Source organism: Aestuariibacter sp. A3R04, from assembly GCF_018860805.1.
GTDB lineage: Bacteria > Pseudomonadota > Gammaproteobacteria > Enterobacterales > Alteromonadaceae > Alteromonas.
The window spans coordinates 57,672-115,342 of sequence record NZ_JAHKQR010000012.1 but is presented as its reverse complement, the minus strand read 5'-3'; the positions used below and the strand labels follow the sequence as shown (position 1 = coordinate 115,342).

Annotated in this window: 53 protein-coding genes (2 of these 53 cut by a window edge); 23 read left to right on the top strand and 30 right to left on the bottom strand. The window is 47.6% G+C overall.

From position 1 onward, the window contains the following. The 3 genes from KO518_RS16905 to KO518_RS16895 form a co-directional block, all read right to left on the bottom strand. Positions 1-841, bottom strand: partial view of a RimK family alpha-L-glutamate ligase gene (locus KO518_RS16905; RefSeq protein WP_216027041.1) — the 5' portion only. Its footprint begins 47 nt before the window's first position; the window shows 841 of its 888 coding nt (coding positions 1-841); its start codon is at positions 839-841; its stop codon lies beyond the left edge, outside the window. A gap of 72 nt (positions 842-913) precedes the next feature. Then, the gene (locus tag KO518_RS16900) at positions 914-1,114 is read right to left on the bottom strand and encodes a hypothetical protein (RefSeq protein ID WP_216027040.1); all 201 of its coding nucleotides are present in this window, start codon (positions 1,112-1,114) and stop codon (positions 914-916) included. Positions 1,115-1,227: 113 nt separating this feature from the next. Further along, on the bottom strand, positions 1,228-1,479 hold the full coding sequence (locus tag KO518_RS16895; RefSeq protein ID WP_216027039.1) for a helix-turn-helix transcriptional regulator: 252 nt from the start codon (positions 1,477-1,479) through the stop codon (positions 1,228-1,230). A 701-nt stretch (positions 1,480-2,180) separates the two neighbouring features. Between KO518_RS16895 and KO518_RS16890 the strand changes: the two genes are divergently transcribed. Together KO518_RS16890 and KO518_RS16885 are read left to right on the top strand one after the other, a co-directional pair. Then, positions 2,181-2,537, top strand: coding sequence for a DUF4870 domain-containing protein (locus tag KO518_RS16890; RefSeq protein ID WP_216027038.1), 357 nt, complete (start codon positions 2,181-2,183; stop codon positions 2,535-2,537). A gap of 895 nt (positions 2,538-3,432) precedes the next feature. After that, on the top strand, positions 3,433-6,420 hold the full coding sequence (locus tag KO518_RS16885) for a TonB-dependent receptor (RefSeq protein WP_216027037.1): 2,988 nt from the start codon (positions 3,433-3,435) through the stop codon (positions 6,418-6,420). Between the two features lie 66 nt (positions 6,421-6,486). Here KO518_RS16885 and KO518_RS16880 read toward each other — a convergent pair whose 3' ends face one another. The 3 genes from KO518_RS16880 to KO518_RS16870 all read right to left on the bottom strand — a co-directional run bounded on the left by KO518_RS16880 (position 6,487) and on the right by KO518_RS16870 (position 8,007). Beyond that, positions 6,487-6,669 carry a hypothetical protein gene (locus tag KO518_RS16880; RefSeq protein ID WP_216027036.1) on the bottom strand — a complete coding sequence of 61 codons (183 nt, stop codon included), beginning with the start codon at positions 6,667-6,669 and terminating at the stop codon, positions 6,487-6,489. Between the two features lie 119 nt (positions 6,670-6,788). Further along, positions 6,789-7,487, bottom strand: a complete 699-nt coding sequence (locus KO518_RS16875) for a hypothetical protein (protein ID WP_216027035.1) — start codon at positions 7,485-7,487, stop codon at positions 6,789-6,791. Then, positions 7,480-8,007 (bottom strand): nicotinate-nicotinamide nucleotide adenylyltransferase, encoded by a 528-nt coding sequence (locus KO518_RS16870; protein ID WP_216027034.1) that lies wholly within the window; start codon positions 8,005-8,007, stop codon positions 7,480-7,482. The genes KO518_RS16875 and KO518_RS16870 overlap by 8 nt, the downstream gene beginning before the upstream one ends. 181 nt (positions 8,008-8,188) lie before the next feature. Between KO518_RS16870 and KO518_RS16865 the strand changes: the two genes are divergently transcribed. The 4 genes from KO518_RS16865 to KO518_RS16850 all read left to right on the top strand — a co-directional run bounded on the left by KO518_RS16865 (position 8,189) and on the right by KO518_RS16850 (position 13,952). Continuing rightward, positions 8,189-8,839 (top strand): isochorismatase family protein, encoded by a 651-nt coding sequence (locus KO518_RS16865; RefSeq protein WP_216027033.1) that lies wholly within the window; start codon positions 8,189-8,191, stop codon positions 8,837-8,839. 4 nt (positions 8,840-8,843) lie between these two features. Further along, entirely contained in the window at positions 8,844-10,052 is a 1,209-nt protein-coding gene (pncB, locus tag KO518_RS16860) for a nicotinate phosphoribosyltransferase (RefSeq protein WP_216027032.1), read from the top strand. Positions 10,053-10,060: 8 nt separating this feature from the next. Continuing rightward, entirely contained in the window at positions 10,061-12,178 is a 2,118-nt protein-coding gene (gene nadE, locus KO518_RS16855) for an NAD(+) synthase (protein WP_216027031.1), read from the top strand. 199 nt (positions 12,179-12,377) lie between these two features. Beyond that, positions 12,378-13,952 carry an esterase-like activity of phytase family protein gene (locus KO518_RS16850; protein WP_216027030.1) on the top strand — a complete coding sequence of 525 codons (1,575 nt, stop codon included), beginning with the start codon at positions 12,378-12,380 and terminating at the stop codon, positions 13,950-13,952. Between the two features lie 60 nt (positions 13,953-14,012). On the opposite strand, the gene KO518_RS16845 is transcribed toward KO518_RS16850, so the two are convergent. From KO518_RS16845 to KO518_RS16835, 3 genes are read right to left on the bottom strand one after another with little or no spacing between them, the layout of a single operon-like run. Continuing rightward, the gene (locus tag KO518_RS16845; protein WP_252736249.1) at positions 14,013-15,230 is read right to left on the bottom strand and encodes a hypothetical protein; all 1,218 of its coding nucleotides are present in this window, start codon (positions 15,228-15,230) and stop codon (positions 14,013-14,015) included. Then, complete coding sequence (locus tag KO518_RS16840; protein WP_252736248.1) at positions 15,227-17,599, bottom strand: bifunctional diguanylate cyclase/phosphodiesterase; 2,373 nt, start codon at positions 17,597-17,599, stop codon at positions 15,227-15,229. Before KO518_RS16840 ends, KO518_RS16845 begins: the two co-directional genes overlap by 4 nt. Beyond that, positions 17,592-18,161 (bottom strand): methylamine utilization protein, encoded by a 570-nt coding sequence (locus KO518_RS16835; RefSeq protein WP_371742351.1) that lies wholly within the window; start codon positions 18,159-18,161, stop codon positions 17,592-17,594. The genes KO518_RS16840 and KO518_RS16835 overlap by 8 nt, the downstream gene beginning before the upstream one ends. 245 nt (positions 18,162-18,406) lie before the next feature. On the opposite strand from KO518_RS16835, the gene KO518_RS16830 reads away from it, so the two are divergent. The 4 genes from KO518_RS16830 to KO518_RS16815 all read left to right on the top strand — a co-directional run bounded on the left by KO518_RS16830 (position 18,407) and on the right by KO518_RS16815 (position 23,461). After that, the gene (locus KO518_RS16830; protein WP_216027028.1) at positions 18,407-20,827 is read left to right on the top strand and encodes a TonB-dependent receptor; all 2,421 of its coding nucleotides are present in this window, start codon (positions 18,407-18,409) and stop codon (positions 20,825-20,827) included. Positions 20,828-20,859: 32 nt separating this feature from the next. Next, positions 20,860-22,236, top strand: a complete 1,377-nt coding sequence (locus KO518_RS16825) for a 5-methyltetrahydrofolate--homocysteine methyltransferase (RefSeq protein WP_216027027.1) — start codon at positions 20,860-20,862, stop codon at positions 22,234-22,236. 95 nt (positions 22,237-22,331) lie between these two features. After that, positions 22,332-22,991, top strand: a complete 660-nt coding sequence (locus KO518_RS16820) for a DUF2796 domain-containing protein (RefSeq protein ID WP_252736256.1) — start codon at positions 22,332-22,334, stop codon at positions 22,989-22,991. Positions 22,992-23,053: 62 nt separating this feature from the next. After that, the gene (locus tag KO518_RS16815) at positions 23,054-23,461 is read left to right on the top strand and encodes a MerC domain-containing protein (RefSeq protein ID WP_216027025.1); all 408 of its coding nucleotides are present in this window, start codon (positions 23,054-23,056) and stop codon (positions 23,459-23,461) included. Here the strand turns inward: KO518_RS16815 and KO518_RS16810 are convergent. From KO518_RS16810 to KO518_RS16800, 3 genes are read right to left on the bottom strand one after another with little or no spacing between them, the layout of a single operon-like run. Next, positions 23,458-24,123 (bottom strand): DUF3299 domain-containing protein, encoded by a 666-nt coding sequence (locus KO518_RS16810; RefSeq protein ID WP_216027024.1) that lies wholly within the window; start codon positions 24,121-24,123, stop codon positions 23,458-23,460. The genes KO518_RS16815 and KO518_RS16810 overlap by 4 nt on opposite strands. Next, entirely contained in the window at positions 24,120-24,575 is a 456-nt protein-coding gene (locus KO518_RS16805) for a hypothetical protein (RefSeq protein WP_216027023.1), read from the bottom strand. Before KO518_RS16805 ends, KO518_RS16810 begins: the two co-directional genes overlap by 4 nt. Beyond that, positions 24,572-25,141, bottom strand: a complete 570-nt coding sequence (locus tag KO518_RS16800) for a DUF3299 domain-containing protein (protein ID WP_216027022.1) — start codon at positions 25,139-25,141, stop codon at positions 24,572-24,574. The genes KO518_RS16805 and KO518_RS16800 overlap by 4 nt, the downstream gene beginning before the upstream one ends. 107 nt (positions 25,142-25,248) lie before the next feature. Between KO518_RS16800 and KO518_RS16795 the strand changes: the two genes are divergently transcribed. Next, positions 25,249-25,923, top strand: coding sequence for an ABC transporter ATP-binding protein (locus KO518_RS16795; RefSeq protein WP_371742350.1), 675 nt, complete (start codon positions 25,249-25,251; stop codon positions 25,921-25,923). Continuing rightward, entirely contained in the window at positions 25,923-27,158 is a 1,236-nt protein-coding gene (locus KO518_RS16790; protein ID WP_216027020.1) for an ABC transporter permease, read from the top strand. The genes KO518_RS16795 and KO518_RS16790 overlap by 1 nt, the downstream gene beginning before the upstream one ends. Positions 27,159-27,209: 51 nt before the next feature. Here the strand turns inward: KO518_RS16790 and KO518_RS16785 are convergent, their stop codons facing one another. From KO518_RS16785 to KO518_RS16750, 8 genes are all read right to left on the bottom strand, one after another. Beyond that, positions 27,210-28,382: a flagellar assembly protein T N-terminal domain-containing protein gene (locus KO518_RS16785; RefSeq protein WP_216027019.1), complete on the bottom strand. Its 1,173-nt coding sequence runs from the start codon at positions 28,380-28,382 to the stop codon at positions 27,210-27,212. An 8-nt stretch (positions 28,383-28,390) separates the two neighbouring features. Beyond that, entirely contained in the window at positions 28,391-29,266 is an 876-nt protein-coding gene (locus KO518_RS16780; RefSeq protein WP_216027018.1) for a flagellar basal body L-ring protein FlgH, read from the bottom strand. Further along, positions 29,196-30,014 carry a hypothetical protein gene (locus KO518_RS16775; protein WP_216027017.1) on the bottom strand — a complete coding sequence of 273 codons (819 nt, stop codon included), beginning with the start codon at positions 30,012-30,014 and terminating at the stop codon, positions 29,196-29,198. Before KO518_RS16775 ends, KO518_RS16780 begins: the two co-directional genes overlap by 71 nt. Positions 30,015-30,307: 293 nt before the next feature. Then, positions 30,308-30,889: a TetR/AcrR family transcriptional regulator gene (locus tag KO518_RS16770; protein WP_216027016.1), complete on the bottom strand. Its 582-nt coding sequence runs from the start codon at positions 30,887-30,889 to the stop codon at positions 30,308-30,310. Positions 30,890-31,437: 548 nt separating this feature from the next. Further along, positions 31,438-32,784, bottom strand: coding sequence for a glutathione-disulfide reductase (gene gorA, locus KO518_RS16765; RefSeq protein WP_216027015.1), 1,347 nt, complete (start codon positions 32,782-32,784; stop codon positions 31,438-31,440). Between the two features lie 325 nt (positions 32,785-33,109). Next, positions 33,110-34,438 carry a response regulator gene (locus KO518_RS16760; RefSeq protein WP_216027014.1) on the bottom strand — a complete coding sequence of 443 codons (1,329 nt, stop codon included), beginning with the start codon at positions 34,436-34,438 and terminating at the stop codon, positions 33,110-33,112. 63 nt (positions 34,439-34,501) lie between these two features. Further along, positions 34,502-35,428, bottom strand: a complete 927-nt coding sequence (locus KO518_RS16755) for a sensor histidine kinase (RefSeq protein WP_216027013.1) — start codon at positions 35,426-35,428, stop codon at positions 34,502-34,504. A 314-nt stretch (positions 35,429-35,742) separates the two neighbouring features. Further along, positions 35,743-36,303: a response regulator gene (locus KO518_RS16750; RefSeq protein ID WP_216027012.1), complete on the bottom strand. Its 561-nt coding sequence runs from the start codon at positions 36,301-36,303 to the stop codon at positions 35,743-35,745. A gap of 309 nt (positions 36,304-36,612) precedes the next feature. Here KO518_RS16750 and KO518_RS16745 point away from each other — a divergent pair, with 309 nt between their 5' ends. The 8 genes from KO518_RS16745 to KO518_RS16710 all read left to right on the top strand — a co-directional run bounded on the left by KO518_RS16745 (position 36,613) and on the right by KO518_RS16710 (position 45,736). Further along, positions 36,613-38,310: an EAL domain-containing protein gene (locus KO518_RS16745; RefSeq protein WP_216027011.1), complete on the top strand. Its 1,698-nt coding sequence runs from the start codon at positions 36,613-36,615 to the stop codon at positions 38,308-38,310. 124 nt (positions 38,311-38,434) lie between these two features. Beyond that, positions 38,435-40,471: an oligopeptidase A gene (gene prlC / locus KO518_RS16740; protein ID WP_216027010.1), complete on the top strand. Its 2,037-nt coding sequence runs from the start codon at positions 38,435-38,437 to the stop codon at positions 40,469-40,471. Continuing rightward, entirely contained in the window at positions 40,471-41,166 is a 696-nt protein-coding gene (locus KO518_RS16735) for a DNA-3-methyladenine glycosylase I (protein WP_216027009.1), read from the top strand. The genes prlC and KO518_RS16735 overlap by 1 nt, the downstream gene beginning before the upstream one ends. A 103-nt stretch (positions 41,167-41,269) precedes the next feature. Further along, a complete protein-coding gene (gene ubiE, locus KO518_RS16730; RefSeq protein WP_216027008.1) occupies positions 41,270-42,064 on the top strand; it encodes a bifunctional demethylmenaquinone methyltransferase/2-methoxy-6-polyprenyl-1,4-benzoquinol methylase UbiE in 795 nt (264 codons plus the stop codon). Continuing rightward, the gene (locus tag KO518_RS16725; RefSeq protein ID WP_216027007.1) at positions 42,064-42,720 is read left to right on the top strand and encodes an SCP2 domain-containing protein; all 657 of its coding nucleotides are present in this window, start codon (positions 42,064-42,066) and stop codon (positions 42,718-42,720) included. Before ubiE ends, KO518_RS16725 begins: the two co-directional genes overlap by 1 nt. A gap of 12 nt (positions 42,721-42,732) precedes the next feature. Then, a complete protein-coding gene (gene ubiB / locus KO518_RS16720; RefSeq protein WP_216027006.1) occupies positions 42,733-44,367 on the top strand; it encodes a ubiquinone biosynthesis regulatory protein kinase UbiB in 1,635 nt (544 codons plus the stop codon). A gap of 291 nt (positions 44,368-44,658) precedes the next feature. Next, positions 44,659-44,868, top strand: a complete 210-nt coding sequence (locus KO518_RS16715; protein WP_216027005.1) for a cold-shock protein — start codon at positions 44,659-44,661, stop codon at positions 44,866-44,868. Positions 44,869-45,046: 178 nt separating this feature from the next. Continuing rightward, entirely contained in the window at positions 45,047-45,736 is a 690-nt protein-coding gene (locus KO518_RS16710; RefSeq protein ID WP_216027004.1) for a hypothetical protein, read from the top strand. 38 nt (positions 45,737-45,774) lie between these two features. On the opposite strand, the gene KO518_RS16705 is transcribed toward KO518_RS16710, so the two are convergent. The 6 genes from KO518_RS16705 to KO518_RS16680 all read right to left on the bottom strand — a co-directional run bounded on the left by KO518_RS16705 (position 45,775) and on the right by KO518_RS16680 (position 50,798). Then, positions 45,775-46,323: a PEP-CTERM sorting domain-containing protein gene (locus KO518_RS16705; RefSeq protein ID WP_216027003.1), complete on the bottom strand. Its 549-nt coding sequence runs from the start codon at positions 46,321-46,323 to the stop codon at positions 45,775-45,777. A gap of 57 nt (positions 46,324-46,380) precedes the next feature. Beyond that, entirely contained in the window at positions 46,381-47,805 is a 1,425-nt protein-coding gene (locus KO518_RS16700) for an alkaline phosphatase PhoX (RefSeq protein WP_216027002.1), read from the bottom strand. A 151-nt stretch (positions 47,806-47,956) separates the two neighbouring features. Continuing rightward, the gene (tatC, locus tag KO518_RS16695; RefSeq protein ID WP_216027001.1) at positions 47,957-48,739 is read right to left on the bottom strand and encodes a twin-arginine translocase subunit TatC; all 783 of its coding nucleotides are present in this window, start codon (positions 48,737-48,739) and stop codon (positions 47,957-47,959) included. Further along, a complete protein-coding gene (locus KO518_RS16690; RefSeq protein WP_216027000.1) occupies positions 48,729-49,118 on the bottom strand; it encodes a twin-arginine translocase TatA/TatE family subunit in 390 nt (129 codons plus the stop codon). The genes tatC and KO518_RS16690 overlap by 11 nt, the downstream gene beginning before the upstream one ends. Further along, a complete protein-coding gene (gene tatA, locus KO518_RS16685; RefSeq protein WP_216026999.1) occupies positions 49,111-49,326 on the bottom strand; it encodes a twin-arginine translocase TatA/TatE family subunit in 216 nt (71 codons plus the stop codon). The genes KO518_RS16690 and tatA overlap by 8 nt, the downstream gene beginning before the upstream one ends. Positions 49,327-49,427: 101 nt before the next feature. Beyond that, entirely contained in the window at positions 49,428-50,798 is a 1,371-nt protein-coding gene (locus KO518_RS16680) for a PLP-dependent aminotransferase family protein (protein ID WP_216026998.1), read from the bottom strand. Between the two features lie 100 nt (positions 50,799-50,898). Here KO518_RS16680 and KO518_RS16675 point away from each other — a divergent pair, with 100 nt between their 5' ends. Both KO518_RS16675 and KO518_RS16670 read left to right on the top strand, forming a co-directional pair. After that, positions 50,899-51,495 carry a LysE family translocator gene (locus tag KO518_RS16675; protein WP_216026997.1) on the top strand — a complete coding sequence of 199 codons (597 nt, stop codon included), beginning with the start codon at positions 50,899-50,901 and terminating at the stop codon, positions 51,493-51,495. A 51-nt stretch (positions 51,496-51,546) separates the two neighbouring features. Further along, the gene (locus tag KO518_RS16670; RefSeq protein WP_216026996.1) at positions 51,547-52,020 is read left to right on the top strand and encodes an Lrp/AsnC family transcriptional regulator; all 474 of its coding nucleotides are present in this window, start codon (positions 51,547-51,549) and stop codon (positions 52,018-52,020) included. Positions 52,021-52,474: 454 nt separating this feature from the next. Here the strand turns inward: KO518_RS16670 and KO518_RS16665 are convergent, their stop codons facing one another. From KO518_RS16665 to ubiD, 4 genes are all read right to left on the bottom strand, one after another. Continuing rightward, a complete protein-coding gene (locus tag KO518_RS16665; protein WP_216026995.1) occupies positions 52,475-53,458 on the bottom strand; it encodes an ABC transporter substrate-binding protein in 984 nt (327 codons plus the stop codon). A gap of 140 nt (positions 53,459-53,598) precedes the next feature. Next, entirely contained in the window at positions 53,599-54,939 is a 1,341-nt protein-coding gene (locus KO518_RS16660; RefSeq protein ID WP_252736254.1) for a M28 family peptidase, read from the bottom strand. Positions 54,940-55,015: 76 nt separating this feature from the next. Further along, on the bottom strand, positions 55,016-55,711 hold the full coding sequence (gene fre / locus KO518_RS16655; RefSeq protein WP_216026993.1) for an NAD(P)H-flavin reductase: 696 nt from the start codon (positions 55,709-55,711) through the stop codon (positions 55,016-55,018). Positions 55,712-55,770: 59 nt separating this feature from the next. Continuing rightward, complete coding sequence (gene ubiD, locus KO518_RS16650) at positions 55,771-57,240, bottom strand: 4-hydroxy-3-polyprenylbenzoate decarboxylase (protein ID WP_216026992.1); 1,470 nt, start codon at positions 57,238-57,240, stop codon at positions 55,771-55,773. Positions 57,241-57,523: 283 nt separating this feature from the next. Between ubiD and KO518_RS16645 the strand changes: the two genes are divergently transcribed. After that, positions 57,524-57,671, top strand: the 5' portion of a protein-coding gene (locus KO518_RS16645; protein ID WP_216026991.1) for a TIGR02647 family protein. The gene runs 98 nt beyond the window's last position; 148 of the gene's 246 nt are visible here — the first part of the coding sequence; its start codon is at positions 57,524-57,526; the stop codon falls past the right edge of the window.

Below are 57,671 nucleotides of genomic sequence, written 5' to 3'. Positions count from 1 at the left end.
TGGGGTGTTGTGTGTCGTGCTCGAATTTTAGAAACTGGGGGCAGGGGTTCGCCTCCAGAAAAACAAATTCGCCATTCTGTGTTCTTCGCCAATCAATGGCGCACCATTTCATTCCCAATTGTTGGCAAATAGCCATGCTCTGCTGTTTGATTATTTCAGGGGTGGGAATTCGCTCGGCAATGGCTGTTGTGTCTGTGCGGTAATCTGCCACCTCGGAATAGATGATCCCGCTAAATGCATCCTCATCGATAACGAAAGTGCGAACATCGTCTCCTTCAATGTAGTGTTGATACGTCAGAGGAAGTGTATTTTTCTCATTAAAGCATGGCAATTCGTTTAAGGAGGTAACGAGTTGAGTATGACAGCCGCCAAAAACCGGCTTAACCGCAACTTTCTTTACCTCCTGGAAAAACGGCGTTATATCACGTGGGCAGTTGGAAATAAGTGTGTTTGGAATGGTTACGCCGAGTTGTTGTACTTCCTGAAGCTGAACAGGCTTAGCCTGGTGGAAGCGAATCGCATCCAGCGTGTTATACCAGCGGTGTGGTGCGTAGTGGAAGAAACCAGATAGCGCACTAATTTGATTTTTTAAGGAGGCGCTGTCCACACTGGGCGGCGGGAAAAAACGCTGCCAATAAAACGCGCCTATTTGCTCTAGATCTAACCTAATATCGTCAAGCACAAGGGAAAGCGCCAGCGTGCCCGGCCAGTGAGATACACTGAGCAGCGGTGGCTGGGCCGAGGTATTTAGAACTAGTGCATCGTGATGCATATCGTTCAGCATCATGATGAGGTGGCGAATTTGCGGGTCATTGCCATCGCCAAGACAAAGGGTTAGCATGATGTTGCTTCCTGTTAAACGCAAAAAGCCGCTGGTGCAACAGCACACCAGGCGGCAAGGGGTCAACGAGAGTTAGAATATGGCTTCTTCAGGATAGTCACCGCCATTTTCACCCAGGGCCATGGTGTAGAAAACCGGTGGGCGAATGGGTAACGGTGATAACCTGGTGGCAAGTGGCGTAGGGCGCAAGCCACCTGACACCTGGGCTACCTCACTGGCACTAAGTAGGCGTTTCTCATTTAATTGTGCGGTGTAACGGGTTGTGTTTTGCATCGTGTTCTCCTTGAAAGTTAGTGGTTTCCCTGCCCTGTCAGTGCGTTATGACACAGGCTTCACGTTATACTCTAGTTGCTTCTCATAGCAGTGTAAGCTGGCTCAAAGGCCGGTTATTTCAGAAATACGTGTCCGCCAGGCTGATGAAATTCTCTGTAGTAGCTGGCCATCAGACTGGTGCGGTTTCGAATGTCCAGCTTGCGATAAATATTTGCACAGTGAAACTTAACCGTGCGTTCACTTATGAATAGCTGGGAGGCAATGCGTTTGTTTGGCAAACCCTCCATAATTTTATAAGCAACCTGAAGTTCCCGGCGAGAAAGCTGACTTAAACGCTCACTCATTGGCTTGTCGTTTTTTTCCATGTCGATTTCCTTGATGTAGTGGAATGAACCAGTTTTTCCGTGAAGTAAAATGCGACAGGCCCGCCGCTTACCCCTTCCGTGCTGGCGAAAAAATCCCTGGCATCACGTCCCTGACACCTCCGTTTTTTATCCTCGGGGGCCTGTCGACAAAATCAGCGTCCAGCTGACAATCACTACTGTAGAAAAAAAGTGAGACGCAGCTTCATTTGTTGTGTCATTGTCTATAAATGCGTGAAATATAGAACAATATGTCCTTTTACCGACATATATGTCCTGTGAGTGACACAAATTCTGTTGATACGTATAGAAGCGGTTTGTTATTTGTTCAGTAACAATGGGATTGAACTATTGCCCGTTGCGGCAGTGTCAGCGGCTTGAGTGTATAAGGCATGCCCGGGAATGCTCGCTCGGGCAGAATCTTGCGTGAGTGGCGTCGCCGCGCTGCCTGTCATGTCAACTTTGTACAGATCGCCGGGCATGTCGAAGACCATGTATTAACCATCGGGTGAGACATCCAGACCTGACCAGGTGGTTTTAGCACTTTCCACCCTTCTGTTTGGGTGCTTTCTGTAGCAGTGAAAAACCGTTCAAAGCTTTTCATAAGCAAGTACAGTGGCATAGCCAGATGTAAAAGTTAATGATATAAGTAATATCGATACAGGTATTTTTAACCCATAACTGAACAACAAGGATCGAGAAAAATGGATGAGTTTAAGCCCTGGGGAATGGAAGAAAAAACGTTTCTAATGCTTATGCACCTTAGTCAACTTGCTGGCTTTTTAGTGCCAGGAGCCGGCTTAGTGTTGCCTATTGTTATGTGGGCAACAAATAGAGAGCAGTCTGAGCGCATCGATGCCCATGGAAAGGTTATATTAAACTGGTTAATAAGCGTGATTATCTACGCCGTTATTTGCTTTATCCTCACTTTTATTGTAATTGGTGCGTTGTTGTTTGTTGCTCTTGGTATCACCAGCCTTGTTTTCATCATTATGGCAGCGTTGAAAGCAAACGAAGGCGTATTGTGGCCTTATCCTCTTAGTTTCAAGTTTATCAAATAGTCTTCTGGTAATTCATCGCAAGTCGGTTCTGTCGCTCTGTGGGCGATAGGACCGTTTTGTTAAATCTACAAAATGCCTGTCACTTAAAAGAACATAAAGATGCAGCAAATAGGTAAATATAGCGTTGGCGCTTGGCTTAGTTATATTAGGGCTACGCAGGAAGTGGGCAAAGTGATCTGATTGTATTTCATATGTTTTAAAACAAGCCGACTACCATGTCGGCTTTTTTTTGTGTTGAAAAAGCACATGCTGAGCGTTTCTTTGCGAGTGTTTACTTTTCAATTTCTGCTTTAGGTTGCCTTGTATTGATAAATACTTCGCCGGTGCGTTTGCGAATTATCCATGAGTGTCCATACTCAATTTGTGAAACTGCAGTTAATTGGCGTCTTATATCCGCAGTCCAGACCAATAATACAAGTTGAAACCACTATTTGCTCTGTTCGTATTATTAAACCCATTTTTTAGTCATATTGGTTGACCAATTTGTTGCGTTTTTATACATATTTGATCATTTCTTTTGTGAACATGAAGTATTCATTAGCTAAATAATAAGCGTGTATTCTCAAGCCAATCGCCTGTTTTATTACCATGTTGTATGTATAATTTTAATGATTACAATTAGTTAACGGTATCTTTTAGTGTTCTACAAAAATCTTTTCGTTGTTGTGATTACCAAAAATATCATTTGGTAAGTTTGGTTGAGGCTTATTTTTGCAAAATATTTTTACCAAATGGTTGACCTTTTGGTAATTCGTTGTAGTCTTGTGGTAAATGAAATGTAAAATACCGTGTCGGTGATGTTAAATGCGGTGAGGTTTGCATTCGTTGTACTGCTAAAAAACGGGTTACGTTTGCGGTAGTGATTTATGACCAGAGAAAACTTAAAGGCAAAAATATGGGACACAAATTTTCAAAAATCACCCTCGCAGTGCTATCTGCTACTACGCTTAGCACCGCAATATCACTAAATGCCCAGGAACTGCAAGACGAAAATGCAGATGTAGAAGTTATCGAGGTGTCGGGCATCAGACAATCGTTAACAAGTGCTCTGGCAGAGAAGCGCTCTTCAGACAACCTTATTGAAGTTATCCAAGCCGTCGACATTGGTAAATTGCCTGATCAAAATCTCGCCGAAGTGCTCGAGAATGTAACGGGTATTCAAATCACTCGGACTGCTGGCGTAGGTACAGGTGTCCAGATCCGTGGTACCAATGCAAACCGCACTGAAATTAATGGTGTGTCTACAGTGGGTTCGGGGTCGGGCCGCGGTGGTATCAGTTTTGAAGATGTTAACGCCTCAATTATTGCTGCTGTTGAAGTAACGAAATCTCCCGAGGCTAAAACCATCGAAGGCTCAGTGGGCGGTACGGTAAACCTGCGCACCATTCGCCCGCTTGAACTTACCGATACCTTGGGCAATATCCGTGTTCAGGCAGAAGATTCCAGTCTGACGACAGATGGCGCTCAGCCTCGTATTTCCGGTGCATTTGGCAAGAACTGGGAAACCGACAACGGCAAGTTTGGTTTTGTTATCAGTGGTAGTTATACAGAACAGGAAGCAACTTCGTTTCGCCCACGTGTAGACCGCGATGGTGGCCTGGTGGAGAATGTCAATGCAGATGTGTATCGCGGCGGTGAGTTGCAAAGTGTTGCTCCGGCGGCGCAAGAGTTTGATTTTGTGGGTGTTCAGTTCCTGAACCAGGAATTAGAAAATTATGAATACGAAACAAAAAACCTGGCGGCGAGTTTTGAGTGGGCGCCAACAGAAAATACCAAATTCTATTTTGATGCTATCTTAAATGACCAGGAACGCCGTCAGGACAGTTCTCGTGTTCAAGGCTCCGGTGTAAGCGCAGTATTGAACTACAATGTTCCCACTGCATTTGAAACGGTGAATTTTGGCAGCTTAGACGGCGTGGATTTAGGCAGCATCGCTGTGGCTACACAGGGCACCATTGAACCTAATCTGGGCGTGGACGACGATGACCCTAACCTGCGCTTCTCCAGTGACACAGGTGCACGTATTACGGATAGCAAAATTTTCCGTTTAGGTGGAGAGTGGCAGGGGGATAACTTGTTCGCCAGTGTAGAAATTGCAACGTCGACCTCAGATACGGTGAATCCGAATTTAAGTACAACACTGAATTTCATCAACCCTAATTGCCCCTTAGATGCTACCAGTAACGACAACTGTGTACCTTTCGCCTATGACCTAACTGGCGGTTCACTGGCATTTGGCGTTAACTTCGATTCGGCATATGCCCCGTCTGTCGCTGATTTGCTGGATCCAAATAATGTAGTGCTGGATGCGGTAACGGTAGGACGTGACACGACAGAAAATTCAGAAGATGCGTTTAGAGCTGATTTCACCTACTTTTTCGACTTTGAACATATTACGTCGGTAGATTTTGGCTATCGCTACAATAAAACCTCAAGTACCTTCAATGACGTTGGTTCGTCGTGGGGGCAGAGTCGTATGGCGAATAGCCCTAACGGTTCATTGTTTGCTGAGTTGCTAGTGGCAGGCCCGGATAATTTTGGCTCAGCTGATGGGCGTGAGCTGGCATTTAGAAATTTCCTCCTTGTGGACCCAGACAGATCGTTCAACGATCCCGATGGTACGTTTGCGATTTTACAACAAGCAGTCGAAGAGCACGGCGGTTCCGACCCATTGGACGCTGCTACCGTGAGCTCAAGTGCATTCTTTGATATTGAAGAGACAACTCATGCACTCTATGCGCAGGCTAACTTTGAGTACGGAATGTTCCGCGGTAACTTTGGTGCACGCTACCTGCAAACAGATATCGATTCCTTGGGTAACTCGGTTGCCGATGGTGAAGTGACTGAGGTAGTTACATCTGGTGACTACGACTATCTGCTTCCGCGTATCAACATTGTTGCAAATCCTCATGATGACGTACTTGTGCGTTTGGGTTGGGGTAAGGATATCCGCCGCCCGGACTTTAACGACTTGTCTACCTCAGTTTCATTTGGTACCGGCCCCAACACTGCGGTAAATATTGGTAACCCAGGCTTAGAACCAGAGGAAGTGACGTCCTTCGACATCGGGGTTGAGTGGTATTTCGCAGAAGCTGCCGTTGTTAGTGCTGGTTACTTCCACAAGAAGAGAACCAATCTTTTTGTAACCCAGATAGAAGATGCTGAAGTGGATGGCAACGGCTATCGCGACATCACGCCGCCGTGTGAAGGCGGTGGTATTTTTAACCCGTTACCCGATCGCAACGTGCTATCGGATGTAGATGGAAACGGATTGTGCGTGCCCATTTCAACCATCATTAACGATTCCGGTTCTACCACTCAGCAAGGTTTTGAATTTGCTGTTCAGTATGACCTGTCCAGCTTTGAAGATGACTTAGGTTGGGCGTCAGGATTTGGTATTTCCGCCAACTACACTATTCAGGAATTTTCTGGTGGTGACGCAACAAATACCTCAGCAACCCGTGGTACGGATATTTTTAATGCCATTAACGGTGTGTATGACGACAGCGAGTTTGTAACCTATGAAAGTGTTCAGGGTTTGTTAGATTTCTCTGAAAATGCTTACAACGTGACGGTATTTTACGAGAAATTTGGTTTATCGGCGAGAATGCGATACACCTGGAGAGATTCTTTCCGCACTCTGGATACCGCAGGTGGCGCAACGCTGAACAGTACTCTTGGCTTCCCGGTTGTGACTCATGATCGCGGTCAGCTCAATGCCAGCGTCAATTACGACGTTACTGATAAGTTAAACGTGGGAATTGAAGCTATTAACCTGACAAAATCAGACGTGACACAGTCGTGTGTTAACGAAGGTGCATTGCTTTGTTTCCAAGGCTTGACAGACCGACGTTTGACCCTGGGCGCAAGTTACAGGTTCTAAACACATGTTGATATCTGGCATCTGTGGTGCTTGATATCTCCAGTTCGTCCCCGCAAAAGCAAGCCTTCAGGCTTGCTTTTTTTCTGCGTTTTGAGCGGTGAATGTGTCTGCCAATACCCAATACATACAGCCTTGAAAAAGTGAAATCATCAACGCTGCAAAACCGCTCATGACCAGGTTAGCAGTAATCACGTAGGTGGCGAACAGCGCCAGTGTAAACAATAACGGGATGCGTATTACTTGTGACATTGTGGGAAAACCTTTAAGTGACTTGCGCCCAAGTATGGATGATGCAGGCTGACAAACGAAGTGAAACAAACTGATGGGGTTAATCTGAAAAATGAATTACTGGGCAAGTGAAAGGCAACTTAATCATGCGCACCCTGCAAGACCCGAGAGAAAAAGTGTGGCTTAAGGGGGTACGTATGTGTATAGAGTTTTGCACGACTGCGCTTTACTATCTTACTTTGTCCTGTTTCTTTCACGGACATACTCTCTTCAATACGATCGCGAAAATTCTTTTTGTGCAGTGGTTTGCCAAGTACAATCTCGTACACAGCCTGAAGCTCGGACAAGGTAAAGGGCGAGGTGAAAAAGTAGTTGGGTTCGGTGCTGTATTTTGCCCTGTGATATAAGCGCTGGAACGCTTTCTGAATCAGTTGTTGATGGTCGAACGGCAAGCTTACCGCCGTGGTTTCACCCAAAAACGACGACACTGATTGCCAGATAACATGAGGACGACAGGGAGCAGAATGATCCACCAGGCACAAATAGGGGCAGGTAATACTCCAACCTTCGGGATCGCGACAATGGTTTCCTTCAAATTCCAGTTTAGCAATATATGCAGGGTGTAGACCCACTTTTGCTTTGAGGTTACGCAGCAGGGTGTCGTGTAAATTTTGGTCGCTATTTACATGTACAAAACCACCGGGCAACGCCAGGGTATTTGCATACACACGGGCGTCGCTTGGTCGGCGAATAAGGGCAACCTGAAGTTCTGCATTGAAAATCCGAAACAAGATGGCATCAACGGTACAAACCGGGGTAGGGTGGGTTAAATCAGGCATATAGCTGGTGTTCCTGAATGTAACTCGCCACGCCTGGTGTCACTAAACGGCTAATCGATTCGCGATTCGCAATGGCGTTGCGTACTTGTGTTGAACGGATGCGTTTGCGCTCTGGCACGACCAATCGTTCCCATTTTTCATCAATTTCTCTGGCTTTATAAAATTTTGACCAGTTAGCCTGGTTATCCGGGCCCACGACAAACGTAAGGGCATCTGTGGCAAAATCCGACTGTTGCAGGTGCGCCAGTACATCGTAGGTATAAACCGGTGTGTCACCTTTGCAAATGGTATGTTCAATGGGTTTGGCGTGAACCCGGCTGTCTTTAATGTCGTCCACAAACCTCGCGAGCATGGCCACCCTGTGGGTGTAGGCCAGCATCGATTTAGCAAAGGCGTGGTGAAACGACGGGATAAGCACTACCTGATCGAACTGCGCATTGTGAGCTAACACAGATTCAATGGCGTCCAGATGCCCTCTGGTTGGAGGGTTGAACGCCGAGCCAAACACTGCCACTTTCATTGCGATTTCCTTTTAATGAGTATTTTAAAGATACTCTTTAGATGGTTGTTCTGCAACAATTGGTGTTCTGTAGTCACTTTTTAATTAAAAAATATGTTTATTTAGGTGGATGATTGAATACAATTTTGTTTGACATTAAAGGGTATTGATAGAATACTCTTTAATATAAAAGGAGCCAGCTATGAAAATTGCATCCGTTAATGTCGACCCTCAAAAAGGGTTCACACCTTTGTGCCCTGACGAATTGCCGGTTCCTGGCGGCGATGAAATAGTTCCGGCGCTGTTGGCACAAAATGCGCTGGCCGATTATATTGTTGGTTCAAGTGATGCCCACTGTGATGCTGCGTTATTTCGCGTAGACGATCCAAAAGCACAGTTTCAGCCCCTTGCACATCCAAATACTGATTGCACGTTTATCATGCATTGCAAACCAGGCACTAAAGGGTTCGAATTGCTCGACGGCTTACCGGCACCTACTGAGTACGATTTCTTTGTATGGAAAGGCGTGGCACCTGATTTACACCCTTATGGTGCGTGTTATCACGATTTGGCGGAAAAGCTGTCCACCGGTCTTATTGAGTTTCTCCGCTGCAATCAGGTATCGACAGTCATTGTTGGTGGTCTGGCCACCGATTTTTGCGTAGCCACCACCGCCAGACAATTACAACAGTCTGGTTACTTTAGGGTGGTACTGCATCTTGATGCGTGCAGGGGCATTGTAGCAGACGATGTAGCATCACAAATCGAATCCCTCAATCAATCAGGAGTTGTCATTGCCAGTACGCTGGACGATGTCAAAAAAGCCCTTGCTGCACAATCTTCGAAGGAATAAACCCATGTCACGCAATTCTCTGTTTAAAAACAGTTTGAATTTTTCGGCGCTGGACAATGACTTTTATAAAATGAATATGTGGCAGTGTTTTTTGCACCAATATCCATATGTAGAAGACGTGGAGTACCGCTTTGTGGTGCGAAGCGACGTAGATTTACGTCCGTATCGTGGAGAAATTCAGCAAGAACTGGCCAACATTGACGGGCTGCGCTTTACGCCCGATCAAATTCAGTGGCTTGAACGCATTCCCTGGTATACCAAAGACTTCATTGAGTGGGTGAGAATGTGGTCGTTTCAGAACCGGTTTTTACAAATTGGCGAAGAAGACGGACAGCTGGCTATTCGGGCAAAGGGGCCGCTGATGCACGTGCATAATTTTGAAATGCCGGTGCTTTCAACCGTGGCAGAAGTGTACAACCGGCGCAACTATCCCCATAAGCAATATGAAGATGTGCGCCAACCATTGTTTGAAAAAGTACAGTGGCTAAAAGATCAGCATCAGAAACACGACCTGACCGGATTACAGATAGCTGAATTCGGGACCCGACGCCGATTCAGTTACGAAGCACAATTTACCGTGGTTGATATGCTTCGCAATATGCTGCCCGAGTTTTTTGTGGGTACATCGAATATGCATTTGGCCAAAGAATTCGATATTTTGCCCATTGGCACCATGGCTCATGAAATCTTTATGTTGTCTCAGCAGGTGGGTGTGCAATTGATTAACTCGCAAAAACACACCCTGGAAACCTGGGTGAGAGAGTTCCGCGGCCAGTTGGGCTACGCTCTTACCGATACCATCGGAATGGAGGCTTTTGTTCGGGATTTCGACCTCTATTTCGCGAAACTGTTCGATGGCCTGAGACACGACTCCGGCGATCCGATAGAATTCGGTGAAAAGGCAATTCGCATGTATGAGAACCTGGGCATTGACCCCATGACGAAAACCATCATTTTCAGCGATGGGCTGGATTTTGAAATCATGGTGGCGTTGTTTCTGCATTTTCGCGGCCGTATAAAAACGTCTTTTGGCATAGGGACATTTTTGTCGAACGATGTGAAAGGCGTTACACCGCTGAATATTGTAATGAAACTGGTTCGTGTGAATGGTAAGCCGGTAGCGAAAATTTCTGATGCGCCGGGGAAAAATCTCTGTGAAGATCCTGATTTTGTGAGCTACCTGAAAAAGGTATTTGAAGTAGACTGGGCATAAGGTTACCTATGGCAAACTACACCCGAATTGGCACAGCGGCGCTGCGTCAGATCCCCTTCGATTTTAAAGGCAATGTGTCACGTGTTCTAAGCGCCATTGAGCGCGCAATGGACGCACATATTAATATATTGTTGATGCCGGAACTGGCGCTAACTGGCTATGGGTGTGAGGACAACTTTAGCTATCAGGAATTTAACCACGCAACAGAAGCTGCACTCAACGATGTACTGGCCGGCTTTCAAGCCCTGAGTCATCAGAGTGAGCATGCTAACAATATGCTTGTGGCCATGGGAATGCCGGTGATGTTTCCCGGCGGCCAGGTGTACAACACCACTGCATTCATCAGTGCAGAAGGTCTGCACGGCTTCAGTTGTAAGCAGTATTTGGCCCGCAATGGCCTGCACTACGAGCCCAGGTGGTTTGAAGCCTGGCCCCGGGGCAAAGTGATTAACCATCCCACGTTTAATGTGCCCTTTGGCGATGTTGTGGTGAATGCCGGAGGGCTTCGCATTGGCGTCGAAACTTGTGAGGATGCGTGGGTAGCCAACCGCCCGGGTCGTGATTTGTACCATCGAAATGTCGACGTGTTACTCAATCCCAGCGCTTCCCACTTTGCGGTGGGGAAAAACCTTACCCGAGAGCAATTTATCAAAGAAGGCTCCCGCGCATTTGGGGTCGTTTATGCGTATGCGAACCTAGCGGGGACCGAGAATGGCACCAGTATTTTCGACGGTGGGTCGGTCATTGCGTCTGAAGGTGACGTAGTTTCCCGCGGCGACAGGTTCAATGTGCGCGATGTGGTGATGAACCAGACGCTGGTAAATATAAGTGCAAACCGGGTTTCACGGGTGATCAGCAGCGAAACCATTGATATTGATGACACCAATGTAGTGAACATAGAACTGGCACTAACGCTGCCAAATGACGCCGTACTGGCAGCGCGTAAAAATGATACCGTGGATACTGCCAGTGATGAATTACCGGCGTTTTGGTCCGGGTTGTCGGGGGACGACTACGCTTTTACAGAAATTTGCTATGCCCTTGGAAATGGCCTTTGGGACTGGACGACCCGCACCCATACCGACGGCTACGTGGTGAGTTTATCTGGCGGTGCAGATTCTGCTTTAGTCGCGGCATCAGTGTATGTTTCTCACTTCGTGGCGCTAGAGCAACTGGGTATGACAGATTATCTTGCATCTCTGCCACAGGGGCTGCAACGGCAAATAGCGCCGCCAGTGCAGGGCGAGGACAAAATTACCTGGCTAAAAGAAAAAGCCATGCCCAAGGTTCTGATTTGTTTGTACCAGGGCACAGACAATTCCTCTGATACTACTTTTAACGCTGCCAGGCATCTTGCCGACGAGATAGGAGCCACCTTTCACAACTGGAACATCGAACCTGTCGTTCAGCAATACCATCGTCTGGTCAACGGCTTATACCCTGATAAGCCCCTGAGCTGGGAAAGCGACGATATCGCCTTGCAGAACATTCAGGCCCGTAGTCGGAGTCCCGGTGTGTGGATGCTGGCCAACCGGGAAAATAAACTGCTCATTGCCACCTCAAATTTGTCGGAATCAGCCCTTGGTTACGCCACCATGGACGGAGATACCTCTGGTGTTATTTCGGTTATTGCCGGTATCAATAAAACCACTATTCGCAAGGTAAACCGATGGTTGGAAGAGACCGGATTACCCTTATCTGTTGATGGTAAGAGCGCGCGTCATCAGCTTGTGGAAATGCATCGGGTAAATGTACAACAGCCTACCGCAGAACTGCGTCCGGAGGAGCAAACTGACGAGGCCGATCTCATGCCATATGTGGTGTGTGACTTTATTATGGACTGCTATTTGGCCAGGCAAATGTGGCCAAAGAGTATCTTAGTAGAACTGATGCTAAGTGGCTTTGATAAACAACACGATATACGCCAGCTGGCAGGCTATGTGGAACGTTGGTTCAAATTGTTTTGTCGCAATCCTTGGAAACGCTACGGTACGCGGGCGGGCTTTCACATTGAACAGGTCTCTCTCGATCCGAAAACCTTCCACCGTTTTCCATTGTTAAATTCGGGCTTTACCGAACAGTTGCAGCAAATGTGGGATTATGTTGAAGAAGTAGCAGGCAACTAGTTATAGAAATTGCATCGTGGTGGAGCAAGGAAGCTCTGCTTTATCAACTATCTGTATCCGCAAGATAAAACGTCATCTTCTTTTCATAAAAAATTCAAGTTAACTGCGTAGTGTAGATTCTTTTGTATCTAAATACGTCGCGTTGTTACTTACTTTGTGCCGCGCGCTTAACACTCCCTATTCTGAAAGGAATCACGTTATGCTAAAGAAAACACTTCTCGCCTTCACTTTGGCTGGAATTTTATCTGGTTGTTCACTGGACGGTGACGATGGTGACAATGGAACCAATGGTTCAAACGGTCTCAATAGCTTGATTGCGCACAATACGCTTGGCGTGGGCGATAGTCATTGCTTTTTTGGCGGTACCGTTATCACTTCCGGCCTTGATAGTAATGAAAACGGATCCCTGGACGACAGTGAAGTAACAGCTACCACCTATGACTGCGATGCCAACAACGTGGGGGTTACTGGCTCCCGCTTGCCTTATTCCGTGCTGCGAAATACTCTGGAGGATGGTGCGTCACCGGGCATGATGTTTGAAGTACGCAATGGTGGCTATGGCTCTGACATGGTTAAACACCCTACTGAAGCAAATCAGTTTTACGCACTAACCGACCGCGGTCCAAATGCTTCCTATACCGGCGATCAAGGGACGGGGAAAGTATTCCCCACGCCGGATTATACGCCGCGCATTGGATTGTTTGAATTACAGGCAAATGGCGACGTGAAAAAGCTCGCTGATATTTTATTAAAAGACACCGATGGCAACCCCATTACCGGCTTACCTAATTCATCGGCGCTTGGTGGAACCGGTGAAACACCGTATGCTGTGAATGACGATGGCTCGGTGGAAGTCATTCGGGAAGATATGTCACAGCCATATGATGAAACCACGAATCCAATCAAATTGGATGACTTTGGTTTGGACAGCGAAGGTTTAGTTGCTTTGTCTGATGGTACCTTCTGGGTAAGTGATGAATACGGCCCGCACATTGTGCATTTCGATGCCAGCGGCAAGGAGATTGGTCGGATCAATGCATTTGCTGATGATGAGCGAAATGTGTTTACCCTACCTGCAGAATACGCAAATCGTCGTGCCAACAGGGGGATGGAAGGTTTAGCGGTAACGCCAGATGAGAAAACGCTGGTGGGGATAATGCAATCCACCATGTACAACCCTGGCTCAGCAGTGAAAAACCTCGATGTGGTAAGAATCGTTGCTGTGAACCTGGAAGACGGCGCTGTTTCCCAATACCTCTATAAGCAGGAAAAAACTCAGAATTCACAGTCAGGCATTTTTGCTGTGAACGATACTAAGTTTGTCGTTATTGAACGTGACGGCGCATTTTACAATGACAACCCGGAAGCGATGAAGCATTTGTACGTAATTGATATCGCCAATGCTACTGATTTGGAAGCCGTGGATGAAGATGTAACCTGGGTGCAAGATGAAAGTCTTGGTTTAACGAAAAATGGGTCCACCGTTGAAGAAGTGGTGCTCAATGAAGGTTGGGAAGGACTTACTAACGCTGGCATTATGCCCGTGGAGAAGACATTTTTGGTAGATTTAGTCGCAGAAGTTGGCTATCCCCACGACAAGCTCGAAGGCATGTGGATGATCAACAACACCACTATTGGTGTGATTAATGACGATGACTTTGCAACCTGGTCCTCTTCCGGCGTGCTTGAGCAAAAATATCTAGATGCAGGGCAAAACACGATTGATGGTAATACGCTGTATATTATCGATGGACTAAACGACATTTCTCAGTAGTGTTGTTGGCGCGCTGCACCTGGCGGTTTTCGAATTGCTAGCCAGCGCGCTTCATCTGAATTACCAATTGTACTCAAGTACAAGTAGCATTTGCTGCTGTGTTGCACGTATGGCTTCATTGAGCTGCACGCGATTGTCCGCGCGGCTCGATACCAGGGAGTATTCTGCGCCAAGTTGCCAGTGTTCAGAAAGGTTGTAGCGCCAGTTCGCTGTAAGGGCGCTTCCGTGGCTGTTGTTTTGATCGTTGGGAAAAATATCGTCTTCCCTGACATCAAATACATCGCCCCGGGCACTGAACCGGTGCTGGCCAGCCTTGTGGCTTATCATGGCATAAAACGCCTGGAAATCGGTGTAAACAAACCGCTCTCCCATTAGCGTGTCGCCTAACATCCACTGTGCGATAATCCGGGTAGAGGATGAGATGTTATGCTGAAATGCCAGCGAGTGGAAACGGGTTCGCCAGGCGTAAAGACGTTGGTGGTTGACCGCGTTAGGATTTGCAAGATTATCGTAGTAGTAGTACCGCAACTTGGCTTGGCGCTGATAGTCGAGATGGGCCCCAATATAAATGCCCCATTTGGCATCAAGCTCGCTAAAAGGTTCTACCCAGCTGGGGTGCCAAATGCCGTTGCTGTCTGTTACGCTGGGGTAGGCTGCAAACTCCAGTCGTTCGTGATGCAGGCTTTGTCTGTCGTGTAATGCAAAACCTCTCCAGGTCAGTACTGTTCCCAAGGGGTCATTGCCTTTGTACGCGGCGGCGTGTAACTCCCAACTCCAGGGGCTTCTAGCGGCACGGCCCGGACGGTATAAGGTGAACTCGGCCCCGGCTACCCGAAGTTCTTCTCCAAGCCAACTATTAATGGCTGACTGGGTATAGGTGTAAGGCGAGAGCCACCCCTTATCTACGTTTTCAAGGGACATAGCCGGATAAAAAAAGCCGGCTCTGGCACGCCACTTTACGTTGCCTGATATCAAGGGTTTATAGCGTATTTGAAACTGAGTAAACCCCAGGTGCTGGTCGCCATCGGGGTAATAACTGGCATCGGCTTGTATGTCTGTACTCGGCGTTACTGACTGGTTGATTTGAATAATCGCCTGTTGAACATGAATACCCGAAGTGTCGAAACGGGTAACACCTGTACCTTTGTCGAGCCAGGTATTAGGAGATTCGGCGGAATAGATGCCCGCTTGTACTTTGCCACTGACGTCCAGGGCAAACCCGTGATGCGTCCAAAGCAATGTGGCGAAAAGCGCTGAAAAGCGGAGATAATGTATCATGGATTTATACATTTCCCCTCGTCGAGGCAGTCAGGAGTAAAGGCTCTTAACCAATCTGAAAACGCTTGTTCCGGTAATGGTTTGGCAATAAAGTAGCCTTGAGCTTTTGTGCACCCCACGCTGCGAAGGTATTGCAGCGATGCCCCGTCTTCGACGCCCTCCGCGACCACTTCTAACCCTAAATTCTTTGCCAGCGATACCATGGTATTTACAATCGTCTTGTCATCATTGTTGGTGGCCAGCGCAAGCACAAATGCTTTGTCAATTTTAAGCTCGTGTACCGGCATGTCTTTTAATTGAGCCATAGATGAATAACCGGTTCCAAAATCGTCAATAGATAACTTGATGCCCATTCGTTTTAAGGCATTTAACGCTCTGAGGGCATTTTGAGGGTCTGACATAATGGCACTTTCTGTTACCTCCAAAGTGAGGTATTCCGGTTCGGCATTGAACTCAGACAGCAAATCACTGACCAGTGTGGGGAGGGTCATATCGATAAGATCGACCGCAGAAATATTCACCGCAACGCTAATATTGTGCCCTTGCTCCCGCCACTGTTGCTGACGGGAAAGGGCAGTGCGTAAACCCCAGTTAGTCACATGCCTGATCGCGCCGGTTTGTTCTGCCAGTGGAATGAATTCATCCGGCGGAATAAAACCATGCACGGGGTGGATCCAACGCATGAGGCATTCGACGCTGGTAATGGACAATGTATCTATTTGCAGTTTTGGCTGGTAATAATATTGCAGTTGCCCCTCCTGCAATGCGCTTTTAAGCTCTGACATTAAATTCAGGCGCTGCACGGAATACTTGTTCAGCGATGCGGAGTATCTCGCGAAATTGTGGTGACCGTCTTTACAGCTGTAAAGGGCGATATCGGCACATTGCATGAGGCCCTGAGGGGTGGTGGCGTCAGCAGGGAAGCAAGCGGCACCAATGCTGCAATCAATATCCAGCACCAGCCCATCAATATTAAAGGGTTGATCAAATGCTGCCACAACTTGTCCTATCAATGGTTCCACATCGTTGTCATTGTTAACGGTGATGACCATGCCGTATTCATCGCCTCCCAATCGGGCCAGTAAGCCGGGAAGGCTGTCTTGTTGCTGAATACGCTTAGCGATGTGTTTAAGCAGAACATCGCCGGTTTCATGACCCACGGTATCGTTAATTTCTTTGAAGCGGTCAATGTCCATCATTAGCACCATTACTGTGTTATTTTCCTGGTTCGCAATGGCTTTGTTGAGATACGTCACAAACTGGTTGCGGTTCGGTAACCCGGTGAGGTCATCGAAATAGGCAAGGTGCTGAATTTGTTTCTCACGGCTTTCAATGCCGTCTTGCATGTCGCTCAAAGCCAGTGAAAGCGCATCGACTTCCAATGTACTGGAAGCGGGAAATTTAGCAACGTGACTACCCTGACGAATTTTGTTAGCTGCTTTTGCCAGCTTATTGAGTGGGCCGGTAACGCCTTTCGACAAAAACACTCCGCCGGCTAACGAAATGGTGCCGGCGACCAACAACAGGCCTATCAACTGACCAAGCATGCTGTTATAAGACAAATAGGCTTTGTCTTGGGGCGTAAGCATAACCAGTTCGACATCGTCGGAGGCAAGTCGTCCGATGGGTTTCAACGTATATAGATAGTCGACGCCTTCAAGGGTGGTGCGGTGCAACTCGTTTGCGGACATTTTTTCAGCTGGCGTGCTGTGTAAAAAAGCGGCAGCCAAGCGCGGAGGTAAGGTTGATCCCAGCATGCGATTTTCCGAGGGGAGGATCAGATTAACGTCCAGATCGGTTAACCGTCCAATATCGCTGTTAATCAGACTGTCTGCACGGTAACCAAGAAACACCCACGCGTCGGTATTGCGAGAGCGCTCGACAAATTTTACCGGTACTCCTTTTACCAGAAACACTCCCTCAGGGAGGGAAAGCCAGCTAATGCCCGGAGTTATGAAGGGGGTAATATTTGCAGGCGGATCAAGTGTCGCCGATGAGGCGGCAACAACATTTTTCTCTTTGTCGAGTACGAAGTAGATGTCTGCGGAAATGCGCGCCTGCTGATTTTGCATTGCGACATCCAGTGATGCTCTGTCGTCATTGGCAGCTGCAATGTATTGTTTTATCGTGAAATTCCCAGACAGGTTATCGGTAGCGCGAAGCAGTAACTCTGCGTGATTATTTAGTTTGTCTTCAATGACGCGTTCAGAAGTAATGATTTGCGCGAGTAGTTGACTGGTAGAGTGGGAATAAGTTGCAGAACGCACGAGCAGAAGTGTGAGCGCCACTACGCTTATTATCAGCACGAGAAAGAACAATTGCATCCTGTTCTTTAGCGATCGCATTGGTACCTGTAACCAGCTATTCATAATCTCCAAACTCGTCGTCTGATTCATAGCCCGCGTAATCGGGCAGTAAAGGGCGTTTCAGGGTAAAGACGAGGCGGGTATTTTGTGAGAGGGTTACCCGTTGCAGCAATACCTCTTTTGCTTCCTGCATGCGGGGGTGCCATACCGACACCTCAAAATCTCCGACAGGTAGTGCGATGTCTGCATTGCCCTTTGTGTTGGTACCTGTGAAATAAGGGGTGTCGACCACGTAAATATAACCAAGCATCCAGTCGTGCACATTGCATCCCAGCTCCACAATACCTGCCTGGTCAAACAACAACGGCGGTTGTTCAGCATTCTTATCCAACAGTAATTGAAATCGTTTCGCCGGTGAAAATGAGAATACGTGATGTTTAATAGAGTCTGAATTGGGGAACTGAACGTAGGTGCCTTTCTGTACCACCAGAAAGTGAGGCACAAACTGTCGATTAATTTGGTCCATTTCTGCACGCAGCGAGGAACTTCCCGCCACACCACTTAGAGGCCTGGCACTTACCACCATGTTGGATAAGGGAGAACCTTCGTGATTGAAAACAGACACACTCAGTGTTGCTCCATGTGCTCGGGCTGCCGTTATCAATAACAAAAATAGTAAGCATACCGACCGGCTACAATTATTGAGCCTGTTAAATAAGTACATGAGGTTTCCCAAAAAAACGCGCTAGTAAAGAGTAGCAGACCGGAGTATTGCGTCCAGCATTTCAGGGTATCTCTGTGAATACTTATTGAATTACCTTGTTGTTATAATATAACATTGCATTATGTTCGTAGCCATGGAATAGACAGATGAGACAAAAATACCTCGCAGTAGCGGTTTGTTGTGCCTTGCAGGTGCCCACCGTTGCGGCGGAAACAATAAGCGGCACCGTGCTTGATGACAAAGGTGTACCCGTGACGGGGGCCGTACTTCGCGTGGAGCAGAGTAGCACTCGTGTAAAAACGAATGAAAGTGGTGAGTTTTCAATAAATTCGGTAAAACCTGGCACCTATAGTGTGCATGTAATGGCTCCCGGTTTTGGCCATCTCCATCAAGATATTGTGGTTGACGACGGGCGGCATTTCACTGTGGATTTTGTCCTTACGCCATCATCCATTGAAGTGATAGATATCCTTGCAACCCCAATACACTTGTCGGTCATGGAGTCGGCATCGCCGGTTAGCGTATTGAGTGGAGAGACCCTTCGTCGTCAACAGGCCGGGACGTTGGGCGACAGTCTGGAAAAACTGCCTGGTGTGCAATCCAATTTCCACGGCAATGTCGCTAGCACGCCCATTATTCGAGGGTTGAGTGGTCCACGGGTTTTGGTCACCCAAAATGGTTTGGACGTGAGCGATGTATCGCGGGTTGGCCCAGATCACGCCGTTGCCTCAGAAGCGTCGACGTCTCAGCAGATTGAAGTATTACGGGGCCCGGCAACACTATTTTTTGGTAGTGGAGCAATTGGTGGCGTAGTCAATGTGGTAGACGGTCGTGTGCCCTCTGATAATACTACCCGTGGAGAGTGGACCCTGGAAGCCGATTCGGTGAACGACCAAAAACTCGCCGCGGTGAATGCGACAACCGGAGCGGGCAATCTGGGCTTTTATATTGATGGCTATTGGCGAGAAACTGATGACTACGATACTCCCGTGGCACCAGACAATGATGAAGAAGGCCAGAATGCGCCGCATGTAGTTAAAAACAGTGCATCTGATTCCAATGGCATCACGCTTGGTACCAGCTATATCTCAGATAACGGTTATGTTGGTATTGCCCTGGAGCGTTTTAACCGGGAATACGGCATACCGGGCCATTCGCACGGAGGTGAGGAAGCTGAAGAGGAGGTTTACGCCGATCTCTCGCAAACCAAAGTACAGATTCTGGGGGAGTATTCTTTCAATCACACATTACTACAACGTGTGCAATTTAAAGCCGGGCACACCAGTTACGAACACGCTGAAATTGAGCAGGACGTGACTGGCACCTTATTTGAAAATGACACCGATGAGCTGCGTGTCTCCCTTATGCATCAGCCACTGGCCGGGTGGAACGGTGGGGTAAGTTTACATTACAAAACCAGTGATGTTGCGGCCGTCGGCGAAGAAGCGTTCACTCCGCCCTCCACTGCAGACATGTTCGCCATAGGCATTATGGAGGAGCAGCGGTTTGGTAACGTATTGGTGCAATTGGGGGCACGGGTTGAGCGAGTTACGCTTGATGCCGCCAACACACTATTACCCGCTATTGCAGCACACGATCATGACGAAGAAGACGATGACGACCATGATCATGACCACGATCATGATGATGAGCATAGCGACGAAACTACGGTAACCCGTGTCTTCGATGTATCGCAGGAGTTTACGCCAGTTTCCTTTTCGGCGGGTGTAGTATGGGATTTCACCGAAGGCTATAACGTGGGGCTTTCCGTCTCTCGCGCTCAGCGGGCGCCTTCTGCCTCTGAGCTACTATCCTTTGGGCCTCACATTGGCACGCGTACTTATGAAGTAGGTGCGTTATTTGCGTTAACCGGTGATGAGGAAAGCGCACTTGGTCTTTCGCAACAAGCTGTGGATTTAGAAACGTCGAACAATATCGACCTGACGCTGCGCAAAACCACTGGTGATATTGGATTTGTTCTGAATGCCTTTTATAACCAGGTAGACAACTATTACTTTCAAAGTGAAACAGGTTTATTTGCGGAAAGCGGGCACGATCATGACCACGGTGATGAGCATGACCATGACGCAGAGGATGAGCATGATCACGACAGTGAACTACCAGTGTATCTGTTTTCTTCACACGATGCCGTTTTACATGGTTTCGAAGCACAAGCAGCCTGGCAGGTAAATGCAGAGTTTAATGCGCAGTTTTTTGCTGACTATGTCAGGGCTAAACTTAAAGACGGCGGTGATTTGCCCCGAACGCCACCGCTGAGAACCGGTCTGCAACTGAACTATCAGACTGAGAGCATAAGCGCTCATATTGATGTTACCCGCTATCACAAGCAAGACGACATTGCTGAGTATGAAACGGAAACTAACGGCTACACCCTGGTTGATGCCTTCGTTTCATATGATCTCAACGTTCTTTCTCAAGATGTATCTGTTTACCTCAAGGGAACAAACTTAACAGATACCGAAGCGCGGGTTCACTCTTCATTTCTCAAAGATTTAGCACCTCGCCCCGGTCGTAGTATCGGCGTAGGACTGCGTGGTTACTTCTAAGTCCACCACAACGGTATTTTAAGGAATTTATCATGACTAAAAACAATACACTCAGCATATTGGCTCTAGCCATCAGTGGCGCTTTACTCGGTGGATGTGGAGATGCGGAAACGAACATTATAGAAAAAGACCCCATTGTCGATGACCATGATCACGACGGTGGTGGCGAACACGACCACGATGATTTAACCATTGAGAGTGCAGGGCGTCTTGCTATTCTCAATGCAGATGCTAACGCGTTGGTTATTGTTGACCTGGACGATAATCAGGAACTTGATACCTTTCCGCTGGCAAGCGAAGGGAATACGCTTACGCATTCAGGCGGCTACCGTTACGTTGTAGTGAGTAACCGAGCTACTGGAGAAGTGACGTTTATTGATGGCGGTTTGTGGCGGGAAGATCACGTTGATCACTTGCACGATTACGAACAAGTTCCGGCAACCAGTGATTTGACACTTACTGGCAGTCGACCCACTCACCTTGTGAAGCACGATGGCCAGTTAGCCGTGTTTTACGATGGCGACAGCGATGCGGGTTTGCCTGCATCAGTGCAGGTGGTCAGCGACACGCATATTGCAGCGGAATCATCGGCAATTCCTACACTAGCTTATACAGTTAATATGCACGGCGTTGCTGAGCCTATGGACGACTACCTTATTGCTACGGTCAGACGCGATGATGCAGAAAGTACGTCGGCAAACACAATTCTGCCTGATAGCGTAGGTGTTTTCCATTTACATGACGATGAATACGAAGAAGAAGTGGTATTTGCAGGAGAGTGCCCGGATCTTCATGGTGCAGCGAGTTCTGAAACTTACTCCGTATTTGGTTGTAGCGATGGCGTGTTGATTGTTCACCAACACGATGGCGAATGGGAATCATCTAAAATTGACAATACCGATTCACTGTCAAGTGTCCGTGTGGGTTCTGTTTACGGTCATCATCACGGAGATTATTTCATTGGCGTTGCTTCCGGCCATGGCGGCGGTGAAGCGACCTTGGTCACTATCGACCCTGAAACCAATTCCATGCGTGACGTAGCACTTGAACTAGGCGATGACGCGGTCCCCGTTTCTTACGCCTTTAGTTACTCCGGCGAGTACTTCGTTGTACTGGATTCTTCCGGCAGGCTAACCGCACTTCACTCTCACGGAGAAGGAGATGCCCAGCATTGGGATACGGAAGTGTCGTTGGCTGTGACCAGTGGCAGTGCTGCTGATATGCCTGATGGGCTTTCTTTTACGATGGCTGTATCGGGCAATAGTGACCATGTGTACATTTCAAATCCTATTGATAAAACAATGGTACGAGTGGATTTGGATTCTGGCGTTATTGATGGCGAAGTGAGCCTCGACTATTTAGCTGAAACGGTGATTTGGTTGGGTATTGCTGAGACAGAACACGAGTAATATGCGATTGACATCACTGCGAGGTATTCTGGTAATGCCAGGCCGTGTTATACTATAACATTGTTTTGGGCCCATTTAACAGGTATAGCGCAGTGATGACACCAACAAAAAAAACGCAGATTCCAAGCAAGCTTTTTACGGGGGTAGTTGTCGCACTCTCGTCGTTATCTTGTGTGGCCGCAGAAAAACATGTTCACGGTCATGGCGAGCTGTTAATTGCTAAAGAGGGTAATGAAATGCAATTGCAATTCTCGTTACCCGCCGCTGATTTACTTGGCTTTGAGCATGCGCCAAAAACCAAAAGCGAGCGGATGCAACGGGTTAGGATACAGCATATTCTTACAAAATCGCAGAACGTGTTTACCACAGATGGCGCATGTTCGGTTGTCAGCCAGGAAACGGCATTGCCCGACTTGTTTCTGCACAGTGAAAGCGATCATGATGAACACGGCGAGCATCACGCTCATGATGAGCACGGCGAGCATCACGCTCATGATGAGAACGGCGAGCATCACGCACATGATGAGCACGACGAGCATCACGCTCACGATGACCATGACGAGCATGGTGAGCATGAGCGTCACACCAATATCGCATTAGACTATCAGTTGCAGTGTGCTGAGGATGTTGCAAGCATAACCGTGACCTTATTTAATCATGCGATATCACTGGAAGCCATCGAAGTACAATGGATTAGCGACAAAGGGCAAGGAATTAGCGCTGTTACTGCCACGCAACCTACGTTGGTTTGGTAGACACAACCTAGCCACTGTTTTATTTAGGAGTTGTTAAACTCTGTTACTCGTTAGGAGTATTCATGACACACATCCAGAAAGCTGGCGATAAAATGGCTATCTTTCTTTCTTCATTGTGCGTAATACATTGCCTTGTTACGCCAATAGCTATTATTGCTTTGCCCTCTATGGGAAGTATGTTTGCCGATAACCATGAGGTATTTCACAAAGTACTGCTGTTTTTTGTGTTGCCAGTGGGTTTGGTGGCATTGTATGCCGGTTACCGGCACCATCACAGCGCAAAAGTGTTTGCTATGGGTGTACTTGGACTGAGCTTGCTTACTTTTGCTGCATTTTTTGTTCATGAAAGATGGGGGGAAGTGGCCGAAACAGCGTTAACTGTGTTGGCTTCAATAGTCATTGTTGTTGCCCATCTGATGAACTTCAGGTTGCGCCAGCGGGCGGATAACAGCGAAAAAATTCCCTGTTAGTACTGCTGGAGGTCGTGACGGCGGACATCGTCGGGTGAACCGCTGAAATGCCTGATGTAAATGACATCCATGACGTAGGCCGATGTGCCCTGAATATCTTCAAATAGTGCGGTGTGAACTACCCCAGTGACCATAAAAGCCTGTTCAATATCGTCCAGCGTAAAACCTTGTGGGGTGCGCAGGTAAATCATCTGATTCGGCGCTGGCGGCGGGAAATGTATGCATGCACCGAAATAGGGTACGAGAAACGCAGTGAGGATTTCGCGTTCTTCTGAAACGCTCAGCGGTACAATATACCCTCCTATGCTAATGGTCTGTCCGTCTAAACTGGTCACAACTTGCGTAGAATTTAAAGTCGCTTGGTAGTCGCCATCGAAGGTGGCTTGCAGGGCACTGAACACTTGTTTATTAAGCGGTTGATTCGGTTCGGGTTGGTAGCGCTTAATTACTTCAAGTTCGTTTTCCGGCAGCAGGTTACTCCAGCCAACAGTTCGCGCACTTTGGGCTTTTTCCAGTAATGCGGCGGAAGTACTGATATAGCGTTGCTGTTTTGACGAAGACAGTGCCTGTTTGATGGTTGGCCAAAGTTTTACCGCCCCCATACCGGACAACAGACTCACTAAAATCAAGGCGATAAACCAGAAAGTACGGCTGGGTCTCATGCAGATTGGACAAATAAGGTTCGCTGTATGGTTATTGGATTTGGCCCTCTTTTGGCCACCAGAGTCACGACAATTTCGTGCTTACCGGGTTTTTCTATTACGAATCGCAACGCTTTTTTCTCTGACAGTCGAGAAAGGGCAAACGTAGGTTGCGAAAGCAAAGTGACGTTTTTGCTGCCTTCTATTTTCACTGTTGCATCGTAATAATCTGACGGCACAAAGAACGTGAAATTATGACTTTGCTCTTTGCCTTTAGCAACAACAGTGGCAGGTTGTTTGAATGAGATATCCAGTACACTGAATGACGTTTGCATATTGTGCTGTTGCATCAGCGGGTGGAACCGGGAAAAGCTGGCCATACTATCGCCGTGCAAACCACATGCTTGGGCAACAGAACTCAGCATCAGTGTACCTAATGCGGCTAAGCTAAAGATCAATGTGCGAATTTTCATTGGTACACCTCGTATCGATCTAACTTAAGCGCGTAAGCCGACGTTCCTAAATCCCGTTGTCGGGTTTCAATTTTCACCGTGCCTTCAAACCAGAAAGGCTGCTCCAAACTTTCCAACGTCAAACCGTTCTCATAGCTAACGTGAATGATTTGATTGGGCGGAGGCGGAGGCATGTGTAAACACGCACCGAAGTAAGGTACGATAAAAAACTCTGTCACGTTTTGTGCTTCGTTTTGTTGCAGTGGCACCACAAACCCGGGGATGCGAATAGCTTTGTTATCGAAAATGGGTATGGTTTTAACCGAGTTTAGCGCTTTGCGAAACCGTTCTACTTTTTCATCTTCAAAAGTGGCATCGTTAAATGCGCTAACAGAATCCTGATTTGAACCGTCTTTTACTTCATTTAGATACTCGGGCGGGTCGAGTAATGCAGCTAAATCGTCTTCTGGCATTAGTGCAGTCCACTCAAGTTCTTCATAATCTTTAGCCAGAGTGATGCCACTGAAAAGACAAGTCAGTAAGCTAAAAAACACCGCCTGGGCCGTTGGTCGTGAAAAATGTCTCATTAAAAGCGCCGTTGGTCTATAGGATAGTCATCAATGATATAACGTAGCAACACCGACGCCCAATAACAAGACATAAGCGATAAGTGAACCAAATGGGGAGAGAAGCTTTGCAACCCGCAATAGAATTGCACAACGTTGAACACCGTTACGAAAAGTCACATCGTGCTATGGGTATTTCGCACTGGCAGGTAAACAGTGGTGAACGCATTTTTTTGCACGGGCCATCAGGCTCTGGAAAAACCACCTTGTTGAACTTGTTGGCCGGAATACTTGAGCCCAATAGTGGAGAGATAAAACTGTTAGGCCAGGCTTTTTCCTCGTTGTCGTCCAAAAAGCGGGATAAGTTCAGGGCCAGGCACATTGGTGTGGTCTTTCAGCAATTCAATTTGGTGCCACATCTCAGTGTCGAGAAAAATGTCTCTTTAGCGGCCTATTTTGCAGGAAAAAAAACGCAAATAAACGAACGGTTGGATCACTATCTTACTCAGTTGCAGTTACCCTCTGATGTGGCCCATCAACAGGCTGGCCATTTGAGTGTAGGGCAGCAACAACGTGTCGCTATTGCCAGGGCGCTTATCAATAAGCCCGAGATACTATTGGTTGACGAACCCACGTCTGCACTGGACAACGACGCCCGCGACGCTTTTATGACTATGTTGATATCCCTGTGTAAGGAAGACAACACGACGTTATTGTTTGTCAGTCACGACCAGTCTTTGGCGCAATACCTCGACAGTGCCGTGTCGCTGTCGTCGCTGGGCAAATATAGGGAGGTGAGTTAATGTTATTGTCCTTTGCTACCAGTAGCCTTCGCAGCCGCAGCAAGTCTGTTGTTCTAACGTTTTTGTCGTTGTTGATCAGTGTTAGTGTGTTGCTCAGTGTTGAACATATCCGCATTCAGGCAGAAGACAGCTTTAAGCGCACCGTATCCGGTGTAGATCTTATCGTCGGGGCCCCTAGTGGGCAACTCAACTTAATGTTATACAGCGTTTTCCGCATGGGTAGCCCGACAAATAATATTAGCTATGACAGCTTTGAGATGCTGCAAAATGACGCACTGGTTGAATGGGCAATTCCCATCTCGCTGGGCGACTCACACCGCGGGTTTCGCGTAATGGGTACCAATGAAAGTTACTTTGCACATTATAAATACGGCGATAAACAGCTACTGACATTCTCAGACGGCGTGCCTTTTTCTGGTGTATTTGATGCCGTGATCGGTGCCGACGTAGCCGCTACGTTGAATTACAAAGTGGGAGACAAGGTCGTTATTGCGCACGGGCTTGGGGCCGTAAGCTTCAACAATCACGACGCGTCACCCTTTACTATTGTGGGTATTTTAGCGCCAACGGGCACACCGGTGGATAAAACCGTGCATGTGTCGCTGGCAGGCATTGAAGCAATGCATTTACCAAAAAAACAGCTAACCAGGGTACTACAAGCGCCTGACAATCTGAATAATCCTTTGGTACAGCCTGATAGTATTACCGCTGTAATGTTAGGGCTTAAATCGAAATTCGCTACGTTTAATCTGCAACGGGCCCTTAACAATTATGAAGACGACCGCCTAATGGCAATTTTGCCGGGTGTGGCCATGGCCGAACTTTGGCAAATGATGCGCTCAGTTGAAAATGTCTTAAGAGTAATAAGCGTGTTGGTACTGGTCTCTTCTTTGTTTGGTTTGGCCACTATGTTGCTGGCATCTATGCAGCAGCGGGAAAAAGAAATTGCTGTATTGCGTATACTAGGTGCAAGTGGCGGCGTGGTATTCACCCTTATCCTGGTGGAAGCATTACTCATTGCACTGGCTGCCAGTGCAGTATCCATTGGTGCATTAACCGTGGTATTTGCGTCGTTAAAAGGTTGGTTGGCAAGCCACTACGGCCTATTTATTTCCGCTAACCTAATGAACACCCATACTCTGATGATTACCGGAGCCATTTTAGTTGCCGCTATTGTGACCTCCATAATTCCCGCCGTTGATGCCTATCGCAGTGCCATTCACTCGCGGCTGTAGGCCGTTAGCAGGGCCGGAGCGCCGTCGCTCCGGCAAAACTCATTAGCGCCATCAGTAGCTGTTTTCCGGGCTCAATAAATCGTATATGCGTACTTGCGTAGCCAGGTTAATATGTATTGGTTCCAGTAGAGCTGAAAACTCATTAATGGCCACCACTTGCATTTTGCTGTCATCGATGTCTTTTAGCACCGATAACGAAGGAGCATTAGATGCTGTAGACAACCTTCGCAAGGTAAAAGTGTCACCGAGTTTTACACCGCTGTGCCTGCCGGCGCGAATCCAGGCGCCTTCAGGCCCCACTGACATGATGGGCAATAACACATCCCGGCACTGAATTTTTTCACTGATGTCGATGACTGCGCTGTTGAGTTTATTCAGCAAGCTTCTACCAAATTGAGATTGCCAGAACAGACTGCTGTTGAGATCCATTTCCTGGGTTAGAGAAAACGGCCATTCATTTTGTGTGTGATAGCTGCTTTCGAATACCACCTGCCTGCTGAAGTTATCCACAAGGTAGAGCCGCAGCGTGAAACTTCTGCGTTGGTATTCACTATCGGAAAAAAAACCTTCTTCAATTTGGTTTTGCATACTCAAATCGCGGATGGTGCCGTACAGAAGATATTGCGCGCCATAGGTCCTGGCGAGGTAATCTGCTTTAGAGGCAATTTCCTGCTGGCTGAGCCCCTGAACCGTCGGTTGTGCGGTAAAAGGTTGATTGATAATGCGTGTACTAATGCCAGGTAATTCAGCGCGGATCTGCTGCTCGATACGTTTACTGACGTGTTGTCCAAGTTCAAATAGGCTTCCCACGGCTGCCTGTTGAATATTTTGAACACTGATCTGACTAATGAGAAGACTCTGTTTGTAGGAAGATTGTTCACATTCGCCATAAGTGCTCAGGTCTGCTTTTACCCAAACGGTCAGTGTGTCGTTGTCGAGTTGTTCGTCCAGCACTTCAATTCGCTTGATTTCTCCGTGGGCTTTGAGAGACAAATTACTTTCAATCAGAAGGCCATTGAGCATAATGTCTTCTGTAGTGATCATCGCCCCTGCCTTATAAGCCGCATCGGCGATGGCATTTTTTATCGTCTGGGTGCGAACTTCATCCAATGGTGCATCACCGACAACCATACTCGCCTGACCATAACTCCAACCTGCCCATAGCGGCGTACTAAGCGTGTACAGGGCGATCATAAATATCAGCAAGGAATAGGATCTGTACATGCTACTTCCTAATTGAACAACGACAGAATTTTGTCGAACACGGATGGTGTCTGATTATCAGCCAATGAACCTGTACCGCTGTACTCAATCTGGGCATTGCCCACCAATAGTGAACTAATCTGATTGTTTTCGTTTATGTCATCACGGCGAATTTCGCCGCGCATGCGAATGTATTCATCGCCTTCATTCAGTTTTATCCATTTCTCCCCTGCGATGACGAGGTTTCCGTTTACCAGGATGTCTTTGACGAACACATTGATCACGCCGTCAAGGGTGTTGGACTGACGAGAGGTTGACGAGCTGCTAAACGCGCTTGACTGGTCATGGTTAATACTGATGTCACCGCGATTCACGCTCAGTGGCCCGGCGTTGAGTTCAAGCGGATCTACATTGAGCTCACTTGATTTGTCGCGTTGTAGGTCGAGGTTTTTAGATGCTGAGGTTCGTTCCTCTAAAATGACCTGTACCATGTCTCCCACCAGGAACCGCTTTTTGCGATGAAACAGGCCTTCATATTGGTCTGCGTGAAACAACGAGCCTGTCGGTACTTGTATTGGCGCATTCCCACCAGGTCTGAGCGGCTTGTAACGCGGGTCACCGGGTGTCGCACCGTCGAGAGTTTCCTCTACGGAAATGGGCAACAGGGTGCGCTCCGGATTAGTTGACAAATTGTCCACTACGGCCGTTTCCGCTGATTGGTCCCTGCTCTGACAGCCTGTTTGTGTTAGAACGATAAGCATACACAGGCCGACAGTACAGGCCAGCTTTTGCCATACGACACTGGTTATTCTGTGATGAAGGAACAACATGACGTTAAACTCCCTGTGAACCGGCATCACGGGAAACAAATTGATAGCCCGAAGCGCTATTGTTTGCGGCGGCATCGGTTACCGAAGCAGCAACACGAGTGGCAACATTTTCTACCGTATCTGCTGCTGACGATTCTTCGCCTATAAAGGAGCGTCCAATGCTGATCAGGTTGTCCAGAATGGAGCTGCCGGTCATTTCTTCAGTGACGACGTTAGCGGCTGAATACAGGGCTCCCACAGGGCCGGTAAACATGTAGCCGCCGGCGATTGCAGCAGCCGCATCCACACTGTCTTGGGAGGAAATGTCTGTGTAGATATCAGAAATTATCGGGATGTGGTTCAAAATGTTCACGGCATCAAATGCGTCGTCGAGACCTAACCCATCTTCGCCAAAACTAAGGGTATTCACTGAATCAACGAGTTCCCAAAAGGTTTCACTGGTTTCACTGGTGTTGCTGGTATCCCCATCAGTGACGGTTTCAGTGGTTGTGGTGGTTTCACCTTTTAAACTGGTTTTCTGTTGACTGAGTACGTCCGATGAATTGGCGTTATCGGTAAACAACGCTTGTTTAAGGGAGTTGAACAATGCATTTTGCATCGTCGTGATGTCTTCATCAGATGCATTTCCTGACAACAGGTTGTTGAACGATGATTGCAAGTCACTACTGTTTGTGGCGGCTTGCTGTTGTGTTTCACCGGCGTCGCTTTGTGCTTCCAGGGTTTGGGAAAATACCTCTGCGGTATTGTCTTTAGTGCTAAGGTTTTGGGCGCCAACGTTGGGATACTGCTGTGCATTCGAAATACTATTGGTTAAGTCTAACATGATATTTCCTCCATTAATTAACGGTTGATATGAAATAATCGTGCCAGATGAATTTCCAAGCCAGGCCTTAAATGAAAGCTTTATTAAACGATTGATATGAAATTAATTGGGAAGGATGACAAACAAAAAATACCGCGGAAGTGGCTTTTAAATGCCAGAGGGTGGCAAGATGTGATAGCTAGGTGGCAACGAATTGCATATTGGAGAAAATACAGCTGTTCTCAGGAATTTTTCTGTTGAATGAACGTGAAAAAGATGTCCTGTCTTGTGGGGATAATCCTGAGAAAAGCGTATTAAAGTAGACTGTCAACCAGTAGTGCGGATGTGTCAATGTGTCTGTTTATCAATGCCGTGTCAGATTTAGAGCGAATTAACATCGCCATTCCGTAAAGTTGAGTACATAAGAACTCACTGCATTGGGACAATTTTTTTTGATCCAGGCTATTGCTCTGCTGATTCAATAAGTCGCACCAGAACTGCTCAATTAGCTGACGGTGGCGCTGAACCCGAAAGGCGACATCCACATCTTCTGCTGCCACTTCTACAGCAGCATTACAAACCATGCATCCGGCATCGGCACATTTTTCATTCAGCGTGCAGGCAATGTGCTCAAACACAGACTTTACAACTGAGGGTATGTCTTGTGTCTCGTTTGAGTGGCTCAGCAGCGCTTCGACGTACAATTCTATGTACTTATCGAGAGCTTTCAAATAGATCCCCTTCTTGTCTCCCAACGCACTATAGAGGCCATAAAAATTAACCCCTGTGCTGGAGATCAAACTTCTGATCGATGTGTTTTCAAAACCGTTTTTCCAGAAATAGTACATCGCTTTTTCCAGCGCCATTTCCGGATTGAATTCTTTCTTCCTCGGCATAAAACCAACTCACACCAATTACTTGGTGCCCTCATACCCTCATTAACCTCGCTGAGAATGGTATCAGGTTTAATGTTAATTAGACATGCAAAAAAATAGGCTACTATGGCGTCGTGCAGAATACTCCCACCTCAGTTGTGACGCACATCATTGTAGTGACCGTCCGAACTTGCATATTGAATACCGTCAGTGAGTAGCCTTTTAACCGTTTTCAGGCTTAATGGGAAAGTTTTTGCACGTGTCATGTCGACCAGATATCACGATGACAGCCTGGAGCTGTATGAAATTCAAGCGGAAAAAATCTCTGGTTGGTCGAAATTGGAATTTAAGTGCTCAAAAGCGAGACAGTCAGGTCAAAGTCTCTCTCAATACTTTAGAACCTCTGCAGGGGATGTTTCGAGGGGAGGGTATATCGAGAGACATCAATGTCAAAATTGTCTGAATTAATGATAGGAAACGTCCTATCCCGATAAATAGGGCGCTATTTAACGGGAATAGTAAGGTTGTCAGTTCACACTAATCTATATTCTATGTTTCCGGATACATGGCTACATAGTAACAAACTCTTCAGAACTCGTGGGATGGATGGCCACACACGCATCGAAGTCGGCTTTGGTTGCGCCCATTTTTATCGCCACGGCAAAGCCTTGAAGCATTTCATCCATGCCCATACCAATACCGTGTAAGCCAACTATTTTTTCATCTTCCCCGGCACAAATGAGCTTCATTTTGGTTGCCTGGCGGTGACGGGTAACGGCAGTGTACATGGCCGAGAATGAAGAGGTGTACACTTTAATATTATCCGTGCCGTACTCTTCAATCGCCTCGGGTTCAGTGAGCCCAATAGTACCAATGGGCGGATGACTGAATACGACAGTGGGAATGAGGGAATAATCGAGGTGTGCTTCTTTCTGGCCATTAAACAGGCGTTCGCTCAGAAGTCGGCCCGCTTTAATGGCAACTGGCGTAAGCTCAACATGACCTGTAACATCACCTAAAGCGTACACGCCCTTGGCTGCGGTATTTTGAAACTTGTCTACCTTAATGTAACCCTTGTCATCGGTTTCGACCGCAGTGTTTTGCAAACCAATGTTACCGCTGGAAGGGGTTCTGCCAATGGCCCAAACCAGCACGTCAGTATCAATCACTTCACCGGTAGTCAGCGTAACTGTGAGAGTGCCGTCTTTGTGTTTTTCGACTTTTTCAACGCCCGATTGCTTGTGAAGGGTAGGCCCTTCGCGATCAATCAGTTCGGTTAAGGTGTCTGCAATGAGTGGGTCGAAATGACGAAGTGGGGTAGCGTGACGAATAACCAAATCAGTGTGCGTGCCTAAGCTACACAATACGCCGGCCAACTCAACGCCAATATAGCCAGCGCCTACTACCACTGCGCGTTTTGGCTGAGTGGCAAGTTCGAAAAAGCCGTCAGAGTCAATACCGTATTCGGCGCCTGGAATATCCGGAAGGCGAGGGCTGCCGCCCGTGGCAATGGTGATATGGGGCGCGGTAAATTGTTCGCCATTAACCTCAATCACGTTGTCACTGACGAATTTGGCAAAGCCTTTTACCCAGGTTATCTCGTTCTTGGCCAGTACTTTATCGTACGAAGCATGAATGCGCTGAATATAGGCCTGGCGGTTTGCAACCAGCACTTCCCAACTGAAGTTGTTTACGGTTACATCAAAGCCATAGTCTTCGCTGTACTTGTGAATAGCTTCGGCAACATTGGCACCAAACCACATGGCTTTTTTCGGAACACAACCCACGTTCACACAGGTGCCGCCGATGTCGCCGCCTTCTATCAGTGCCACTTTTTTACCGTGCTTCGCCGCGCGGTTTGCAGAGGCAATGCCGCCACTGCCGCCGCCCACACAAATATAATCGAATTCTTTCATTCTGCTCGCCTTGTTCAAAAATTCATGCTCATCTTGGCACGATTAAGTAAGTGACTCAAAACCTGTTGTTAACACCGCTTCAGGAAAATAACAGCCTGTGTACAGGCCCATTATCGTAAAAAGTAAAATAAGGGCGTTACAAATAAAGTCAAACCACTATGGGTTGAATGACCTTGTTTAAGGCAATGGACCGTATGGCGCAGAAAAGTCATTCATAGGAAATCCTACTTTCTTATTGCTGAAAAGTATAACTGAAAGTCTATGAGGTTCATTTCCCAGAGAGTAACTAAAACCGGGGAAACAGGTATTTCCCCGGGAACGCGGGTCACGCTTCTTCGGTTTGCTCCGGGCTTTCGGCCTGTTGCTTCTTGGCGGGTTTGATGGTTATTTCAAACTGGCGATTGTGATCATCTTCAAATTGCATCAGCTTTGCGATAGTGGCTTCTGTGAAAACATGGCCTTCAGGCAAGATGAGAATGTGACTGTCATTATATAAGTTGGCCGCCAGTACCATACCCGGAGCCAGTTCAGAGGCACCGAAGCTGTTATCCATGTGCTTGGGCATGCCTATGTCCTGAGCATCCAAAAGAATATCGAGAAAGGTCGCATCGTAACGGGTATTGCGGTGTTTTTTGAGTTCTTGTTTGGCCTCGTTAGGCGACAGGTTTTTCTCCTGCAAACGGCCGGTAACGAGTCGCCAGTAGTCCCGGCTGATAGCAAGGATGCGGGCACCATTGGGAATTTCCTTGGCAACTTTGTTGTAAAGCCCTGAACCGTTCCAATGCTCAAACTGAAACTCAATAATATCGGAAATGGGTTTCATGTGTTCAGCGGGCGCGAGGATGGTTACAGCCTGTTTGGTTTGCGAAAGAAATTTCTTTTGCTGCTCGTAATTTAGCTTACTAAAGGGCGGTGTAAAATCTGCTGACGTTAATCCCAAGCAGCCTAATTCACATATCAGGCTGGCGTAGCGGATAAGCCTGACTTCCTCTTCAGGCAACTGGGCTCTTTGCGCCAGCAAAGCGGCAAGCTCACTGATTTCAATAGCAAATTTGCCATCAATGTCCGGGTTGATGCTGATGACATTAAACAACACCTGTTCTATAGCCTGGTTCTGTTTTTGAATGCGGTTTAGCGCAAACTTAATTTGCTTGGTGCGTTTTACCACAGTTTGTTCCAAGGTGCTGTTTATGTCTTTGAGCTTTTTGTTTTGCAGGCGGGTGAGTTTTTGTAAGCGTTCATTTTCGTCTTTCAACTTTACTCTTTCCAGACCTTCTTCCAGGGTGTTTAATAATTCTTGGTTGTCCCAAGGCTTCTGCAAATAGCGGTGAATTTTGCCTTGGTTAACGGCTTTGATGGTGGAATCAATATCGGCAAAACCCGTCAACACAACCCGAAAGGTATGCGGATAGAGCCGGGCGACCTGTTCGAGTAGCTCTGCTCCGGACATGTGTGGCATCTTCATATCTGATACCACCACGTGAACCGTATTTTCGCTTAGTAATTCCAGTGCTTTTTGGCCGCTTTCAGCCAACAGCATATTTATATTGAATTTGAACAATGCGCGTTTGAGTGCGCGAAGAATATTAGGTTCATCATCAACAAATAATACGGTGTACTTCCTTTCCGCTTGCTTCTCTTCTGTCTCGCTCATAAGAACTCCTAAGGCCTGGGTACGGCCTGTTTAAATTTGTTACGCGAAGTCACACCACGACACTTAACGTGTAGCGCTCGGTTCTGGGCCATCGACGGGCAGCACCAAGGTAAATGTGGTGCCCTGGTTTTCTTTGCTTTCGACCAGTAATTCTCCCCCGTGCTCCAGGGCTATACCGTGTGAAATAGAAAGACCAAGTCCGGTTCCCAGACCTTCTGGTTTAGTGGTAAAGAAAGGGTTGAAGAGTTTGTCGATATGTTCACGCTTAACCCCGCACCCACTGTCTTTAATGCTCACGTGTACATCGCCGTTTTTCAGGTAGGTTGATATTGTAATTACCCCCTGCTTTTCCGTCGACTCAATGGCTTGGCCGGCATTGATAAGTAAATTCGTGAAAACCTGGGTTATCTTGCCCACATTTATGTACACCTTGGGTAGGTCGGCAAGACTCAGTGTCTGCTCACAGATGTACTTCAGCTTGTTGTTCACCATGCTTAGCGTGGTTTTCAGGCACTGATTAACGTCGTGCCATTGACGGTCTTCTGAATCGATACGAGAGTAGAGCCTCAGACCATTTACAATTTCACTCACGCGCTGTAAACCATCAACAGACTCGTCTATTAAAGAGCATATGTCTTCGTTGATAAACGCAATGTCGTGCTCTGCCCATGCTTTTTGCACGACCTCAGCGAGTGCAGGAGCGGATGACGTATCGTCTTCAAAAGCCGCCATTATTTTCGCCATGAGTTGTTGGTAGGCCGCTATGTAATCACGTAACGTAGCGATATTGCTCGATACAAAGCCGATAGGGTTATTTATTTCGTGTGCAACGCCGGCCGCTAGCTGGCCCACCGAAGCCATTTTTTCCGCCTGCAATAATTGCCGCTGTGCATCTTGCAGATCTTTGCGAAGTGCGCAGAGCAACAGTTCTTTGCGTTGCAGCTCTTTTTCGAGCCTGGCAGTGGAGGAAGGCTGATCGTTATTTATCATGCCCGCACTCTTCTATCGTGCATAGCGCTTGGGTTCTGATAGTATTTCATTGCTTTCTCAAAAAAATCTGTCCACCTTGATAAAGATAGACGGTTTTTTTCACAAAGCAGAAATTTGTTAATGGTTCAGCGTCGGGCAAACACTGAACCGTCGTCACGGGTGTTGAGGTAAACGTCGACCCATCGCTAGTTATTTCGTCAGTGGGAGCAGCCAGCACCACACATGTCATCAATACAAAGACAATGGCTCCCCATAATGGGGTTCGCCAAAGGAAAAGTTTGTGGTTTGTCATTGCGTACCCCCAGTGTCAGCGTTCAGGCTGACATATATTTATCCAGCAACGCGGTAAGATCGTGATTAGAGAAAGGTTTTGACAGAGCGGCATCTGCGCCAAGATCTAATGCCCGTTCTAAGCTGACATCGTCCAATGCTGAAATAACGATAATTTTTAGCCGTTTGTACCTCGCTTGCTCACGGGTGAACTGAATAACGCTATAGCCGTCCATTCCAGGCATGCTGAGGTCCAGCGTCATCAGTCTAGGGTTGTGTTGACTTAGCATAACGCCAGCCTGGAACCCGCCAGTCGCTATCAAGGTTTCATATCCAGCGCGACGTGCAACCCGTTGAATTGATTTGGCCACGGGGAGTTCGTCGTCGACAATTAAGATCCCCGGTGTCACTTCACCCTGAAGCTGATCGGGAACTGGCATGTTATGTTTTTCAAGAAACTCGATAAAGTCATCGATCAGAACCCGGTTGTTCCCCCTGCCAGGCAACTTGAAGCCCTTGAGCTTACCGCTCTCGATCCAACGAATAACAGTTCGCAAATTGACATCACAATACGACGCTATTTCGCCAGATGTGAGGGTTTTCATGTCGTTTGTCTCCAGAAGTGAATGTAGCAATGTTGGTGATATTTATAGCAGCGTTCGTAAATTATGACAATCCAGACTAAAGGATAATATGCGACATTAGTGACATTTTGGTTTAATTATATCGCTCACTAACTATACAGTGGAGTGCCAGGGATTAACCAGAACTTAGGTAATGATGCCTGGCAATATTAGACAAATTGACGAGTGTGAAAAAGGGAATTGCACACAAACTAAAACAATACGAATAATAGTAGTGCAGCGCTAGACAGTGTTTTTACTGTCCTGTGATGCTCTCAAGCGGAGAACACCATGTCTGCCTCGAATGCGACAGTAACCAGTTTACACCACCTAGAACTTCTTATTGTTGATGACGAGCCCGGAGTACTCAACGCCATCAGGCGCGCGCTGCGCCCTTCGGGCTACACCATACATACTGCAAAAAGTGGGCAACAGGCAATGGAGGTACTGGCAACAAATGCTATCGCTGTGGTGCTTACAGACCAAAGAATGCCGGGAATGAGCGGCGCGGATCTGCTCAAATACATCAATCAGTTCTACCCGCAAACCATCACAATGATGCTGAGTGGCGAAAACGACTTTGACACAGCGGTGGGGTTATTAAACAGCGGTCTGGTAAACAAATATCTCACTAAGCCGTGGTGTTCCAATCAGTTGGTTACGGAAATTGAGCAAGCCTTTGATTATTTTCGGGTGCGATCTGATCACAGCTGGCAAAAACGCATGGTGGAATTGAGTCATCAGGTGAGCGAAGACGATACTACGCTTCCCGATAATGTGGTGAATATAGAAGAGTCTGGTGCGTTAATAGCCGTGAAACTCATCAATATGGACGATGTTTCATACAGTCATGGTGAATCTACAATGACGATCTTGCTTGAGAAAGTTGAGCGCCACATTAGGGAAATTATTGGTGATTTTTGTCCTATTCAAAAAGATAAGTACGGGCTTTTTTCATTTCGGCTGGACGTGTCTGACGAAGCTGAATTGCAACAGTGGGGGGCAATACTTCGCAGAAAATTACAAAAAACCTATACCGTTGATAAACGCGCAGTGTATTGCCAGGTCGGAGTGGGCTTTCACGTGTTGGGATCGCCGAGCCTTGATGTTGATACACTCGCGAAAAACCTCGAACTCACGATCCTGAGGGAAATGCACTCCAGCCATGTTTCAAACCTCGATGACATGGCTATTGAGCGATTTCAGCGTCAGCAGCACATTCGTGCAGATGTACAAAGTGGGCTGGACAACAACCAGTTTACTTTGGCTTTTCAACCCAAGATAAATTTGAAATCCGGAAAGATACACAGTGCGGAGGTGTTACTTCGCTGGCAGCACCACCAGTTGGGCTGGGTCCCGCCGGCCGAGTTTGTTCGCCTGGCAGAATTAGACGGTCAAATTGAACTGATTGGTGAATGGGTGATTCGCCAGGGAGTGAGGGCGGTGTCGGAGCTGATGCGTGTCAGTGATGATGTGAAATGTGTATCCATGAATATTTCTGCAAAACAACTGCAGAATCATCGGATTGTACACATTTTAACCGAAGAAATTGGCCGCTATGCCGTTAACCCTGCTTGTATTGAACTGGAAGTAACGGAAACCGCAATAGCCACAGACTGCGAGTTTATGAACGGTTTACTTTGGCAATTGAAATTACTCGGCGTAAGAATATCTATTGACGACTTTGGCGCAGGCTTTACTTCTATGTCATATTTGTCCCGATTGCCCGTGGATGTGTTGAAGCTCGACCGTTCTTTAATTGACAACATTGATGCAGACACCAACAAAAGAGAATTAGTAAAAAGCCTGATACAAGCTTGCAGCCGGTTAAATATTCAAACGGTGGCTGAAGGCGTGGAAACCAAAGTCGTCGCGGATGTGCTCAAAGCGCTTGACTGTGACGAAGTGCAGGGCTTCTACTACAGCAAAGCTGTGCAGCGTGTCGACTTTGAAAAGCTAGTTGTGCAACAACCCTATATCGATTATTAGTTCGCCGTTTGTGTTGTCACGGTGAGTCGGAAAACGTTTCAGAACGAATCAAAAATCTCGCTTGCATTTGGGCATTATAACCCCAACATTCGTATCAGAAACTTCAAAAACAAGCGAGATCATTATGACAACATCTGCTATTGAGCACGTCGAAGGATTACCCTTGTTCTCCGGCATCAAACCCGAGGACATTAAACCGGCCATTGAGAAGGCCATTGCCCACTGTAAAGCGACCATTGAAGATGTTGTCTCGTCCCAGGAGATAAGCTACCAGGCCGTGGTGGCCACCATTGAGGAGGCGGATGACCGCCTTAGCAAAATGTGGTCGCCAGTGTCCCATATGAATTCCGTGGTTAGCAGTGATGCGCTGCGCGAAGCCCATGACGCGTGTTTACCCCTGCTGTCTGAGTACGGCACCTGGGTGGGGCAACACGAAGGGTTGTACAACGCTTATCGCGCACTAAGAGACAGTGACGAGTTTGCCACATTGGATGAGCAGCGCCAAAAACTAATCGACAACACGTTGCGGGACTTCACTCTCTCGGGTGTTGCCTTGCCCGACGACAAGAAAAAACGCTTTGCGGATATTCAGGCCCGGCTCAGCGAATTATCGTCCACCTTCAGCAACAATGTTATGGATGCCACCATGGGGTGGACCAAACACGTTACTGACGAATCCGATTTATCTGGTTTGCCGGAATCAGCCATGGCGGCAGCCGCGCAAGCGGCCCATCAAAAAGATTTACAAGGGTGGTTGTTCACCCTTGATATCCCCTCGTATTTACCGGTAATGATGTATGCAGATAACGCCGCATTGCGAGAGGAAATGTATCGGGCTTACACTACGCGGGCCTCCGAACAGGGGCCGAATGCCGGCAAATGGGACAACACGGCAATTATTCAGGAAACGCTGGCGCTGAGAAGAGAACTGGCTAATTTGTTGGGTTTCAACAGTTATGCAGAACGGTCCTTAGCAACCAAAATGGCTGACTCTACCGATCAGGTTATTGGCTTTTTACGGGATCTGGCGGCAAAGTCTCGCCCTCAAGCCGCTCAGGAATTGGACGAGGTGCGGGCTTTTGCGCAATCACGCTTTGGTGTAGACACCGTAAACGCGTGGGATTTACCCTACTACAGTGAAAAGTTAAAGCAGGAAAAATACACCATTTCCGACGAAATGTTACGCCCGTATTTTCCCGAAGACAAAGTGCTAAGCGGACTGTTTGAAGTTGTTCATCGTCTTTACGGCCTGAAGATCATTGAACAACCTGGTGTTGATGTGTGGCACGACGATGTGCGCTACTTTACCATTACCGATGACGCCGATGCTTTGCGTGGCAGTTTCTATCTCGATTTGTACGCCAGAGCCAAAAAACGCGGTGGTGCGTGGATGGACGAATGCCGGGTACGCCGGGCATTACCCGACGGCAGTATCCAGCTACCGGTTGCGTACCTCACCTGTAATTTTAATGGCCCTGTAGGTGACAAACCTGCGCTGTTTACCCACGATGAAGTGGTTACCCTGTTCCACGAATTCGGGCATGGTATTCACCATATGCTGACGAAAATGTCGGTAGCGGGTGTGTCTGGTATTAACGGTGTACCGTGGGATGCCGTTGAGCTGCCGAGTCAGTTTTTGGAAAACTGGTGTTGGGAGGAAGACGCGCTTAACTTTATTTCCGGCCATTACGAGACAGGCGAACCCTTGCCCAATGATTTGCTCGACAAAATGTTGGCTGCCCGCGATTACCACTCAGCCATGCAAATGGTAAGGCAGTTGGAATTCAGTTTGTTCGACTTCACACTACATCAGTGTACAGACGACAATGTAGATGTACAGGCTGTGTTGGACGATGTACGCGAACAGGTTGCGGTGATCACGCCCCCCTCGTTTAATCGTTTCCAGCACAGCTTCGGTCATATATTTGCCGGAGGCTACGCGGCGGGGTACTACAGCTACAAATGGGCTGAAGTACTATCGGCCGATGCGTTCAGCAAGTTTGAGGAAGACGGTATCTTTAACCGGGAAACCGGCAAGGCGTTTTTGCACAACATTCTTGAGATGGGTGGAAGCCGACCGCCCATGGATTTGTTTGTCGCCTTCAGAGGTCGTGAACCTAAGGTCGATGCCCTGTTACGTCATTCCGGGATCAAAGCCTGATGGCCGCAGAGCCCTTTTCGGTGATTTTCAACCGGGCGGTTAAGAGGAAGGGTGGGGAAGCCGCCCTTTCGCAAATGATAAGCCAGCCACTTACGCCCTTGGAGGTGGCGGCTATTCCCGACCACCGTTTTTTGGCTGAAATGACAAAGAAAGTGTTTCAGTCAGGGTTTGTATGGCGGGTTATTGAAGCCAAATGGCCGGATTTTGAAACGGTTTTCTTTGGTTTTGATATCGAAAAAGTGCTGTTGATGCCCGATGAAATGCTAGAGCAAAAAGCGACCGATAGACGCATTGTACGCAATTACAAAAAAGTCATGACGGTGAGAGAGAACGCCTTGATGATTCAGGATATACGCCATCATTATGACAACTTTGGTACATTTGTTGCCAGTTTTCCTTCCGAGCGTATTGTTGAGTTGTGGCTGTATCTGAAAAAGCACGGCGCGAGGCTAGGTGGGAATACCGGGCCTTATGTGCTGAGGTCGTGTGGCGTAGATACGTTTATTTTCTCCCGCGATACAGAAGATTACCTGCGCAAGCACGAGGTTATCGACGGTTCCCTAACCAGCCAGCGCTCGCTGAAAGCTGCCAACGCGTGTTTTGCGCAGTGGCAACAGCAAAGTGGTTTGACGCTACAGGAAATAAGCCAGATCCTGGCGTACAGTTGGGGGCCAAACGATCGACATCAGGCGTAACAGTTAGAAGCGAGCTAATTCAATGATTGGGCGGTAAAGCGCTGTTGCTCAACGCTGCTTTTGGGTACACTCACTGCATCAGAAACAAACCCTCAGGAATGTCATGAGCGATAACCAGACTTCTCCCGTTTTGCCGACAGAGCAAAGCGCGCAAAACGACAAAACCACCCATTTTGGCTACAAGCAGGTCGACAAATCTGAAAAGGCTTCATTGGTTGCGAATGTGTTCGATTCCGTAGCTGCCAAATACGATGTTATGAACGATTTAATGTCGCTGGGCATTCACAGGTTGTGGAAGCGTCATACCATTGATTGTTCCGGGGTGCGGGCAGGACACAAGGTTCTGGATATTGCTGGCGGAACAGGCGATCTCACTGCGAAATTCTCCCGTTTGGTTGGCGCCACAGGCTCAGTTACACTGGCTGATATTAACTTGTCGATGCTCAAAGTGGGTCGCGATAAACTCCGCGATCGCGGACTGGTGAGCAATATTGACTATGTACAGGCTGATGCCGAAGCATTGCCCTTTCCCGACAATACCTTCGACGTGGTAACCATGGCGTTTGGTTTGCGAAATGTCACAGAAAAACAAAACGCTCTGAATTCCATCTACCGGGTATTGAAGCCCGGCGGCCGTTTACTGGTTTTGGAATTTTCCAAACCCACCACAGCGCAGTTGAGCAAGGTTTACGATATTTACTCATTTCACATACTCCCAAAAATGGGGCAACTGGTGGCGAATGACGCTGAGAGTTACCAGTACCTGGCCGAGAGTATTCGCATGCACCCCGATCAGGAAACGCTCAAAAGTATGTTTGAAAGCGCGGGTTTTGAGCAGTGCGATTATCAAAATCTTACCGGCGGTATCGTAGCGTTACACCGGGGGTATAAATTCTGATGCCCGCTCAGGCACTTTTCACTGCCACACTTGAAACCGCAATGAATCAATTGCTGTCCCTTGATGAGGACAGTGATGACAGATTGCGTCAGTTAGCCGGCAAGACACTCATAGTGTATATTGCTGATACTCCTATTGCTCTGCGATTGGTGTTCGCCGACAACGTCAACGTACTGGCTGAGCAAAGTACGTTTTCCGAAACCGTGAAGGCGTTGGATAAACAAAGTTGCTGTATTCAGGTGTCGTTGGATGTTTTGCCGCAACTGAAACAAAGCAGTCGACTAACCGCGCTGATTCAGGAAGGCAAGTTAACCGTTGAAGGGGAGCTTGCTGTTGCGCAACAAGCCAGCGGCTTATTCCAGGGGCTTAGTATAGACTGGGAAGAGGTGGTGTCGCAGTATACGGGTGATGTGGTGGCCCACACGCTGTTTGCTTCTGCTAATCGGGTACACCAAACAATGCTGAGCGTAGTGAATAACGCTAAGGCCGGGCTGGGCAATGCACTGACCGAAGAAAAGCAGATTGCTGCGCCGGCGTTGGCGGTCACGCATTTTTGTGATCAAGTCAGTGATCTTCGTGACGATGTAGAGCGCTTACAGGCCAAACTCAACAAGCTGGAAGCCATATTACTGGTGAAGCAGGAAAAGACACAATAGCGGATTGACGACATGCGTTTAGGAAGACTGTACTTCATCAATAAAGTCCTTTTGCAGCATGGACTGGATGAATTGATACCCTCTCGCTGGCTGCCTTGGTACGTGCGGATAATGCGCAAACTGATTTTCTGGATCAGTAACGAACACAAAGAGAAGCCCGCCGGTGAGCGCATTACCCTTGCACTGCAAACCCTCGGGCCGGTATTTATAAAGTTTGGCCAAATGCTGTCAACACGTCGGGATTTACTGCCGCCGGCTATCGCCAATGAGTTGGCGCGTCTGCAGGATAACGTAGCACCGTTTTCCAGTGATGCCGCCAAAGCTATTATTCTCAAAAGCCTGAATATTCCGTCGTTGGATGTGGTGTTTTCGGCGTTTGAAGAAAAGCCACTGGCGTCTGCGTCCATTGCCCAGGTACACCCAGCAACGCTAAAAAGTAATGGCGAGAATGTGGTGGTTAAAGTACTTAGACCGGGGATCAGGAAAACCATCGACGCGGATATGGAACTGCTTTACACCTTGGCTGGGGTGCTGCAAAAATGGTTACCAGATGGAAAACGGCTCCGGCCGGTGGAAGTGGTGACTGAGTACCAGAAAACCCTGGTAGATGAGTTAGATCTGATGCGCGAATCGGCAAACGGCATTCAATTGCGACGGAATTTCGAAGGGTCGGAGAGTTTGTATGTTCCTCTAATGTACGGGGATTATTGTCGCCATGACGTATTGGTAATGGAACGTATCTATGGTATTCCAATTTCTAACCTGGATGCATTATTTGCTCAAAACACCAATATGAAAAAACTGGCTGAACGAGGGGTTGAAGTGTTTTTTACCCAGGTGTTCCGGGACAGCTTTTTTCATGCCGATATGCATCCTGGCAATATTTTTGTCTCTACAGAAAACCCGGCCAATCCCCAGTATATTGCCATTGATTTTGGCATTGTGGGCACGTTGAATCGCGAAGATAAGCGTTATCTGGCGGAAAATTTTATTGCCTTCTTTAACCGCGATTACAGGAAGGTGGCACAGTTACACGCCGATTCCGGTTGGGTACCCAGTGACACCAACATTGACGAATTCGAAATGGCTATTCGCACGGTGTGTGAACCGATATTCCAAAAGCCACTGGCGGAAATTTCATTTGGCAATGTGTTATTGCAACTGTTTAACACTGCCCGTCGGTTCAACATGGTTGTGCAGCCACAACTGGTGCTGTTACAAAAAACCTTGCTTTACATTGAGGGTCTGGGGCGCCAGCTTTACCCACAATTGGATTTATGGCAAACCGCTAAGCCTTTTCTGGAAAACTGGATGAAGCAACAAATTGGTGTCCAGGCCATGTATACAAAGGTGAAAGAGAATTTGCCATTCTGGTCTGAGAAGTTACCTGAGATGCCAGATCTCATCCACGACAGTTTGAAACAGATTAAAGGTTTGCCACTGGAGCTGCAACGAGGACAACAGGAAATTGCGCGACTTCAACTGGAAACGGCCAAGGCAAATCACTGGGTAGTGGTAGGTGCAACCTTCGTCATTGTGGCGGCTATTTTACCTCTTTACGCCCATTCTTGGGCGTACCCGGTATGCAGTGTAATAACGGGGTTAGGATGCTGGATACAGGGGTGGCGACACAGCCACCCCAACTAGTTGGGGCGGCGGGTAATCTGACACATTAGTTACGAAAATGTGATATTTTTCAGTTAGCGGTGAATTTTTGTATCATTTTTCGTATCAGCTGTTATAGTGGAAAAGGCTGAATTGCCAGCGGTCTTTTAAGACGAGTTTATTTTTGTTTCTACCACGATGTACAACGCTCTGGTTACACCTGTAATTGTAGTAAGTTGTTTGCCCATCCCATGTAAGACCCAAATAACCCGTTGTAATAAGGCCATGAGTAAAGCGCTTTGGCGCAGTTTTATAGAAAGTTTTGAGGTCTACATGTCTAAAGTTACAGGCACCGTTAAATGGTTTAACGCAGATAAAGGTTATGGATTCCTGACTCAGGATAGCGGCGATAAGGATGTTTTCGTACATTTCCGTGCTATCGTTTCTGAAGGGTATAAAACCCTGAACGAAGGTCAGCGAGTTGAGTTTGAAGTCGAGCAAGGTCAAAAAGGCCTACAGGCTGCCAACGTACAAGCTATCTGATTCCCAGAAAAACGGTGACAACAGTCACCGTTTTTTATCTCTTCAGCATTAATATCACCATTGTCAATGACGTGCAGTTACAATATGTAACGAATTCTTTGTTTGCTATTATTTCCAAATCTGTGTACATACGCTTATACCTTGCGCTGTTATCCGTCATAACGTTATAGGAGTTTTCATGCGTAGCTTGTTTAAACGGGTTTTCACATTATTTGCCGTGTTAACCATATTTTCTGCCAACCTGGTTTCCGCGCAAGATACAGTGCTCGCAGTGTTATTCAATGAACCTGTTACAGAAGCGGATGTCTCGCCAGATCCGGCGCAACTCAACACCTTGGCGAAAGCGTTGGGCGTGTCTCGTGAAATGGCAATGGCACATTTTCAGCATGGTAAGCTTACTGAGCTTATTGTGGACAAAGTGCTGGCTGACTACGCAACATCTCGAAATATCTCTCCCGATCCTGCCCTGGTTGCTCGGTTTATAGAGGTTTTCGGTGAGAGCCTCAATACCCAGAAAGCCAAGGAAGCAAAGGCACGCGCAGAAGCCAAGGCAAATGACGACGCCCTTCCTATGCCTAAGAGTACTGTGCAAAAATCTATTCAAACCATTGCCGAAGAACAGGTAAAACGCTGGTTAATCGATAAATCGCTGTACAATGAGTTTGGTGGTACAGTGATTTTCCGCTCTAATACGCCACAATATCCGGTAGGAGCGTATTACGCGTTGTTACAACAATATGCAAAGCAAGGAAAGTTGGTGATAAAGGAAGACGCGTTTGCCGGGTTATTCTGGAAAGGCTTTTCCGCGCCCTATACTGCTGTGATTGAACCTCAGTCCGTGGATTTCTCTTACCCCTGGTGGTATTAAAAAAACACACAGGCGGCACGCCGCCTGTTTGTCTCTCGTTATCGTTGCATCCGGCGTTGCTGCCACAACAATCCGGCAAGAGCTAAAAGTATCACTGAAAAGGTAGCAGGTTCGCTTGCCTGAACCTGACGGTAAGTACTGGTAAGTACATACTCTGTACCACCGAAGTCAAAGCCCTCATTGCCACCAACGGCCAGGGTGTACCATCCTGCAATTAAGTTACCGGTGTTTAGCGCGTTGTTTCCCGCCCCGGGAAAGAACGGGTTAGTGCCAGTGATATAGGCAAAGTTGTTACCCATAAAATCAATGAAATCACCGCTGTTGCTAAACAAAAAGCCCGGATCCGTTGTCATCTCGCCAGCGTACAGGCTCAGGCCAATAGAGGAAACTGCCGATACGGTGAAATCGAGCTCTGTATCGCTCATTAATTCGAAGGTATAGAAATCTATCGACATTGTGTCTTCCATGTTCCAGCCATCATTAGTGGCCAGCATACCCGTGTTGTCACCGGGCAAATTAAGTGTAAACAACCCAGCTTGGGCCATTGGAGCCAGCACAAGAGAGGCTGCGACTAAAAACCATTTCATTGTTTATTTCCTTTCTTTTTCGTTTGAACAAGGGGCCGGTATAGCCCCGTCATCTGTTTAAAGTGCGCCATTTTCCCAAGGACCGGTAATCGCAAAGGTAACACCTGGAGATTGTACGTTCACAAACAACCAGCGACCGTGGAAGCAAGCTCCAGCCCACTCTCGGCTTGAAAAGCTACGACGGTTCGAGCCATTCATGCTGGGTCCTACACTGTCCCAGAAATTTTCCGCGACACCTGGGTAAACCTGATCAATGGTTTGCACGTCACCCTGGTCCAGTGCAATATGGTTTTCACAGAACGTGAAGGTTTCACCGGCTTGTGTGAGGCCAACGAGGCGTTTGGGGTTTGAACCACCGTCTTCACACATCAAGATGCTGCCGCGTGGGCTAACAGCAATGTTGTCCGGACCATCGACTTCTGAATCACTGGTGGATTCAAATACTAATGTCAGTGTTTGCTTGCGAGGGTCGAAGCAGAATATTTGCCCAAGGTTTGCAGCGCCACCTGACGTGGAAACAAAGTAGATTTTTCCGTCGTCATACCAACAACCTTCACCGCGCTCGATAATTGCGGCGTCAGACGCTTGATCAAAGCAACGCTGATTGATGGCATCAGGGTCAGCCACTTCTTGCCAGCTCACGTCCCAGGTTGTGCCTTCTACCAGTCCGCCACGCAAATCTACCCGACTGGTATTGTTCAGTACCATAGCGTAAAGACGGCCACCAGATTTCAAATCGCCATAAGCGCCAGTTGGTTCGAATTTATAAAAACACGAAGAGCCAGCGTCTTCGGTTTCGTAAACAAAACCTGTGGCAGGATCCACGGCAACGGCTTCATGTGAGAAGCGGCCCATTTCGCGAATAGGCTTGCCATCAGAAATACCAAAGCCTGGCACTTCAAATACATAACCGTGGTAATAGCCACTGTTTTCCTGATACGTTTCTTCGCAAGACAGCCAGGTGCTCCATGGCGTCAGGCCACCTGCACAGTTGCGAATAGTGCCACCAAGACTATTATAAGAAGACAAGAAGCGGCCACTGTCAGCGTCAAACAAGATGTTAGTCGTGCCACCATACTGGGTCGGATTATAAATACCTCGCCCGCTCGCAGGGTCACATTTGGCACCTTCGCCTTGGCTGAGTTCGTGATTGCGAACCAGGCAGATTATATTTTGTTTGGCGGCTACCACCGCCATACCGTCGTGATCTGTAGGAGTGATAGTTCTGTCGGATTGTATTTGACCCGTCCACCCGTAAGAGGTGTATTCAAAGCCTTCTGGTAAGGCCAGCAGCGCTAAACCAGTCGCTTTACAAGTCTTCATACTCAGGGGGCCATAGCTGGCTGAGTATGGCAGTGTCGCTGCCTTTGTTGAAAGTGAAGTAAGGGCAGTGCTCGCGGCAATCACTGAACTGCCTTTTACAAAGTCCCGTCTGCTTACCTCTGGCTGAGCTGATTTCAGCGGTGAATTATCATGTGACATGTTTTGATACCTGTACGATTGTTTTATTAGTGAAAGTACTAGGAACCCGGTAAACCTCACGGTACGACTCCTTTTGGTCTTGCAGATAAAACATTACGCCAACTAAATGACGCTTATGCGCCACTTCTTTTACGCTTTCAATACAGGTGTGTTACACAGAGGCTGTTTCTTCGCTGCGCTTGCGGTTTTCACCCAAGGCGACCAGGAAAACCGATAACTCATACAGCAATATGATGGGCGTACCCAGTGCAACTTGTGAGATAAGATCAGGGGGAGTGATTACGGCAGCCACCAAAAAGATAATGACAATGGCGTGTCTGCGATAATGGCGTAACGATGTGGCGTTGACTAAATTCGCTTTTGCCAGTACCAACAGAAAAACAGGAAGCTCGAAAGACAAGCCAAATGCAATAATAAGTTTGAGTACCAGTGACAGGTATTCACTCATCTTTGCTTCAAGTTCAACCCGAATACCATCTTCGTTACCGAGTGACTCAAAGCTCACGAAGAATTCCCAGGCGGCAGGCATAACAACGTAAAACGCCAACGCTGCACCTGCGATAAACAAAACCGGAGTCATGATGAACATTGGCAACATACCGCTCTTCTCGTGAGAGTACATTCCGGGAGAAAGAAATCGCCATACCTGCATTAACATCACGGGAAGGGAAAAAAACAACGCGGTGAAAAATGCGACCTTCATGTAAGTAAAGAAAGCTTCCTGCAAACCCGTGTAAATCATACGTCGGTCTGATTGAGTGCTAAATTGCTCTACCAGGGGCTGTTGTAAGAAGCGGTAAATATCGGTGGCAAAGTAATAGGCCACACCAAACACGAGCAAAAAGAATACAAGGCAATAAATCAGGCGGGTGCGGAGCTCAATAAGGTGAGAAAGCAATGGCGCTTTGGATGCGATAATGTTGTCATCGTTCATTTGGCTCACCTTGGTTTGTCCCGTTGCTTTGTGCGTCTTTGATGCTGCGGGCCCGGGTTTGCGCTTGGCGTATCTGGGCATTCCTGGTGTTGTGTTCGTCACGAGACATTGACCCAGGAATGAAATCATCAGGTAAATTACTAATTTCAGGGGGAAGTAACTCGCGCCAACTTTCGTCTCCAGACTGCGCTTTACCAGACACGATATTTACTTCTTTTTGAAGTTGAGACATGCTGCCCTGCAGGTCGGCATACATTCTGCGAATTTTGGCCAGCAACTTTCCAAACAACTGAAACAGTTCCGGAAGATCTTTTGGGCCAATGATCAGCAATGCCAAAACACCAACAAAAAACAGTTCCGGCAAACTTAAATCAAACATGTTCCTGCTCACCTGATACAGCGCCCGTTGTATCAACTTTCTTTTGGTTTGAAGTATTTGAAATGTCGGTGTTGTCTTCTTTTACGCCGTGTTTAAAGCTCTTAATTCCAGCGGCGAGGTCGCCCATAATGGCGGGAATTCGCCCGCGACCAAATAAAAGTAAAGCGATGAGTAATACCAGTAATAATTGCCAGACGTTCAAGCCCATTTTTGTACACCCGTAATTTGCTATTACACTATGCTGGCGCGTGAGTATGACTCCTTCGTGAAACAAATGTGAACAAATAGTGTTCACAAATGAACACTTACTCAGATAATTGATCGTTCCGGTAACGAAGGGTTAAGCGCCTTGGCAATAATTTCCAGGCCGGTTTCCAATTTTTTTAACGGCATGTTTCCCAAGCACAGCCTGATGTGGGGGGAAGGTTTTTGGGTAATGTGAAAGAAAACAGAAGGAAGGGCATCAACGCCCAACTGATTTAAGCGCGCAATGACTTCTGCGTTTTCCAAGCGGGGCGAGTGTTTTACCCATAGGTGCTGATTAGCTGGGTCATATTGCATTCGCTTTTCGCCAAGGGTGCGCTTGGCCAGCGCAAGCCTGGTTTCAATATCGTGGCGTCGGGCGTGCTCTATTTCAGCGGCATCCCCACTGGTAATGAGCCTGGCTGCAATTTCCATCATCATAGATGGCATTACCCAACTTTGCGCTTGGACGATACGCGTCATGGCATCAGTGTATTGAGGTGGTGTAATCAGTGTGCCTACCCGCAGGGCTGGAGCAATCCGCTTAGACATACCGGATACGTAAAATGTTCGTTCTGGCGCCAAGGCCTGAAGTGGGGTGACTGGACGGTGGTGGAGATATAAATCGTCTTCGACGATGAATATGTCGTACTTCCTGGCTATTTTCACCAGTTTTTCGCGGCGGGCTAAAGACAGGGTTTTCCCGGTGGGGTTGTGGGCAGTGGGCAGTATCGCTAATACCTGACTGGTGGCGTGCTTACACAGTTGTCTGAAATGATTTACGTCGAAACCTTCGTCATCCATGGCTACCGGGTGAAGGTTTAAATCCAGCAGGGTGGCGATGGATCTGATCCCGGAAAACGTGGTTTCCTGTACCATGACAGTATCGCCCTTTTCACACAACAACATGAGTGACGACAACAGCCCCTGTTGTGCGCCGTTGAGTAAAAAGAGGTGGGCGGGATCTACTTCTGTTCCCCGTTCATTTAGCCAGCCTGCGAGCACTTCTCGATGGGAAAGCCACCCACGGGTATCACCGTACTGAGACCAAAGCGCGCTGTTTGCGCTTTCAGCTATGGCTTTAACGTGGCGACTGATAAGCGGGTCAATATCCAGTTGCGCCGGTTGATTTACTGTGAAGTCGTAAACATCGTTGCGACCTTCCACCATAGTAACGCTGATATTTCGGGCCTTTTTCTGGGCTTTTACAAAGGTGCCTTTGCCTTGAGTTTTATCTAGCAAGCCTTTTCCCGCCACCTCATCGAAGGCGCGATTGATGGTACCGGGCGTTACGTGAAGCGCGCTGGCAAGGGCTCTGACTGTGGGAAGCTGCTCACCCCTTTTCAGCTCGCCATTTAAAATAGCCTGAACAATGGCATCGCTTATTTGCTGGTAAAGCTTCTGGTCACTATTGTGATCAATTGTAGGGATCCACATAGTCATTTCCATAATTGATAGGGTAACAATTTAATTTTTTCAGAACGTTAATTGTTCTGACATTATGTGAATTATAGGCACAATTACGGGCAGTATTGAAATGGAGTGGCACAATTTAGGTTTGATGGTGGCGTTTGCCGCCAGCATGACGTTTTCTCCTGGACCGGCGAATCTCACTTTACTGGGAACCAGTGTTCAATTGGGGGTGAAAAGTACTGTTCCACTGCTATTTGGTATCGTGGCGGGTTTTCTGGCCAATGCGCTGGCTATTTGTATTGGCCTGGGGGGGCTATTTCAGCGTTTTCCTGCGGCAGTGTTGGCGATCAAAGTGCTTGGAACACTTTATATTCTCTATTTGGCGTGGGGTCTGTGGAAAGTGCGTTATGCAGAAGTGGGGAAAAGCCAGCCGTCTGCCCCGGGCTTTTTTAAAGGTTTACTTGTACACCCTCTCAATCCCAAGGCCTGGATGATGCTGATCACCGCTTATAGTCAGTTTGTGTCACCGGAGACCGTGGTAACAGACAGTGTACAGTTGATCGTTGTGTTTTGTGTGAGCGGCTTTCTGGCAAATGGTTCATGGATGGTGTTGGGCAGCGTCATTCATGAATATCTGCAGGTACCCCGAATGCGATATGGTATTTTTACTTCTCTTGCCATAATGCTCATAGGTTTATCTGTGGCGTTATGGCTGACGTAGTTGTGGCGCAAGTGATAACCTAGGGTGAAGTTCACGAGACATGGGAATAACATGCAAAGTGCAGGGCCGGATAAAACAGACAAAGCAATTCTTGCTATTTTACAACAAAACTCTGATACCCCAGTACAGGAAATTGCTGACGCTGTTGGTTTGACATCGACCCCTTGTTGGCGTCGGATACAGCGCCTGCAGGAAAGAGGCTATATTACCCGAAAGGTTGCGCTGTTAAGCGCCAGACAATTGGGGTTGGCCATGACAGTGTTTGTGCAGGTGAAAGCGGCAACACATCATGCTAACTGGCTCACAGAGTTTGCCAGACACGTATCGGCCTTTGAAGAAGTGGTGGAGTTTTACCGCATGTCCGGCGAATACGACTATCTGCTTAAAGTGTTGGTAACGGACATGGCCAGTTTCGATCACTTCTACAAGCGCTTAGTGTCAGGCATTGATTTAGGTGATGTCACGTCCAGTTTCGCCATGGAACAAATCAAGTACTCTACGGAAATGCCCCTGACCCATCTTTAAAGGATCGTTGACCTTGTCGCTTACTGGAGCATCGGGTGGGGAGGTGCTAAAAAACAACGATGAGACCTATGCGACCTGAAATAAAAATAGGCCTTAAAAATAAGGCCTATTTATCGGGTGTTTACGCTACTGATGTGAATCAGCGAGCAGCTTTGACTTTTTCTTGATCTTACAATCAAAAATTTTCTCAGCATTTTTCCTTCCAATATAGTATGCCACTGTATATGGATGGGCCCGCTCAAAAAACCGCGTAAATGACTTGGTTAGCGCATGCATAATAATGAACCCTCCTGTTGATTAACCCGCTTACTATCATAGTATTATGACAGTAATATGTCTAACGTGTTACATATCAAAAAAGTTCACCTAACGATAAATTCTTTTGATTTTAAAGTTAAGTGTTTGAGTTTTTTGGGTTTTATTTTTGTTTCGGCGAAAAAATAATTTGCGGGCATTACCACTGTTTAAGGATTTTTTTGTAAACTTCGCGGTCAAGAAAGCTCTCGGGTTCATCAGGGGCGGCTGAACCCAAAGCCATTTCGGCTTCTTCATAGGTGGTATATGCCACACCATTAACGTAAAAATACGAGGCATCACCGGGTTTGGTATCGTCCAAGGGAAAAGCATTTAAGAACGGTTGTTCAGCTGGCCGGTGATAGACCTTGCCGGAGGTAATAAAATCTGCTGTACCGTCGCCGTCAATATCCTTTTGTAGCCAGGTAACGCCCAGGTATTCATTGAAACTTCCGTCTTTCTGCATGTCGGCAATGACGGTATCAAATTGTTTTATCAATGTCTGGTTTTGGCTGGTTTTTGTTAACGCCAAGTGAAACCCTTTCGAGATCAAAGGCACTGGAGAGAGGAAAACCGGCTCTTCACTATCGGCTATCAGTAAACGGTTAAAATCTGCTAGTAATAGTTCTGTCGTCAGTATGAAAGGGGCCCGGTTGTCAGCGAATTGTTTAAACGTATCGTACGTTGTCGGGTTTCGAGACCATTTTATCTCGCGTATCTGACGGATGTCGTCGGTGTTGGCAAACCGGTTTTCAACGGCAATTCGGCTGTCTTGTAACTGCGCAATAAGGGAAATGTCAGCTACGTTCGGGCGTTTACTGCCTACAAATAGCCGAAGGGGTAAATAAGCTTTGGAATAATAGAGGTTGTCAGCCTGGTTATCTAAACTAATAAACGCGAATTCACCGTCTAACTGACCTGACGACAAAGCGCTGCCCAAAAAAGCGCGCCGCATCACGCTCAGTTCAACATCTTGATTCATTCGGGTAAAAGCTGCCTGCACAATGGTATTTAAGCGCGCAGGTTCACCGTCATTGTCTACGTAGGTAGCCAGAGGAGACGCGCCAAGTTTCACTGTGGCCATTGCAAATGGGCTGGCCACGCAAATACAAACACACAGGAAAAAACGAAACAGCTTAATCATCAAATACTTCCTTTGAGGCTTCTTTGATACCGTAGCGGTAAATGCCGCTAAAGTGTAGTGATATACGCGAAAAAGAAAAAAAAGAGTAACACCTGTCACTCTTTTAATGTGATGAAACAGATTTGTATTTTCTGTGCATATTAGTCGCCGAAGCTACCGGCCGGGCCAGGGTAGACCACGGGGCTCTCAATGCCATCTTTACTGACACTGGCAACACCAAAAAAGTAGTTATCAATAACTGTGTTTTCCAGGATCGCCTCGGTGACATTACCCACAAAGCGGCTAAACTGCCATTGCGGTGCGTCAGTATACCGCCAGTATACCTTATACCCTGCCAGTTGCGGGTTTTGTTTTTCATTGGCGGCTTTCCAGTTCAGTGTGGTGGAAGGTTGAACGGCGCCCGTTATTGTCACTTCTGCTGGTGGCGACGGAGCCCAGGACATAGCGGCTAAACTCACAGCATTCAGCCCCGTAAGCTTGGCTGCATATTCCATGTTCACACCGTCGATCGTATCACCGTATTGAATGCCGTTTTCGCTGCGCAAATCCTGATGTTGGCGGGTGTAATTTTCGTTGGTTTCCATAATCCGGATACCGGGGTACCCCAAATCGTTGAACGGGCGGTGGTGCCCGCCTCGACGAAAACGATCTAAGCGGTAAATCACCATGGTGTCGAGGTTTTCGATGTACTGATCTGCCAACTTGTCGATATACCGGGCGAGGTTTCTGCTGGGAGAGTCCACTTCGCCGCCGGTGAAACGTCGCAGACGAGCTTCATCACTGGTCTCTGTTACACGAGTGCCCTCGGCAAAAATTCGCGCAGTGGTGTTGTTAATTACCCCGTTTACACCTTCGATATTACCGATCATGTCGTTATTCAGCACGGCTTTAATCCGCCAGCCTTCCCGTTGGGCCTTTTCTGCCAGTATTTTGCCACCGAACAGACCTTGCTCTTCGCCTGACAGGGCAGCATACACTATGGTGCCATTGAAGGAGTACTTACTCAGTACCCGGGCGGCTTCTAAGGTACCAGCCACACCTGAGGCGTTGTCATTTGCCCCCGGACTGTCTGAAGTATAATCCATCACGTCAGATACCCGGGAGTCAATGTCGCCGGACATGATCACGTAACGCCCTGGATCTGTTGTTCCCCGTTGAATGGCAATAACATTTACCACTTCTACCGGATCCGGGATACGGGGTTCGCCGCTAATAACGCCTCTTACCGTAAAGACCTCAAGGCATCCCCCACAGTCATCAGAAATATGCTCAAATTCTGACTGAATCCAGCGTCGCGCAGCACCAATACCGCGGCTGTCAGATTTGGTATCAGATAAAGTGTGACGGGTTCCAAAGCCGACTAACGTGGTAATGTCTTTTTCAATGCGTTCGGCAGATACGGCCGAAGCGATATCATGGAGACGGGCGTCGTCGTGAAAAGCGGGGGCTGACAGTGCCGGCAACGACACTGCCCATGCCATCGCAAAGTACTTGCGCAGCATAATAAACTCTCCTTCTGTCTTTTATATTATTGCCGCGCTTTATGCATCCGCGGCTTTATATAAATGCGTAAGCGTCGCCAAATAGTGTGTCGGTGCTCAAACCACAGGTGGCAAAATCATCCCTGGCTACTTTAGCCATTTCGAAACGACCGGCAATATAAACGTGCTTGGATGACATCTCAGGGTGGTCACTCATCACTGCTTTATGAACCCAGCCTGTTTTGCCTTGCCAGCCATCTTCAGGAAATTCTACTACCGGTTTAAATTGGAAGTGGGGGTGTCTGGCTGCTAATGCTGTGAGTTCATCGAACAGGTAGAGGTCTTGTTTGTGTTTACCTCCCCAGTACAGAGTGACGCGGGCGTCGGGCTTTTCATGCAGCACTTGCTGAAGAATAGACCAGGTGTAGGAGAAACCAGTACCGCCGGCAATGAGGATAATATCGGCTTCAGCAGACTGTAAGCCGGCATTGCCATGGCCACCACTTAGGGTTATTTCACCCTCGGTACGCATTTTATCCAGAACTTCAGTGGCGTAGGTGTTTTTCTCGTCAGCGCCTATGTGCAATTCTATACGACCATTGTCATAAGCCGGATTTGCGATGGAAAACGGCCGCTGATCTTTCTCGCCCATATGAACCATGATGTACTGACCGGCCTTAAAATTCACAGGCTGCGCTGGCGTTAACTCAACTTTAAAAACGACCTCAGTCAACGGCGTGATTGCCGTAACCTTACACTGAAATTCCGACATATTTACTCTTTAATTGCTTGAAGTTATGACGCTTCTGCTTGTCGCCTGCGCCCTGTTCCTTACTCCATGATACCAAGACTGTCCCAGATGTCATCAACGCGCTGCTTCACGTGTTCATCCATAACAATAGGCGTACCCCATTCCCTGTCTGTCTCGCCGGGCATTTTATTGGTGGCGTCCATTCCCATTTTGGAACCCAAGCCAGATACAGGAGATGCAAAGTCGAGGTAGTCTATGGGGGTGTTTTCGATCATGACAGTGTCCCGTGCCGGGTCCATACGTGTCGTGATCGCCCATATCACATCTTCCCAGTTGCGAGCGTCTACATCATCGTCACACACAATGACAAATTTGGTGTACATAAATTGCCTGAGGAAAGACCATACTCCCATCATGACCCGCTTGGCGTGGCCGGGGTATTGTTTTTTCATGGTAACCACCGCCATGCGGTAAGAACAGCCCTCTGGCGGCAGGTAAAAATCGACAATTTCCGGGAATTGCTTCTGTAAAATCGGCACGAAAACTTCGTTTAATGCGACGCCAAGAATAGCCGGTTCGTCAGGCGGACGACCGGTATAGGTAGAGTGGTAAATGGGTTTTTTTCGGTGAGTAATGTGGGTCACAGTGAACACCGGAAAGTCATCTACTTCATTGTAGTATCCGGTGTGGTCGCCGTAAGGGCCTTCTGGCGCCAATTCGCCTTGTTCAATATAGCCTTCAAGGACAATTTCCGCACTGGCCGGTACTTGCAGTGAATTGGAAACTGATTTCACGACTTCAGTTTTGCCGCCCCTTAGTAAGCCGGCAAAAGCGTATTCAGAAAGGGTATCTGGCACAGGTGTTACCGCGCCTAAAATGGTGGCGGGATCGGCACCTAGTGCAACTGAAACCGGGTAGGGTTCGCCGGGATGTGTCTGGCACCACTCGCGAAAATCCAGAGCACCGCCCCGGTGAGACAACCAACGCATGATCACTTTGTTTTTGGCTATCACCTGCTGCCGGTAAATTCCCAAATTCTGGCGCTTCTTGTGAGGACCTTTTGAAACGGTTAACCCCCAGGTAATGAGTGGGGCTGCATCGCCTGGCCAGCATCGCTGGATGGGCAGGGCGGTTAAATCTACGTCGTCTCCCGAAATAATGACTTCCTGGCACGGGGCTTTTTTCACCTCCCTGACCGGCATATTCAGCACTTGTTTGAATACGGGGAGTTTTTCCCACAAGTCTTTTAACCCTTTTGGGGGTTCCGGTTCTTTTAAATATGCCAGCAGTTTACCTACTTCACGGAGTGCATGCACAGAGGTTTGGCCCATACCCAGCGCTACCCGTTCCGGGGTGCCGAACAGGTTTGCCAACACGGGGATAGTTGACCCCTTGGGATTCTCGAACAACAGTGCCGGTCCTTTAGCGCGAAGGGTGCGGTCAGCAATTTCTGTCATTTCAAGGTCAGTATCGATTTCCCTGGATATGCGTTTTAACTCACCCCGCGCTTCGAGTTGCTCAATAAAGTCTCGCAAATCTTTGTATTTCATCGTGTTCGTGTGCTATGCCTAAGTGATGTCGTAACGGGAAGTATATCATTGAATAGCACGGTCGTTTTAGCTCCGTGCATCTGTGTCATAAACTTAATTTTTGTCACCGGAGGGCAGGTGAAATCACCGCGTCAAATGCGCATGCGACCAATGACGAGGCATTTGAACCAAATTAATCTGGACAGTCAGGGCAAATGGTAGTGTTATACAGATACGCGCTGCACTCTGCCTGAAGAATCTTAAGTGAGTGGCGTGAATCAAACAATATAATCAGGAGAATGTGATGGTGTTAGTAGATCAGGACATGGTCGACGAGTTAAACCTTATTCTGAAGTTTCCCACCACCAGCCTTATGCAAGGGCTTAAAATCCATCATGACGCCAGCCAATCCGTGGTGCATGCAGCAGAGCGGCTCTACGCCAAGGGCGTAA

Coding starts and splice junctions, on each gene's coding strand:
- KO518_RS16900 (WP_216027040.1), bottom strand. CDS start 1,114: ATGCAAAACACAACCCGTTACACCGCACAATTAAATGAGAAACGCCTA.
- KO518_RS16895 (WP_216027039.1), bottom strand. CDS start 1,479: ATGGAAAAAAACGACAAGCCAATGAGTGAGCGTTTAAGTCAGCTTTCT.
- KO518_RS16890 (WP_216027038.1), top strand. CDS start 2,181: ATGGATGAGTTTAAGCCCTGGGGAATGGAAGAAAAAACGTTTCTAATG.
- KO518_RS16885 (WP_216027037.1), top strand. CDS start 3,433: ATGGGACACAAATTTTCAAAAATCACCCTCGCAGTGCTATCTGCTACT.
- KO518_RS16880 (WP_216027036.1), bottom strand. CDS start 6,669: ATGTCACAAGTAATACGCATCCCGTTATTGTTTACACTGGCGCTGTTC.
- KO518_RS16875 (WP_216027035.1), bottom strand. CDS start 7,487: ATGCCTGATTTAACCCACCCTACCCCGGTTTGTACCGTTGATGCCATC.
- KO518_RS16870 (WP_216027034.1), bottom strand. CDS start 8,007: ATGAAAGTGGCAGTGTTTGGCTCGGCGTTCAACCCTCCAACCAGAGGG.
- KO518_RS16865 (WP_216027033.1), top strand. CDS start 8,189: ATGAAAATTGCATCCGTTAATGTCGACCCTCAAAAAGGGTTCACACCT.
- pncB (WP_216027032.1), top strand. CDS start 8,844: ATGTCACGCAATTCTCTGTTTAAAAACAGTTTGAATTTTTCGGCGCTG.
- nadE (WP_216027031.1), top strand. CDS start 10,061: ATGGCAAACTACACCCGAATTGGCACAGCGGCGCTGCGTCAGATCCCC.
- KO518_RS16850 (WP_216027030.1), top strand. CDS start 12,378: ATGCTAAAGAAAACACTTCTCGCCTTCACTTTGGCTGGAATTTTATCT.
- KO518_RS16845 (WP_252736249.1), bottom strand. CDS start 15,230: ATGATACATTATCTCCGCTTTTCAGCGCTTTTCGCCACATTGCTTTGG.
- KO518_RS16840 (WP_252736248.1), bottom strand. CDS start 17,599: ATGAATAGCTGGTTACAGGTACCAATGCGATCGCTAAAGAACAGGATG.
- KO518_RS16830 (WP_216027028.1), top strand. CDS start 18,407: ATGAGACAAAAATACCTCGCAGTAGCGGTTTGTTGTGCCTTGCAGGTG.
- KO518_RS16825 (WP_216027027.1), top strand. CDS start 20,860: ATGACTAAAAACAATACACTCAGCATATTGGCTCTAGCCATCAGTGGC.
- KO518_RS16820 (WP_252736256.1), top strand. CDS start 22,332: ATGACACCAACAAAAAAAACGCAGATTCCAAGCAAGCTTTTTACGGGG.
- KO518_RS16815 (WP_216027025.1), top strand. CDS start 23,054: ATGACACACATCCAGAAAGCTGGCGATAAAATGGCTATCTTTCTTTCT.
- KO518_RS16810 (WP_216027024.1), bottom strand. CDS start 24,123: ATGAGACCCAGCCGTACTTTCTGGTTTATCGCCTTGATTTTAGTGAGT.
- KO518_RS16805 (WP_216027023.1), bottom strand. CDS start 24,575: ATGAAAATTCGCACATTGATCTTTAGCTTAGCCGCATTAGGTACACTG.
- KO518_RS16800 (WP_216027022.1), bottom strand. CDS start 25,141: ATGAGACATTTTTCACGACCAACGGCCCAGGCGGTGTTTTTTAGCTTA.
- KO518_RS16790 (WP_216027020.1), top strand. CDS start 25,923: ATGTTATTGTCCTTTGCTACCAGTAGCCTTCGCAGCCGCAGCAAGTCT.
- KO518_RS16785 (WP_216027019.1), bottom strand. CDS start 28,382: ATGTACAGATCCTATTCCTTGCTGATATTTATGATCGCCCTGTACACG.
- KO518_RS16780 (WP_216027018.1), bottom strand. CDS start 29,266: ATGCCGCCGCAAACAATAGCGCTTCGGGCTATCAATTTGTTTCCCGTG.
- KO518_RS16775 (WP_216027017.1), bottom strand. CDS start 30,014: ATGTTAGACTTAACCAATAGTATTTCGAATGCACAGCAGTATCCCAAC.
- KO518_RS16770 (WP_216027016.1), bottom strand. CDS start 30,889: ATGCCGAGGAAGAAAGAATTCAATCCGGAAATGGCGCTGGAAAAAGCG.
- gorA (WP_216027015.1), bottom strand. CDS start 32,784: ATGAAAGAATTCGATTATATTTGTGTGGGCGGCGGCAGTGGCGGCATT.
- KO518_RS16760 (WP_216027014.1), bottom strand. CDS start 34,438: ATGAGCGAGACAGAAGAGAAGCAAGCGGAAAGGAAGTACACCGTATTA.
- KO518_RS16755 (WP_216027013.1), bottom strand. CDS start 35,428: ATGATAAATAACGATCAGCCTTCCTCCACTGCCAGGCTCGAAAAAGAG.
- KO518_RS16750 (WP_216027012.1), bottom strand. CDS start 36,303: ATGAAAACCCTCACATCTGGCGAAATAGCGTCGTATTGTGATGTCAAT.
- KO518_RS16745 (WP_216027011.1), top strand. CDS start 36,613: ATGTCTGCCTCGAATGCGACAGTAACCAGTTTACACCACCTAGAACTT.
- prlC (WP_216027010.1), top strand. CDS start 38,435: ATGACAACATCTGCTATTGAGCACGTCGAAGGATTACCCTTGTTCTCC.
- KO518_RS16735 (WP_216027009.1), top strand. CDS start 40,471: ATGGCCGCAGAGCCCTTTTCGGTGATTTTCAACCGGGCGGTTAAGAGG.
- ubiE (WP_216027008.1), top strand. CDS start 41,270: ATGAGCGATAACCAGACTTCTCCCGTTTTGCCGACAGAGCAAAGCGCG.
- KO518_RS16725 (WP_216027007.1), top strand. CDS start 42,064: ATGCCCGCTCAGGCACTTTTCACTGCCACACTTGAAACCGCAATGAAT.
- ubiB (WP_216027006.1), top strand. CDS start 42,733: ATGCGTTTAGGAAGACTGTACTTCATCAATAAAGTCCTTTTGCAGCAT.
- KO518_RS16715 (WP_216027005.1), top strand. CDS start 44,659: ATGTCTAAAGTTACAGGCACCGTTAAATGGTTTAACGCAGATAAAGGT.
- KO518_RS16710 (WP_216027004.1), top strand. CDS start 45,047: ATGCGTAGCTTGTTTAAACGGGTTTTCACATTATTTGCCGTGTTAACC.
- KO518_RS16705 (WP_216027003.1), bottom strand. CDS start 46,323: ATGAAATGGTTTTTAGTCGCAGCCTCTCTTGTGCTGGCTCCAATGGCC.
- KO518_RS16700 (WP_216027002.1), bottom strand. CDS start 47,805: ATGTCACATGATAATTCACCGCTGAAATCAGCTCAGCCAGAGGTAAGC.
- tatC (WP_216027001.1), bottom strand. CDS start 48,739: ATGAACGATGACAACATTATCGCATCCAAAGCGCCATTGCTTTCTCAC.
- KO518_RS16690 (WP_216027000.1), bottom strand. CDS start 49,118: ATGTTTGATTTAAGTTTGCCGGAACTGTTTTTTGTTGGTGTTTTGGCA.
- tatA (WP_216026999.1), bottom strand. CDS start 49,326: ATGGGCTTGAACGTCTGGCAATTATTACTGGTATTACTCATCGCTTTA.
- KO518_RS16680 (WP_216026998.1), bottom strand. CDS start 50,798: ATGTGGATCCCTACAATTGATCACAATAGTGACCAGAAGCTTTACCAG.
- KO518_RS16675 (WP_216026997.1), top strand. CDS start 50,899: ATGGAGTGGCACAATTTAGGTTTGATGGTGGCGTTTGCCGCCAGCATG.
- KO518_RS16670 (WP_216026996.1), top strand. CDS start 51,547: ATGCAAAGTGCAGGGCCGGATAAAACAGACAAAGCAATTCTTGCTATT.
- KO518_RS16665 (WP_216026995.1), bottom strand. CDS start 53,458: ATGATTAAGCTGTTTCGTTTTTTCCTGTGTGTTTGTATTTGCGTGGCC.
- KO518_RS16660 (WP_252736254.1), bottom strand. CDS start 54,939: ATGGCATGGGCAGTGTCGTTGCCGGCACTGTCAGCCCCCGCTTTTCAC.
- fre (WP_216026993.1), bottom strand. CDS start 55,711: ATGTCGGAATTTCAGTGTAAGGTTACGGCAATCACGCCGTTGACTGAG.
- ubiD (WP_216026992.1), bottom strand. CDS start 57,240: ATGAAATACAAAGATTTGCGAGACTTTATTGAGCAACTCGAAGCGCGG.